Origin of the sequence: Streptomyces sp. NPDC059957, from assembly GCF_042730015.1 — a bacterium.
In the GTDB taxonomy this organism is placed as follows: Bacteria; Actinomycetota; Actinomycetes; order Streptomycetales; family Streptomycetaceae; genus Streptomyces.
This window is the reverse complement of sequence record NZ_JBHWMB010000072.1, coordinates 1-41,591: the sequence shown is the minus strand read 5'-3', so window position 1 is coordinate 41,591 and position 41,591 is coordinate 1. Positions and strand designations below refer to the sequence as shown.

Below are 41,591 nucleotides of genomic sequence, written 5' to 3'. Positions count from 1 at the left end.
ACGGAAGTACGTCCAGTACGAGCCGCGGTCCTCCGCCTTGCGATGCACCGCACCGGACGCCGCGACCCGGCAAACCTTCCCGGCCACAGCACTAGCATCAAGGGGGCGGACCGGGCATTCCGGGCCGGCCCGTGTGCGTGAGGAGGATGCCTCCATGGTCACCCCGGCCGATCCCGGCACGACCCGGACCAGCGTCTGGCTGGCCGCCGAACCGGCCGCACCCGCCCGGCGGCGCAGCGAGGACCCCGCCGGACTGGACCGGGAGCGGATCACGGCCGCGGCCGTACGGCTGCTGGACGCCGAGGGGCTGGCCCGGTTCTCCATGAGGCGGCTCGCCGCCGGGCTCGGGGTCACCGCGATGTCCCTGTACTGGTACGTGGACACCAAGCACGACCTGCTCGAACTCGCCCTGGACAACGCCCTGGGCGAGCTGGGCGAACAGCAGGAGCCGGCCGGGCCGCCCGCGGAGGGCTGGCCCGGCCGGCTCCGTTCGCTGGCCCGGGGCTACCGGAGGCTGCTCGTGGACCACCCCTGGGTGGCTCCGCTCACCGCCGCGTACCCGAACATCGGCCCGCACGCGCGGGCCTTCGACGCCGCCCTGCACCGGCTGCTGGACTCCACCGGCCTGTCGGACGCCACCCGCACCGGGGCCCGGTTGGCCGTCTCCCAGTTCCTCCACGGCTGTGGAGGCACCGTCCGGCGGCCGCCCGACGGGGAGTTCTGCCTCGCACTCGACGTCCTGATCGCCGGCATCCAGGCCCACGCCGGCAACGCGACGGGGGCCGCCGCACCGGCCGCCCCCGCCGCGCCCGCAGGCCCGTAGACCCGCAGACCCGCAGGCCCGTAGACCGCCCGGCTACTCCGCCGGGGCGGCGGCCGGCTCGTGGGCCGCCGGCTTCGACCTCAGGGCGACCTCCTTGATGAACACCACGAGCACCAGCGCGAGCAGCGCAGTGGGTGCGGCGTAGAGGAAGACGTCGCCGACGCCGTGCCCGTACGCGGACTCCACGACCGTGCGGAAGGGTTCGGGCAGCTTGTCGAGGTCGGGGATCGCGCCCCCGCCGGTGCCGCCGTGGCCCATGGCCGCCGCCTTCGGGCCGAGCGCGGCGAGACCGTCCTGGACGTAGTGGGTGACCCGGTTGGCCATGACCGCGCCGAGGGCGGAGACGCCCATCGCGCCGCCGAGCGAGCGGAAGAAGGTGACGACCGAGCTGGCCGCGCCGAGGTCCTCGGGGGCCACCTGGTTCTGGGAGGCGAGGACCAGGTTCTGCATCATCATGCCGAGGCCGAGCCCGGTCAGCGCCATGAAGATTGCGATGTGCCAGTACGGGGTGTCGTACCGCAGGGTGCCCAGCAGGCCGAGTCCGGCCGTCAGGAGCACACCGCCGGAAACGAGCCAGGCCTTCCACTTACCGGTCTTGGTGATCACCTGACCGGAAACGGTGGAGGAGACGAAGAGCCCGCCGATCATGGGAATCGTGAGGATTCCGGACATCGTGGGGGACTCGCCGCGGGCCAACTGGAAGAACTGGCTGAAAAACACGGTGCCCGAGAACATCGCGATGCCGACGAAGAGCGAGGCAGCCGAGGCGAGGCTGATGGTCTTGTTGCGGAACAGGCGCAGCGGAATGATCGGGTCGCTCGCCCTGGACTCGACGAGGACGAAGAGCAGGCCGAGGGCGAGCGCGCCGCCGGTCATCGTCCAGGTCTGCCAGGAGATCCAGTCGTACGAGCTGCCGGCCTGGGTCACCCAGATCAGCAGGAGCGACACGGAGCCGCTGATCAGGAAGGCGCCGAGCCAGTCGACCTTGACGTCGCGGCGGACGACGGGCAGGTGCAGGGTGCGCTGGAGCACGATCAGGGCGATGACGGCGAACGGGATGCCGACGTAGAAGCACCAGCGCCAGCCGAGCCAGCTCGTATCGGTGATGACCCCGCCGAGCAGCGGGCCGCCGACGGTGGCGACGGCGAAGACCGCGCCGAGGTAGCCGCTGTACCGGCCGCGCTCGCGCGGGGAGATCATCGCGGCCATGACGATCTGGGCGAGGGCGGAGAGCCCGCCGACGCCGATGCCCTGGACCACGCGGCAGGCGATGAGCATGCCGGTGTTCTGGGACATGCCCGCGACCATCGAGCCGAGGACGTAGATCACCAGGGATATCTGGACCAGCAGCTTCTTGCTGAAGAGGTCGGAGAGCTTGCCCCACAGCGGGGTCGACGCCGTCATCGAGAGCAGGGCCGCCGTGACCACCCAGGTGTACGAGGACTGGGTGCCGCCGAGGTCGCCGATGATCTGGGGCAGGGCGTTGGAGACGATCGTGGAGGACAGGATCGCCACGAACATGCCGAGCATCAGCCCGGAGAGCGCCTTCATGATCTGCGGGTGGGTCATGGGCGCGCTGTCGGACGTGCTCTGCGGCCGGCCGTCTCCCCGCACACCGGTGGGTGTGGTCGTAGCCATGTGTTTCCTTCGGTCTAGCTGTCTGGAAGCGTGAAGCTCGATCGGAGTCGGGCCAGCAGGATGTTGAGGTGGTCGACGTCCTCGTCGGACCAGTCGGCCAGGGCCGTCTCCAGCGCGTCGGTGTGGCGGGTGCCGAGCTCGGTGAGGAGCGCGCGGCCGGCCGGTGTGGGGCGCAGGATCCGGCAGCGGGCGTCGCCGGGGTCGGTGTCGCGGGTGATCCAGCCGCGGTCGGCGGTGTGCGCGACGTGCCGGCTGGTCACGGAGATGTCGATGGCCAGGTATTCGGAGAGGCGGCTGAGCCGCATCTCGCCGTGACGGTCGAGCACCGTGAGCACGGCCGCCGAACCGGGAGGGCAGTCGGGGGGCAGGAGGCGGGCGAGGTCGCGCTTGACGGCGCCGATGCCGGTGAGCTGCCGGGCCAGTTCCGCGTAGCGCGCGGCCGGTTGGTCGGCGACTGCGGTCACGGCCCCTCCTCGAATGTCGTTGCTTCGGGCAACCATAGAAGCAGATGGTTGTTACAGGCAAATGAATCGGGGGGCTGGGCGGTAAAGGAATCGGAAAACCGGCTAGGGTCCTGCGCATGGCTGCGAATCACGACTCGAACCACAACTCACAGGCTCCCCAGGGTGACTACGACCCCGCGGGCAGCACTCAGATGTTCCGGGCGTTCGTCGAGGAGCCGGTACCGGCCCCCGCCGTCCCGGGCTCGCGCATGCAGAACCGTGCCGCGCGCAAGTCGGGACCGGGCGCGGGGCTGTGGATCGGCGTCGCCGTCGCGGCGGTGGTCCTGATCGCCGTGGTGGCCTGGCTCGCGCTCTGAAGTACGCGCCGACGGCCCGGCCGCCCGCTCAGTTCCAGGTGGCCGTGACCTTCTGGGTCTCCACGCGCATGCCCAGCGGGACGCGCCAGGACTCGACGCAGATCCGGTAGGTCTTCGTCTTCGTCGTGCCGCCCGCGATCGGGGCGGGCAGCGGCTGGGTCGAGGTGATGGTGGCCCAGTCGACGCCCAGCGCGCCGATGATGTGCGTCGCGAAGCTGACCGTGCCCGAACGGGCCGCGGTGCCACCGGTGTTGGTGAAGGCCACCGTGACCTGCTCGCACCAGCGTTCCGCCGTGGCGGTACGGGTGGGCGCGCCGATGCTCAGCTTCGCCGGCGTGGCCGGAGGCGGCGCGGGCGTGGACGGGGCCGGCTTCGGGGGCGGGCTCGACGGAGTGCCGGGCGTACCGCCCGGGGCGGTGGGAGGCCTGGTGCCCGGTGAGGTGCCGGGCGGGTTCCCGGTGCCGCCGGGGCCGGTGGGCGTGCCTCCGCCCGGGGTGGGGCCGCCCGAGGGCCGGGGCCCCGGGGCGCTGGGCGGCGTACCGCCCGGGACCTCGCCCGGGCCTCCGCCCGGAGTGGCGCCCGGGGCGCCGCTCGGGGGGATGTCCGCCGAGGTGCTGCCCGACGTGCCGCCGGAGGCCGCGGAGGATCCGGGCGCTGCCTGCGGGAGCGACTGGAACTCGACCCGGGCCTTGGGTGCGACGTTCTCGCCGACGCCCCGCTCCGGGCCCGGAGCGGCCGCGCCGACAGCCACGTAGCCCTCGCGCGCCGGGCCTGCGCAGCCGGTCAGGGCGGCGGTGGCGGCGGTGGCGGCCGTGGCGCACAGGACGAGCAGGGCGGCTGGCCGGGATACCTTTGGCATCCCGGCAGTTTTCCTGACGCGCCGTCAATTGGGAAGCGGGTGCGATGGATTGCCCGAGCGCACCCGCACCCGCACTCGTACCCGCACCCGCACCGGTGACCGGAGGGGGTGCGGGGGCTACTCGCCGATCAGGCCGACGCGCAGCTGAGCGAGCGTGCGCGTGAGCAGCCGGGAGACGTGCATCTGGGAGATGCCGACCTCCTCGCCGATCTGCGACTGGGTCATGTTCGCGAAGAACCGCAGCATGATGATCTGCCGTTCCCGGGGCGGAAGCTTGGCCAGCAGCGGCTTGAGCGACTCGCGGTACTCGACGCCTTCCAGCGCGGTGTCCTCGTACCCGAGCCGGTCCGCGAGCGAGCCCTCGCCGCCCTCGTCCTCGGGGGAGGGCGAGTCGAGCGAGGAGGCGGTGTACGCGTTGCCCACGGCGAGGCCGTCGACGACGTCCTCTTCCGATACCCCGAGCACGGCCGCGAGCTCCGGCACGGTCGGCGAGCGGTCGAGCTTCTGGGCGAGCTCGTCGCTGGCCTTGGTGAGGGCGAGGCGCAGCTCCTGGAGCCGGCGCGGGACGCGCACGGACCAGGAGGTGTCCCGGAAGAACCGTTTGATCTCACCGACGACCGTCGGCATGGCGAAGGTCGGGAACTCCACGCCGCGTTCGCAGTCGAACCGGTCGATGGCCTTGATCAGCCCGATCGTGCCGACCTGGACGATGTCCTCCATCGGCTCGTTGCGGCTGCGGAAGCGGGCCGCCGCGTAGCGCACGAGGGGGAGGTTCAGCTCGATCAGGGTGTCGCGTACGTACGTCCGCTCGGGACTGTCCGCGTCAAGGCCGGCGAGCCTCTTGAAGAGGGAGCGGGAGAGGGTGCGGGTGTCGATCCGGGTGTCGATGGCTTCCGAGCGGTGGGACACTGCCGGCACTTCACGCTGCTTGACGAGCGTGAGCACCTGTGAGCTGCCCTGGTCTACGGACATGCCACCCCCTTGAGGTCGCGGACGGTTCGCGCTTCATCTGCGCGCCCGTCGGAGGAACGCAGCCTCCACCTGAATACCGGAGGCGGGGCTGCGGCAAACGCGGTTCCAGCAGAATGTCACATGTCGGCAACACGCTGTAGCGCCATGTCGACAAGTATCTCCAGCGACAGAACACGATAGGCCTGCTCTAGGGCGGGAATCTGCCGGTGTGTCAGGAAACGCGGAGAATGATCTCCACCCGATCCGGTTAGGCCTCGATCCTGTTTGCGGATCTCAGCCGGGCGAAGCTCCGGGCGAGGAGGCGGGAGACGTGCATCTGGGAGACGCCGAGCTCCGCGCTGATCTGCGACTGGGTCAGATTGTTGTAGTACCGCAGGAGGAGGATCCGCTGCTCGCGCTCGGGCAGTTGTACGAGGAGGTGGCGGACCAGGTCGCGGTGTTCCACACCGGCCAGCTCGGGGTCCTCGTAGCCGAGGCGGTCGAGCAGGCCGGGGAGCCCGTCGCCCTCCTGGGCGGCCTCCAGGGAGGTCGCGTGGTAGCTGCGGCCGGCCTCGATGCAGGAGAGCACCTCGTCCTCGCTGATGCGAAGCCGCTCGGCGATCTCGGGGGTGGTCGGGGTGCGGCCGTGCAGGGTGGTGAGGTCCTCGGTGGCGGCGTTGACCTGGACCCACAGCTCGTGGAGGCGGCGCGGTACGTGGACGGTGCGGACGTTGTCGCGGAAGTACCGCTTGATCTCGCCCACGACGGTCGGCATCGCGAAGGTCGGGAACTGCACCCCGCGCTCCGGGTCGAACCGGTCGATCGCGTTGATCAGCCCGATCGTGCCGACCTGGATCACGTCCTCCATCGGCTCGTTGCGGCTGCGGAAGCGGGCCGCCGCGTACCGGACGAGCGGGATGTTGGCCTCGATGAGGGCGCCGCGGACCCGCGAGTGCTCGCTGGTGCCCGGCTGCAGGTCTTTCAGCTGCCCGAACAGGACCTGGGTGAGGGCCCGGGTGTCGGCACCCCGGCTCTGCGGCCTGGGGGCGACCGGAGGCTCCTCGGGGGCCTCCTGCTGGGGCGGTACGTGGGACTCCTGCGCGGAGGGCTGCGGGGAGCCCTGGTGCGGGGCTTGGGCGGAGGCCTGGTGCGGAGCCTGCGGGGCGCCCTGGTGCGGGGCCTGGTGGGGGGCCTGCGGGGCGCCCTGGTGCGGGGCCTGGGCGGAGTCCCGGTGCGGTTCCTGTGGGTGCTCCTGTTGCGGGTCCTGCTGGGGCGGCACCTCGGGCGCAGTACTGGCCGGCACGGTCACGCCCACCCCTTCACTTCACGTCATCAACTCATCGGTCAAAAGCGGTCATAGCATCACAAGACATGTGCACTGTGTGCAAGCACCGTATATAGCCGTGTTGAGGGCAAGTTGGGCGTAATAGGGCATCTTGCCCCGCGCGTGCGAACGCAAAAAGCCCCCCACCCGTCGGAGTGGGGGGCCGGGAAGTCCGGAAACCGCTTCAGCGTACGGGTTCAGCGCACCAGTTCGGTCATGAACTCGCCGATCGCCGTTGCGGCATCCGAGATTCCTTGGAAGCCTATTTTCACCATATCGGCGGCTTTTTCTGGCTGAGTGATGATGACGAAGAGGACGAAGATGACGAGAGCGCCCGAGATCAGCTTCTTGGTTTCCACGTGCGCTGTCGGCCTCCCCAACCGGTCCTGCAAGGTCGGGAGAGTCTATCCGGTCAGGTTCGAACACTCACCCGGCCTTTAAGGACCAATGGCCCGGTGAAGCAGGCCCTTTGCCGGTGTGGCGACGGCCCCGACAGGCGCAGTATTGAACACGAGCCCACCGGTTCTGGCAGGAAATCGGTGAGCGAGGGACAGGACCTCACTGCGGGGTCCGAGCCGCAAGCTTCCCCCCTGACTGCGGCTTGGACTGGCAGGTTCCGTCCTCATCGGGGGAAGTGGCTTGTCCCCCCGATGCCACTTCCCCCGTCCCAACCGTTGAAGGTCCCGGCTCAGGTCGGGGCCTTCTTCGCGTTGTCCGCCTAACGGTGCGGGCTCTGCGGGCTCTGCGGGCTTGGGGTATCGCCTACTCCAGCCCGCCGGCCAGGTCGGCGATCGGCTGGACCGGGGCGATCACGGGCGCGAGGTGGTTCGGCAGTTCCATCAGCTGGTTGAGCTGGTTCAGGCCGCCGCTGACCTGTCCGCCGATCTCCTGCACGGAGGACGGGCTCGCCCCGTCCGGCATGCCCTGAGGCGCCGGCAGGTCCGGGAGGGTGAGCGGGGAGATCGGGGCGGCGGAGGCGGCGGGAGCCGCGAGGCCCGCGGCGGCCCCCGCGAGGGCGATGGCGGCGAGGATGCGCTGGGTCTTGGTCATGCCGTGACAACGGCCCAGGGCGCGGGCGGTCACGCGGATGTCCCTCGGACGCCGGTAGTACGGCACATCGGCAGCACCGCACGCGGGTGGCACCGCACACCGGCAGCACCGCCGTCGGTGGCACCGCACGCCACGGGAAACGCCGAGAGCCCCGACCCTTGCGGGGCGGGGCTCTCGATCAGAGCGGTAGCGGTGGGATTTGAACCCACGGATAGCTTGCACCATCACACGCTTTCGAGGCGTGCTCCTTCGGCCGCTCGGACACGCTACCGAGAGAGAGCTTAGCCCAAGGAGACCCGTGCTCTGAAATCCATACGCGCGGCAGTGCTCAGAGCTCGCGGAAGAAGTCCGTCAGCTGCCGCGCGCACTCCCCCGCGAGCACGCCCGCGATGACCTCGGGCCGGTGGTTGAGCCGGCGGTCCCGTACGAGGTCCCACAGCGATCCGGCGGCGCCCGCCTTCTCGTCGGACGCCCCGTAGACGACCCGGGCGACCCGTGACTGCACGAGCGCGCCCGCGCACATCACGCACGGCTCCAGGGTCACCACGAGGGTGCACCCCGGGAGCCGCCATTCCCCGAGGGCGGCGGCCGCCCGGCGCAGCGCCAGTACCTCGGCGTGCGCCGTCGGGTCTCCGGTCGCCTCCCGCTCGTTGTGCCCGGTGGCGAGGAGATCGCCGTCCGGGCCGAGCACCACGGCGCCGACCGGCACGTCGCCGGCCGGCACCGCCCGGGCGGCCTCCTGGAGCGCCAGGCGCATGGAGTCCCGCCACGGGTCCCGTACGGGATCGGGCGTGTACGGGGTGGGCTGCGGGGTGTGGTGGTGCGCGGGGATCACTAGCGGACGGCCTCCAGGACCTCGGTGGCGCCGAGCGAATCGGCGATCTCCGAGAGCGCGTCCCCGTCCAGGGTCATCAGTTGTTTGTGGCTGACCCCGAGGTCGTCGAGCAGCCTGGGGTCGCCGAGCGGACCGGCGGGTGCCGGTTCGGATCCTGCCCGTACGCCGTGACTGTCGTCCGCGTCCGTGTCGTCCGTGTCGTCTGCGTACTCGTGGTCTCCCCCGTCTCTGTCGGCGGGTCCGCCGTCCGGATAGGAGGCGACGACCTCGTCCTCGCCGTCCTCGGTGCCGTCGAGGTCCAGCTCGTCGAGTTCGTCGTCCTCGTCGTCCTTGCCGAGCAGCTCGTCGGTCAGCATCGAGCCGTAGGAGCTGCGGGAGGCGGCGGAGGCGTTGGACACGTAGTAGCGCGGGTCCTCCTCGCCGTCCACCCGGACGACCCCGAACCAGGTGTCCTCCTGTTCGATGAGGGCTACCACCGTGTCGTCGTCGACAGAGGCGGAGCGGGCGAGATCGATCAGATCACTCAGAGACTCGACATCGTCGAGTTCCATGTCGCTCGCTTCCCACCCGTCTTCGGTGCGCGCGAGCAGTGCGGCGAAATACACCGTGACTCTCCCACTGGTCATAGGCGTGCCGGTTGGAGTTCCCCCCGGCCGGAGGTGGGTGGGGGTTCAACGGCCCCCTGCTCGCCGTTTCGTACCCCGCCCAGTCGGCATCGTGGCAGAAACGGAGCCATTGCGAGAGGTCTTCCGCGCCGTGGCGCTGGCCGCGCGTGTTGTACGGGGCCTCGTGCCGGGGGCGGGACGGCGGCTGGACGGCGGCCGGACGGGGGCCGGACGGGGGCCGGGCGGCGGGCGTACGGGGGCCGCGGCGGGAGCTCGCCGGGGCCTTCGGCGGGCCCTTCGGCGGGGCTCAGGGCACGGCTCCGGGCAGGTCTCACCAGCGGAAGGTGCGCATGCGCATCTGCTGGCGCATCCGGGCGGCGCGGGCGCGCCTGGGCTGGACCCGGTCGCGCAGTTCCCGGGCTTCGTGCAGGTCGCGGAGGAACTGCGCGCGCCGGGCTCTGCGCTGCGCCGTCGTCTCCAGCGGCTCGTGATCGTCATCGGGCATGGGTCACCGCCCCTGGCTGGTCCGGTCCGGTCCGTCCCCCCGAACCCCCACCTTCCCTCGGACCGGCCGTTTGATGCCACCTTCTGTCACCACTCGGAGGGAATTCAGTCGGATTCCGACAATTCCGGCGACTCGGGTGGCTCGGTTATGCGGACTCCTTCGGGGGCTCCACCGGGGAGTCCTCTGTGGATTCCGACAGCGTCGGGACGATCGCCACCGGCCCGTGCGCGTGCTGCAGCACGGCGTTCGCGACCGAGCCGATCATCAGGGACCGGATGTGCCGGCGCGGGTGGTGGCGGCCCACGACGACCAGCGCCGCCGAGTTCGAGGTGGCGACGAGGCGCCCGGCGGCGTCCCCGGGCACCGCGGCCTGCTCGACGGGCACGGTCGGGTACTTCGCCCGGAACGGCGCGAGCCGCTTCGTCTGGGAGCGCAGCATCTCCCGCTCCGCCGGCACCGCGTCCTCGTCCTCCCTCACCCGCGCCTCCGGCGGGATCACCGCGAAGGGGCTGTCGATCACCATCGTCGGCGACGGCGGGATGCTGTACGCCGACACCACCTGCAGGGTGGTGGCCCGCGCGACGGCCTCCGTGAACGCGAAGTCCAGTACGTTGTCGGGCGTCTCCGCGGCGTGCAGGCCCAGCACCACGCGCCCGGCCGAGGCCTGGGCGGCCACGTCCACCCCGCGCGCCTCGTGCGCGACCACGACCACCGGGCAGGCGGCGCTGGTGGCCACGGCGCGGCTGTTCGAGCCGAGCAGCAGCGCGGCGAAGCCGCCGCGGCCCCGGGAGCCCATCACCAGCATCCGGGCGCCCTCCCCGATGTCCCGCAGGGCCTCCGGGACGGAGCCCTCCAGGGACTCGTAGCGGACTTCGGAGGGCAGCCGGCCCCCTGCGGCAAGATGGGCCCGTATGCGCACGCTGACGGGGTCCTCGGTCTCCTCGGGCTCGGCGCGGTCGTACAGGGAGGAACGGCGTGCCGCGTACAGCTGGACGCTGTCGGACAGCACGTGGGCGACGACGAGCCCGGTGCCGTGGCGCACTGCCGCCGCCCTTGCCCACTCCAGGGCCTTGAGGCTGTGTTCGGATCCGTCGACTGCGGCGACCACCATTGCGTGCGTCATCAGTCCAGCGTGCTGGGGGTCCGGGCGGGTCGCATCTTCAGGGGTTTGCGGACGTGGCCACCGCTTCGGGCGCGAAGGGGTGGGAGCAGCGCGTAGCCTTTTGGGTGTGGGTCGCGCATTTGCGGCCGTTTTTGCAGGTAGAGCGGTCGCAGGTAGCGGCGTCGCAGGTCGCAGGTGAAAGCCCGGCAGCTGAGTCTTGGAGGATGTTGTGCGTTTGCAGGTCGTGGATCACCCGTTGGTGGCGCACAAACTCACCACCCTGCGCGACAAGCGCACCGACTCCCCCACCTTCCGGCGCCTCGCCGACGAGCTGGTGACCCTGCTCGCGTACGAGGCCACCCGGGACGTGCGCACCGAGCAGGCCGACATCGTCACCCCGGTCGGTCCGACCACCGGCGTGAAGCTCTCCTACCCGCGGCCGCTGGTCGTACCGATCCTGCGCGCCGGTCTCGGCATGCTCGACGGCATGGTGCGGCTGTTGCCGACCGCCGAGGTCGGTTTCCTCGGCATGGTCCGCAACGAGGAGACCCTGGAGGCCTCCACGTACGCGACGCGCATGCCGGAGGACCTCTCGGGCCGTCAGGTCTACGTGGTGGACCCGATGCTCGCCACCGGCGGCACGCTCGTCGCGGCGATCAAGGAGCTCATCAAGCGCGGTGCGGACGACGTGACCGCGGTGGTGCTGCTGGCCGCGCCCGAGGGCGTCGAGATCATGGAGCGCGAGCTGGCGGGCACGCCGGTGACGGTGGTGACGGCCGCGGTGGACGAGCGGCTCAACGAGCACGGCTACATCGTGCCGGGGCTGGGCGACGCGGGCGACCGCATGTACGGCTCGGCGGAGTAACCGGCCCGCACACAGCTGGAAAGCCCGGCCCCCGCTTCGGGGGCCGGGCTTTCTCGGTCGGTCAGCCGGTCAGCCGGTGGGGCGGCCGGCCGGTCAGCACTTCTTGGCGGGCGCCGCGGGCTGGGGGTTGGCCAGGGCCGCCAGGGCCTTGTCCGCGTCGGCCTTCGGCGTGAGCTCCTTGAAGGCGTCGCCCAGGATCAGGTCGATGTCCGCGGTCTCGCGGGTGTCGGTCTGCTGGGTGGCGCCGGCGAGGTTGGTGCCGAGGACGGAGAAGGCGGCCTTGTCCGTCTGCGGCGAGCCGACCAGTATCCCGGCGCCCGGCACCTTCTTGTCGAAGTCGGCGGGGGCGTTGCCGACCTTCCCGATGGTGAAGCCGCGGCTCTTGAGCTCGTCGCCCACGGCCTTGGCGAGGCCCGCGCGCGGGGTCGCGTTGTAGACGTTGACCGTGATCCCGCCGGGCGGCGGGAGGACGACCTTCGGCGCGGCGGCGGCGGTGGAGCCCGCCTTGGGGGCGGGGGTGGCGCAGCCCTTCGCCGCGGCGGCGGTCTTGCGTTTGTCCGCGTCCCCGCCGAACACATCGATGAGCTGCACGGCCCCGTAAGCGATCAGGGCGAGCCCGATGATCGATCCGAGCACCAGGAGGACGATCCGGCGGCGGCGTCGAGGGCGGGTCATGCGGGGGTAAGCCGCTCCCGTGACCTTGTACTTTCCGCCCATGCCAGGGGGAGTGAGCATGCTCATGTGCGCAGCGTAATGCCGACCGCTGCCGATGCCCACTGAATCATCTGTTGATAGGGCAAGACTGACCCGAAAGGCGCAACCGGGACCTATCCGACACCCGGGCGGGGCCGGTCCGGAGCCCCGGAAGGGTGGATCAGCGGCGGATCAGCCCAGTTCGAGGACGCGCGCGTGCAGGACCTGGCGCTGCTGGAGCGCGGCGCGGACGGCGCGGTGCAGGCCGTCCTCCAGGTACAGGTCGCCCTGCCACTTCACGACGTGGGCGAAGAGGTCCCCGTAGAAGGTCGAATCCTCGGCGAGCAGCGTTTCGAGGTCGAGCTGGCCCTTGGTGGTCACAAGCTGGTCGAGCCGGACCGGGCGCGGGGCGACATCCGCCCACTGCCGGGTGGTTTCCCTGCCGTGGTCGGGGTACGGCCGCCTATTTCCGATGCGCTTGAAGATCACACGGAAAGCCTACCGGGCGGGGGCCTGCGGGCGCAGCCTTGCGATGACGGTGCAAAGGTGACGAAGAGTGCTATTTCGGGAGTGATATATGAGCCAGAGCACCGACCCCGCGTCCCCTGCCGGCCAGATCGCCGCGGGGTACGCCTTCACCGGACCCGCGCTCGATCTGGGTGCCCTGCTCTGGGACGGGGCCTGCCTGCCGGAGCACCAGATCCGCATCCCGCTGTCGATGCTCAACCGGCACGGACTGGTCGCGGGAGCCACCGGAACCGGCAAGACCAAGACGCTGCAGCTCATCGCCGAGCAGCTGTCGGCCCAGGGCGTCCCGGTCTTCCTCGCGGACATCAAGGGTGACGTCTCGGGGATCTCCGCGCCCGGCACGACCAACGAGAAGATCGAGGAACGGGCCAAGGACGTGGCCCAGGAATGGGAGGCCACGGGGTGCCCCAGCGAGTTCTACTCGCTGGGCGGCATCGGCCCCGGAATCCCGCTCCGGTCCACCGTGACGAGCTTCGGGCCGGTCCTGATGTCCAAGGTGCTCCAGCTCAACCAGACGCAGGAGCAGTCGCTGGGGCTGATCTTCCACTACGCCGATACCAAGGGCCTGGAGCTGATCGACCTCAAGGACCTGCGGGCCGTCGTCGCGTTCCTCGTCTCGGACAAGGGAAAGCCCGAGCTCAAGGGCATCGGTGGACTCTCCACGGTGACCGCGGGAGTGATTCTGCGGGCGCTCACCGCCTTCGAGCAGCAAGGGGCCGCCGAATTCTTCGGCGAGCCCGAATTCGACACCAGCGAATTCCTCCGGACGGCGGCGGACGGGCGCGGACTGGTCTCCGTACTGGAGCTCCCGGCGGTCCAGGACAAGCCACAGCTCTTCTCCACCTTCCTGATGTGGCTGCTGGCGGACCTGTACACCGACCTTCCGGAAGTCGGCGATCTGGACAAGCCCAAGCTCGTCTTCTTCTTCGACGAGGCGCACCTGCTGTTCAACGGGGCCTCGAAGGCCTTCCTCGAAGCCATCACCCAGACGGTCCGGCTGATCCGCTCCAAGGGCATCGGCGTCTTCTTCGTCACCCAGACCCCCAAGGACGTGCCGGCCGACGTGCTGGCGCAGCTCGGCAACCGGGTGCAGCACGCGCTGCGCGCCTTCACCCCGGACGACGCGAAGGCGCTGAAGGCGACGGTGAAGACCTTCCCGAACTCCGACTACGACCTGGAGGAGCTGCTGACCCGGCTGGGCACGGGCGAGGCGGTGATCACGGTGCTCAGCGAGAACGGCGCGCCGACGCCGGTGGCGGCGACCCGGCTGCGGGCCCCCCAGTCGCTGATGGCACCGATCGACGCGGCCGCGCTGGACCAGGCAGTGAAGTCCTCGCTGCTCTACTCGCGCTACGCGGAGCCCGTCGACCGGGAATCGGCGTACGAGAAGATCAGCGCCGATCAGGCAGCGGCGGAGGCCGAAGCCGAGGCCGCCGCGGCCGCGGCGGAAGCGGAGAAGCAGGCGAAGGCGACCGCGAAGGCGGCGCCGAAGCCGGATCCCTCGCTGGCGGAACAGGTGGTGGGCAGCGGGCTCTTCCGCTCCCTGGCCCGGTCGATCGGTACGCAGCTGGGCCGCGAGATCTCCCGGTCCATCTTCGGCACGGCCAGGCGGCGCCGCTGAACTCCCGGGGCGGGGAGCACTTCCGTACCCGGGCTCCCGTACGGCCTGCGAGACTCGGAGCATGCGGACCGAACTCACCGATACGACCTCCAGCAAGGTCAACCGGGCCCTCCTCGACGCGCGACGGGCCATCGGGAGCCCCACGATGGGGCTCGTGCTCAACCTCCTCGTCGCCACGGACGAGGAGAACGCCTACGACGCCGTCCGCGCGGCCTCCGAGGCCTCGCGCGAGCACCCCTGCCGGATCATCGCGGTCATAAAGCGCACCGCCCGCGGTTCGCACCGGCAGCGGCAGAACCGGCTCGACGCCGAGCTGCGGGTGGGCGCCGACGCCGGGTCCGGGGAGATCGTGCTGCTCCGGCTGCACGGGACCCTCAACGAGCACGCGGGCTCCGTGGTGCTCCCGCTGCTGGTGCCGGACGCGCCCGTGGTGGCCTGGTGGCCCGCCGAGGCCCCGGCCGCCCCCGCCCGGGACCCGCTGGGCGCCCTCGCGCAGCGCAGGATCACGGACGCCGAGGCCGCCGCCGACCCGGTCGCCGCGCTCGACGTCCGGGGCGGCGCCTACGAGCCCGGGGACACCGATCTGGCCTGGACCCGGCTCACCCCGTGGCGCTCGCTGCTGGCCGCCGCCCTGGACCAGAAGCCGCTCCCGGTGACGGGCGCGGCCGTGGAGAGCGAGCCCGGCAACGCGAGCTCCGAGCTGCTGGCCCGCTGGCTGGAGGACCGGCTCGGCGTGCCCGTGGAGCGGGTGGCGACCGAGGGCCCGGTCATCACCCGGGTCCGGCTGACGACCACGGCCGGGGAGATCCGCGTGGACCGCCCGGACGGGGTGCTGGCCACCCTGCTCCTGCCGGGCAGCCCCGACCGCAAGGTGGCGCTGAAGATCCGCAGCAGCGCCGAGCTCATCGCGGAGGAGCTGCGACGGCTCGACCCCGACGAGATCTACGCTTCGGCGCTGCGCTTCAGGCGGCCGGCCCAGGCGTCGCTCTCCGCGTAGTGGTTGTCGTAGACCGGCTGGCTGTCGATGATGTCCTGCACCGTGGCCTGGCCCTCCCGGACCCGGCCGAGCAGCCGGTAGTAGTCGAAGCGGCCCATGCCGGGGGTGAAGCCGACGAAGACCTCGGCGGTGCTGCCCGCGGCCGGGGCGAAGGCGTGCTTCACACCGGGCGGCACGGTGAGGAAGTCGCCCTTGGTCAGGGTGTGTATCTCGTCGCCGAGCAGGACGTCGAGCCTGCCGTCCGTGACGTGGAAGAACTCGGTCGCCTTGGTGTGGAAGTGCACCGGGGCGCCCGCCGCGCCGACCTCGAGGCTGGACATGTTGCAGGTGAGCTCGGCGTTGTCCGTGAGCAGGGTGATCAGGCTGCCGGGGCCATCGGAGATGGTTTCGGCGGTGGCGGCGCGCGTCAGATTCTCAGTCATGATCAGGAGCTTAGGGGCAGGGTCGGACAACGGCGAGAGCACCCGCGCGAACCCTCAATTCCGTTTCGTGGCACGGCTGGTGGCCGCTTCCTAGCGCTGTGACCGGGAAGGTTCACCGGGTCGCGACGCCCGGCACGGCACCTCGCCGCGTTGTCGGACCACGGAAGTACGTCCGGTACGAGCCGTGGCCCTCCGCCTTGCGATGCACCGCACCGGACGCCGCGACCCGGCAAACCTTCCCGGCCACAGCACTAGGTGGTTTTTCCGGCCTTCGTGTTGGCCTTCGCGGCGGCCTTCGCCTCCTGCTTGTGCGCCCGCACCTTGGCCAGTGACTCCGGGCCGGTGATATCGGCCGCCGACCGGTAGACGTTCGCCGGCCCGTACCCGCCGGCCGCCTCGCGCCAGCCGCGCGGACGCACCCCGAGCCGCTTGCCGAGCAGCGCCAGGAAGATCTGCGCCTTCTGCTCCCCGAAGCCGGGCAGCGCCCGCAGCCGGGCCAGCAGCTCGGCGCCGGTGCCCACGCCGGTCCACACCGCCGCCGCGTCCCCTTCGTAGTGCTCCACCAGGTACGCGCACAGCTGCTGCACCCGCTTCGCCATCGACCCCGGGTAGCGGTGCACGGCCGGCTTCTCGGAGAGCAGCGCGGCGAAGGCCTCCGGGTCGTAGGCGGCGATCGCGTGCGCGTCCAGGTCGTCGGAGCCGAGGCGCCGGGCGATCGTGTACGGCCCCGAGAACGCCCATTCCATGGGTACCTGCTGGTCCAGCAGCATCCCGACCAGCGCGGCGAGCGGGCTGCGGCCCAGCAGCTCGTCGGCCTCCGGCTGCTGGGCGAGCCGGATGGTGACGCTCTTGTTCTTGTCGTCCATGCACCCAGGGTCCCGCGCGGCGGTGCTCCCCGCGCGATTGTCAGACCCCGCGCCTAGCGTGAGTACCGAGACGGGTCACGTCGTACACGACACAGGAGTCGATCGATCATGGCTGAGTTCACGGAAGGCGCGCCCTGCTGGGCGGACGCGATGTTCTCCGACCTGGAGGGCGCGAAGACCTTCTACGCCGACGTGCTCGGCTGGACCTTCGGAGAGTCCAGCACCGAGTACGGCAACTACACGCAGGCCTACTCCGACGGCAAGGCCGTCGCGGCCATCGTGCCGCCGATGCCGGGGGCGGAGGCCCCTTCGCAATGGTGTCTCTACCTCGCCTCGCCCGATGCCGCGGCCACGGCCGCGAAGATCAAGGCGGCCGGCGGCGAGCTCCTCATGGAGCCGATGCAGGTCGGCTCCTTCGGCACGATGGCCATCGCGAAGGAGCCGAGCGGCGCCGTCTTCGGCGTCTGGCAGCCCGGCGACCACAAGGGCTTCGAGAAGATCGGCGAGGCGGGCGCGTACTGCTGGGCCGAGTTCTTCTCGCGCGACGTGGCCAAGGCGGACGCCTTCCTCCCGCAGGTCTTCCCCTACGAAGCCCAGCAGATGGACGCCGGCGACGACCCCGAGATGGCCGGGATGGACTTCAAGGTCTTCAGCCTGGGAGGCCCGGAGAACCCGGTGCTGGGCCGGATGGGCATGGGCGACGACTTCCCGCCGGAGATCCCCTCGTACGTCCAGGTCTACTTCGCCGTCCCGGACTGCGACGAGGCGGTCGCCAAGACCCAGTCCCACGGCGGCAAGCTGCACTTCGGTCCGATGGACAGCCCCTTCGGCCGCTTCGCGGCGGTGGCGGACCCGCAGGGCGCGGCGTTCGCGGTGATCGACGTGACGAAGACGGTCGGAGAGATGCCGAACTTCGCCTGACGGGCAGAGCGGGGGCCCGCGGCGGCCCCCGCACCCTCCTGCACCTCCTGCGCCCTATGCGGCAAAGCCGAGGGCGAAGGCGGCGACCACCGGGGCCATGTAGATCACCGGGAACGGGGCGTGGGCATAGGCCCGGGCCCGGAGCACGGTGATCACGGCGCCGGTGTAGTAGAGGACGAGGCCGATGCCGGCGGCCACGGCGACGGCCGGAACGAAGAGGCCGGCCAGCAGGCCCAGCGCACCGGCGGCCTTGGCCGCGCCGAGCGGGGTCCACCAGGCCCGGGGGACCCCGTACTGCTCCATGGCCTCCACGACCCACGGGGCGCGGCGCAGGAGCGAGTACCCCGAGAAGCCCGACATGGCGGCGGCGAGTACGGCGACGATGGTGGCGGCGATGTCCATGAGGGGCTCCTCGGTAGGCGGTGCGTCCGGCGGTGCGGACGGGTGTTTTTTCTTCCTCACCGCACTGACCCGCGCCGCGGCACGGATGTGACAGGAACCCCGAAGATTTCTTCCTGACGCACCGGCGAGCCGCCCGGGTGGTTCCGGGTGGCGGATGCGATGCGTTGAACGCAGGCCGCCCCAAAGCCGCCTGGCGTCGATCTTGTGCGGTTCTCCTGCCCCGGCCGCACGACCGAACCGTCCGTGTAAGAGGTCGAACCACTCATGAGCCTGAGCATCGCAACCAGATCCCCGGGACCGTGGCCGGCATCGCCACCGGCGGCGCCATGGCGTCGGTCAAGGTGGACGTGAACGGCGGCGGGCTGACCGCCGCCATCACCAAGGACGCCGTGGAGGCGCTCGGCCTGGCCGCCGGGTCCTCCGTCGTCGCGCTGATCAAGTCGACCGAGATCTCCCTCGCGACGGTCTGAGGGCCCTGCTCGGAGGCCTCACCCCTACAGCCCCAGGCTCGGCGGAGACAGCGCGCCGAACCAGCCCAGGGCCTGACGGGCCCGGGAGGGGCCCGTCTCCGCCAGGCTTCTGCGCCAGGCTCCCGGGGGCCCGGTAGAGGCGGGAAGCTACAAAGAGGGCAAAAGGCGCAGTTGGCGTAGCGTCGTAAGAGCGACCAGGAATTGGCCGCGGCATGTGAAAGAAGGGTGCCGCCGATGTCCGTCCCGTCCGACCAGCCCGCCCCGCCCACTTCGCCCCCCTCGCCCGCGCTCCCCGTCCTCGTCGGGTTCGACGGGTCCGCCCGGAGCCTCGCCGCCGCCCGGTGGGGCGCCCGTGAGGCCTTGGCGGCCGGGGTGCCGCTCAGGCTGCTCCACGTGGGCCAGGCCTGGCCGACCATCCAGCCGATCTCGGTGGAGTTCCAGCCCGTCCTCGGCGCGAGCGAGCACGTGGCGAGGACCGCACTGACGGCCCTGGTCGAGGAGCTCCGCACCACCCATCGGGGCCTGACCGTCGAGGCGGCCACCGCCGAGGGCGGTCCCGGCAACGAGATCCCGCGGGCGGCCGCCCAGGCGAACGCCGGGCTGATCGTGCTCGGCGCGAGCGGCGAGGACCGCCACGTCGTCCCGCTGCTCGGCTCCACCGCGCTGCACGTCGCGGGGCGCGCCGAGGTCCCCGTCGTCCTGGTACGGGAGCCCGCCGAGTGCGCGCCGCACGGACACGGGGTCGTCGTGGGGGTGGACCCGGCGGGCGACCACGCCGCCGTACTCGACTTCGCGTACGCCTGGGCGGCCACCCACAAGCTCCCGCTGCGCGCCGTGCACGCGGTGCACACGGACCCGGCGGACCCGGAGCCGCTCGAAGCGGCGGTGGCGGCGGCCGGAGCGCGCTACCCACAGGTGCCGACCGAGTGCGTGACCCGCCCCGGCGACCCGGCACGGCTCCTGCTCGACGAGTCCGCCGAGGCAGACCTCCTGGTCGTGGGCCGCCGCCACCACCGCCCCCTGCACGGCATGGGCCCGACGGACCACGCGGTGGCCCACCACGCCCACAGCCCGGTGGCCCTGATCCCGCACGGCTAGTGCTGTGACCGGGAAGGTTCACCGCACCAGGCCGTCTCCTGGGCCGTTGCGCCGCGCACGAACCGTAGATCGGCTCCGGAGGCCCGTGCGCGGGGGCCGGCCGAGCGGAGCACCACGTCGAGGACGCGGCCGGGATCGGCGGCGTAACAGTTCGAGAACCACGCCATGTTGGCCTCCACGACCACCACGGCGGCGCCGGCGAAGCCCACGTCGACGGTCACGGCACTCGGCAGGGTGGCACCCGCCACCGCGAGCAGCCGGGCCGCGAAGGCGCGTACCTCCGCGGCCCGGGGATCCTCGTCCAGCGGGGCGGGGTCCAGCCGTCCGTGGACGGCGTAGCGGCTCCCGGCGGCGATCTCCCCGTCCAGCAGGAACAGCCGGTACTCGGCGGCGAAGTCCACCACCCCGGAGACCAGCACCGGGGTGTCCGGCGGCAGTTCGGGCAGCGCGGCGCCGTCCGCGTACACGGCGGCCGCGAAGGACTTCTCGCGCGGCGGTTTCACGAAGGCCGGTTCCCGCAGCACCTCCCGCGCCTCGCCCAGGCTGGTCAGCCGGATCCCGCGCCCGGTGGCCCACTCCGGCAGCCCGGCCAGCCAGTCGTCCGGCGGCTCCAGCAGCCCGATCCCGAGCGCCCCGGCCGCGGGCCGCGCTCACCGCCGCAGCAGCCCGCTCACCTCCGCAGCAGCACGATCACCGACCCCCACATCGTCAGCAGCACGTTGCCCAAGGCGTACGGGACCGTCGTGCCCAGGGCCGGGATCTGGCTGCGGGCGCGTTCCGTCAGGGCGCCGAGCGCGGCCGTCGTGGTCTGGGCTCCGGCCAGTGCGCCGAGCAGGATCGGGAGGGGGAGCCGCTGCACGAAGTGCCCGTAGGCGAATCCGGCCAGCAGCGGCACGGTCGTGACGGCGGCGCCCCAGAGCAGCAGCGGCCAGCCGGCTTCGCGCAGGCCCGGGACGAAGCTCGGGCCGGCGTTGAGGCCGACGACCGTGACGAACACGCACAGGCCGAGCGTGCCCATCAGCCACTGCGCCGCCGACGGCAGGTTCCCGTACGTGGGGTACTTGCTCCGGATCCAGCCGAAGACCAGCCCCATCAGGAGCGCCCCGGTGGAGGTGGACAGCGACAGCGGCGCCCCGGCCGCGTGCAGCGCCGGGATGCCGAGGCAGCCGCCGAGGAAGAGCCCGAGCGCGATCCACACCATGTCCGTCGCGAAGCTGGTCGGCACCGGCGTGCCCAGCTCCGCCGCGGCCGCCTCCACCCGGCTGCGCGGCCCCGTCAGGACCAGGGTGTCGCCCCGCTCCACCGTGCTGTCGAGGCGGACCCGCAGGTCGGCGCCGGCCCGCCAGTGCTCGTCGACGAAGACGCCCGGCATGAACTCCTCGTGGCGCAGGGTGCGGATGGTGCGGCCGCTGAGGTTCCGGTCGGTGATGACCACGTGCAGGGACTCGGTGCGGTAGGCGAGCAGCTCGAAGTCGTCCGTCTCCATCCCGATGTGCGTGCGCGCGTCGTACGCGACCAGGTCGCCGCGGACCGCGCTGACGGCCAGGACGTCCCCGATCTCGACGCGGGTGTCCGCGGTGTGCTCCAGGATCTCCCCGCCGCGGCGCAGCCGGGTGATGTAGAGCCGCCGTCCGGCGGCCTTCTGCTCCGCCTCGAAGTCCCCGATCGTGCGCCCGGCGAAGGCCGCCACGTCGACGGCGTACGCGCGCAGCACGTGCTTGTAATAGCCCTCCCCGGCGTCGGGGTCGTCCTCGGCGGCCTCCAGGTCGGCGGCGAGCACGGCGCTCTCGACCGCGAGGTCCCGGCGCAGCAGGCGGGGCAGGAAACCGGCGAGGAGCAGCGCGGGCAGGACCGTACCGAGGGGGTACGTGACCGCGTAGGCGACGGCGATCAGATGCGACTGGTCCCGCGCCTCGGCCGCACTGACGCCGGGCAGGTGGGAGATGGCGTCGGAGCCGACGCCGATGACGGCGGACTGGGTGAGGCCGCCGCCGAGCAGCCCGGCGGAGAGGCCGGGCCCGTAACCGGCGAGGGTGGCGAAGGCCCAGGCGGAGGCGAGTCCGGTGACGCAGACGATGAGGGCGAGGACCACCTGGGGGAGGCCGTCCTTGCGCAGGGCGCGGAAGAACTGCGGGCCGACGTCGTAGCCGAGGGCGAAGAGGAACATCAGGAAGAAGACGGACTTGATCGGGCCGTCGATCTCGACCTTCGCCTGGGAGCCGATGACCAGCCCGGCGACGAGGCAGCCGGTGACGGCGCCCAGCGCGATGGACTTGTACCGGAGGCGGCCGAGCAGGAAGCCGACGGCGATGGTCAGGAAGATCAGCAGCTCGGGATAGGGCTGGAAGATCTCCGTCCTGAGCCAGTCCATCCACCCCACCCGCTTCCCGCCCGCGACCTCCTGCGCCGTCTCGAGAAACGGTATGTGCGGGTATGCGCGCCCGCATGTCCAGCGGTCCGACGCATCCGTCTGTCCGTCCACCTGTTTGTTCACGTGGAGCAGCAGGCTCAGTTCCTCCACGGCGGAGCGGGCGAAAGCCGAGGCGGACCGCTCGGCCCGGCCCGGCCCGCCCGGTCGGCCGCGGGGTCAGTGGGCGACCCGCTCGGCGAGGTACTGCTCCCAGGTGCGCCGGCCGAGCGCGTGGCCCGGTGCGGTCAGGTGGCCGGCGCGCCAGGCGGCCCCGATCCTGCCGGGGACGTGGACGGGAAGGACGGCACGGCGCTTGCCCGCGGCGCGCAGCCAGTCCCTGGCGAGAGCGGCGGCCGGGTACACGGTCGGGCCGGCGAAGTCGGGCACCCGGCCGGCCGGGTCGCCGAGGGCCAGCTCGACCAGCCGGTCCGCGACCTCGCCCACGTCGACCGGCTGGCAGTCGGTGCCGGACGGTACGAGGACGACCGGGAGCTTGGACAGGGCCCCGAAGGCGAGGTCGAGCAGCGCGGGGAACTGGGTGGCCCGCAGGTTGGTCCAGCCGGTCCCCGAGGCGGCGAGCAGCTGCTCGCCCTCCAGCTTGACCCGGTAGTACGGGTAGGGGATCCGGTCGACGCCGACGATCGAGATGTTGACGACGTGCCCGACGCCGGCCCGCTTCCCGGCTTCCAGCAGGTGCCGGAAGCCCGGGACGTCGTTCTTGAAGTGCCGGATGTCGCTCGCGCAGTGGATGACCGTGACGACGCCCGCGAGTGCCTCGTCGAGTCCGGCGCCGGTGGTCAGGTCGCCGGTGTACCAGTCCACGCCGGCGTCGTCGGGCAGCGCGGTGCCGCGCGTCAGCGCGCGGACCGGGCGGCCGGTGCGGCGGACCCGTTCCAGCACCTCGCGGCCGAGCGTGCCCGTCGCACCGGTCACCATGATCGTGTCGTTCTCCATCGGTCCCACAGTCCCAGCCTTCCGAATCCCTCGTCGATCGCGCCGTCACCGATGGAGAACCGGCGGGTCAGCCGTTCTGTGACAGCTTTCGGAGCTGAGTTGCGAGGAAGGTGAGTTTGTCCGGATTCAGGACGAGCCTGACACCGGTGATCCCGCCCTCGCCGAGCTCCAGCGCCCCGAACGCGGTCAGCTCGCCATCCGCCCGGCCGACCACCGCCGGAACGCCGTTGACCTCGGCGAACCCGATCTCCACGCCGTTGACCCACCGGGAGAAGAGACCGACGAGGAAGCGGGCCGCCTTGTCCCGCCCGGCCACCGGCCGGCTCGCCGCGCTCGCCTTGCCGCCGCCGTCCGACCAGACGACGACCTGGTCGGAGAGGAGCTGCTCCAGCCGGTCCATCGCGCCCTCGGAGGCGGCGGCCAGGAACCGGGCGAGCAGCTCGTCGTCCTGCTCGCGCGAGGTGGTGAACCGCGGCCGGCCGTCGGCCAGGTGCTGCTTGGCCCGGCGGTAGAGCTGGCGCGCGTTCGCCTCGGAGCAGTCGAGTACGCCCGCGATGTCCCGGTGGCTGTAGTCGAAGGCGTCGCGCAGCACCACGCAGGCCCGCTCGGGGGCCGACAGCCGCTCCATCATCGTCAGCACGGCGAACGACACGGAGTCCCGCTGCTCCGCCGTCTCCATCGGCCCCAGCGCCCCGGCGCCGGTCCCCACCGGCTCGGGGATCCAGGGCCCGAAGTACTCCTCGCGCTGCACCCGGGCGGAGGCGAGCCGGTTCAGGCACAGGTTGGTGACCACCTTGGCCAGCCACGGCCCCGGCGCGGCCACCTGACCGGGCCGGGCCCCGTGCCAGCGCAGGTACGCGTCCTGCACGGCGTCCTCCGCCTCGGCCGCCGAGCCGAGCATCCGGTACGCCAGCGAGAACAGCCGCGATCGGTGATCCTCAAACTCCTGTGCCGCATCCATGGCCCCACGCTAGTGCGGGGCCTCCGGTGGGCGTCCGTGACCGTCCACTCCGCCCCGCCCCACGAGCAGTTCGAGCACCTGTCGCGGTGTCCAGTTGCCGGTCGCGCCCGAGCAGGCGGACAGGTAGTCGGCGATCTCCCGTTCCTCCCACGGTCCCGCCTCCAGCAGGCCGCCCGCCAGGTACCGCAGATACGCGGCGGACGGCATGAGCGGCTCGACGTCCCGGAGGGACCACGGGGCGGTGAAGGTCAGCACGGGGATGCCTTCGACCGTCCCCGGGCAGATCAAGGTCTCGTACCGGCCGCTGCCCGCCGCGTCGCGGCCGTCGCGCAGCACCGTGGCGAGGTCGAGGTCCGCCCCCGGTTCCCGGTACATCTCCTGTGCGGCGATGTCCGACAGCTGGCTCACGGTCACGAGGTGGGCCCGCCCCAGCAGCCGGCCGGGCGCCGCCGGGTCGTAGAAGCCCCTCCCTCCCGTCCACACCGGGGACTCGGTGGCGAAGTAGAGGCATCCGCCGAGCTGGACGGCGATCGACCGCTCCGGCGCCCGCCGGTCCCGGCAGCCGGGATACGAGCGCGTCGCGCCGGGCGGCGTCCCGCCGGCGATGTAGGCGGCCAGCCGGTCCATGTGCATGTTGGAGCCGTACGAGGCGTACCAGACCCGCCCGTGGACCCTCGGAGCCTCGACGCCGAGCGGCACCGCGGTGTGGACGACCATGCTGTTCCCCGTCTCGTTCGTCATGGCGACCGCACGCCGCGCCACCGCATGATCCCTATCCGTCCACGCGCTCGGGCAGTGTTCGTATGCCTGTCCGGATGGGGTCGTACCCGTCCTGGCCTGGGGTGGAAGCTAACCCAGAGGGTTCGCCGGATGGCCCTGGACGAGTACGAATGAGACCGGAACTGAGACCGGTCTCCGGTCCCTGAGCCCGTTCGGCCTACTGGGGCATGACGCTGTGGATGCGGGAGAGCGTGAAGACGCGTTCGGCTTCGCGCAGGTGGCACCAGGCTTCCAGGTAGGGCGGGTCGAGTTCCAGGCTGCTCAGGGTGCGTACGGTGCGACTGCCCGAGGTCGCGACGTACTCGATGGTGATGGCGGTGCCGGTGTCGATGACTTGGGCGAGCTGGCGGACATCGCTGTACGACAGGTGCTTCGCGTATCCGGCGACGATCTCCTCGGTGTCCGTTCCGAAGGGGACTCCGCTGCCGAAGGGGTCGGGTTCCGGCATGGTCGGTGGTGCGGCCAGCAGTCGGACAGCCAGATCGGCAATGTCGGCGCCGCCCGGGACCTTCGACGTGCGGATGGCCGTGCTGGGGGTGCCGTGCTTGTCGCCGGTCAGCCGAGGGGCCGGAACAGGAGCGGCCGCCCGCTGGGGCCGGACCTTCTCGACGCGTACGGTTCCCCCGGCCGTTTCGGCGACGGGGGCGTAGCCCTCGGCGCGGAGCGCTGCGAGGGTTGTGTCGAGCGAGCTACGACTGACCAGAACAGTCGGCGCGAGCCGGCGCAAGCCGAGCTCGGAGAGCCCCCGGTGGGCGGCGAGTTCGGCCAGGAGCGCCGGCTCCTCGCCGTGGAGGACGCAGGCGGCCGGGGCGATGCGCACGCGTCCGTGGCCCCGCGCGGTGTCGGCGATGAGATAGGACAGCGGCTGGGGCAGGGGCCCGGCTGCGATGGCGGCCAGATCGGCTGCGATGTCCCCCGGGGCGCGGCCGGCGTCCAGGGCCCGTCGGATGCTCGCGGAGCTGAACCGCCACACCGAGGCCGTGCCACTGGTTTCCCTGTCCGCGGTGGCATCGAGGACCAAGGCGACCCGCGCGGCCGGTGTGCCGGCGACGACGGCGGTGAGGTCGCCGCCGATCCGGGCGGTTTCGGCGGCCGGGGGCAGCAGTCGGCGGCAGGTGGCAGTCAGTCCTTCCGCGTCGTAGGCGAGCAGATGGGCGCCCAGAGCCGACAGAGCGCCTCGGGCGATCACTCCGAACATTTCGGCCTCGCGGATCACCGTGGCGAACGGGGTGATGTCCGTAGGCGAGGCGTCGGCGAGCGGGCGATGCCAGGCCACCATCGGTCCGAGATCGGACGCGTTCTTCACCCCCTGACCGGCTGGGAGCTGTGCCGCCGCGGCAAACAGCCCGTGGCGGGCCTGGCGGCAGCCGTTGCAGGGCGGTGCTCCCGCGAGGGCAGGTAGCGCCCTGTTGTCTTCGTCGCGCGCCCGGGTAGGGGTGAGTGGCAGTTCGCGCCATGCCTGGAGCAGCGTGGACAGCCGCTCTGCGGGCTCCTGTTCCGCCCAGACGTCATAGGCCTCGGTCGGCGCCACGCGGTCGCCGTCCCGGGCCAGCAGCCCGGCCGTGTACGCGGTCTCCAAGGTGATGCGGACCACGGCATCGTCGGCTTGGGCGGCCTTGCCGATCCGGGCCAGCTCACGTGCACCGATCCCACCGGACTTGAGCCTGGCCGGCGGAGCCGAGGAACATGCCGAGAGAACCGAGGCGGCGTGGGCCGCGAACGCCGTGGCCGCGGCGGCAGCCTCCCGCTCCACGTCGGCGGGGGTGATGGACACCAGCTGAGGAGACGGTGCGAGCGGGTCGAAGGGGGCGTGCCAGGTGGGCCCGCGCAACGCCAGGGCGACTTCGACGGGCATGCGCGCGGGACCGTATCGGCGGCGGTCCTGGATCAGGAGGCCCCGGTCGAGTGCCCATCGCGCCCCCGGTTCGAGGACGGGGCCAGGGGTCCCGAACACGAGGGCCTGCGGCGGCCTCGGCGCAGACCCTGCCCGGTGGGTCAGCAGCTTCTGGGTGACCGCGGGCGCTCGTGCCACCACTTCGGCAACGACTTTCGGGTCGCTGAGGTGCGCGACGAGCGCCGTCATACGCTGCTGCTTGGTGCCGGGCGGCTTGATGCCCAGCGCCGCCAACATGCCGCGCAGCTCGTCGGAGGTCATGTCCGCCAGCAGCTCGGCAAGCGGTGCGTCCAGCCCGAGCGGCGCGTCCCACGCTCGCCGCAACGGTGCCGCCGTGTGGAGCCTTCCGTTGTGGTCCGACCAGACCAGCGCGTGCCCGGCGAGAGTCTCCAGGACCGCTTCCAGCGCGAGGCCGGCCTGGCCTGCCGTCGCCCCCAGCAGTTTCGCCAGGGCCTCGCGCGACGCGTTCGTACCGAGCGCCGCCACGGCTTCGGCCACCTGCAAGTCGGGCAGGGTGAGCAGGGGCAGCGCGAGTGCCACCGACCCCGGCCGCTGAAGGCGGTCCGCCAGCTCCCCCACCGAGCGGGGCTCCGGAGGGGACGCGGTGTCGGTCCGTGTCGCGAGCACGCGTGCCAGGCGCGGGCCGTCGAGACCGCTCAGCCAGGCTGTCAGTGTTGATCCGGACGCCATGGAAACCTCTCCTCCGGCCAGGAAACGGGCCGTGGCCGGACCTCGGCCAGTCCGGCACCGGGCTCAAGGATGACCCATCCGGTGGGTGTGGATGTCTCGCACGGCGAAAGATCCCCGCTCACGGGTCGGAGTCGGGTTGTTCCAGGCCCTCTCCAGGGTTGTCCGGCCCAGGGTGGTCTTCAGGCATGGGCCCGTGGACCACAGCGTGCAGGCGGATGGCGAGTGATCTATCTGCTCGACACCCATGTGGTCGCCGAGATCACCACCCGGCCGAAGCTGCCCCGGCCGTCTTAGCCTGGGCTCGGTCTGTTCCAGCTCCTGAGACCACGGAACGCAAAGAGCCCCACCGCAAGCGGTGGGGCTCTTCAACGTATTGCCCGGTGAGAGCAATGGCGGAGGATACGAGATTCGAACTCGTGAGGGGTTGCCCCCAACACGCTTTCCAAGTCTGTTGGTACAAGTTAGAGCCGGATTCGCGGCCGTTCACCTGCGTTCACGAGCGTCCTCGATTGCCTGTCCACCCGGGGTGTGGTCGGTGGTGAACGCTGCTGAACCGACCTGAACGAGACGGGAACTGAGACGGGTGGAGCGAGGCGATGGGGGCGGCCGGAGGCCGTCCCCATCCTCCTCCGCCCTTCAGCTGTTCAGCTCCGTCGGGCCGTCTTGCTTGCCTACCGCATCCCGGCGCCGGACGAGGGCGTAGACGGTTGCGGTCGACGCGGCGATCGTGGCGACAGCCGTCGCTTCGCCGGGCCCTACGATCCCCGCGACCGCGAGGCCGCTAAGGGTCATACCGGCCAGGATGGTCGCCGCAGCGACCAGACCGTCCTTACGCCCCTTGTCGCGCTTCGGGCTCGCAGCACTAAACTGGGCCATGGGTAATGGCTCCCTCTTGGGTGTCGATCTACGAAAACCCAGCGGCCCCCTGTTCACAGCAGGGGGCCGCAGCCCGTTAAGGGCTGCGGACCATAGGGCAGTTGGGGAAGCTTCCGATGGGCGGCCGCTTCGTGAACTATTGGCTCATCGGGCCCCAGCCCACAGCAAGTTCTGTGACTTGCGCCACGCTTCATTCTGAAGGGTGTCTGTCGGGCGAGTTGTGGGACCGGGGTCCAGAGCAGTTCGCAGGCCCCTGGCCGCCCGACCAGCGGGAACGCTTCCCTTTCCGCTGCTACTGCCCGCCCATATAGATGGCCAAGCCCGCTATTTGCCGGGCCAATTTTGTGTGGCGCAGATCACTTTAAGGGTTCGCTGAGCGGTCGCTTCGCGTGCGTGGGGCTTGCGCGATGCACTTCACCCCGCTACGGGAGAGGGGGCGGGCGATGCCCGTCCGAGGGCAACTGGTTCCCCTGGGCGTGATCGGGCAGGCAGAAGGCCACGGCGGCATCGTCCCCGACCTTGTACCTGGGCCACCGCCGCCCATGAGGGTCGGTGGCCTCCACCTTTCGGACAGTGCCGATCAGTGACGCCGGGCCGTGTGCACGTAGTTCATCGAAGACATTCCCCCAGGTGGCCATCTGGTACTCGGTGACAAGGCGGGAGGTGCCATCCGATAGGACCGCAGCCGCACGGACCTCTTCCGCCGGCACGCTCCCGGTCAAGGCGTGGAAGGCGGCGACTGGGTGCGCGGAGGCGACCCAGTACCCCTCGGTTGTGTTTCGGATCGCACGCTGCGCGGCCACGAGCCTGGCCACGCTTGCACTATGGTCCGGGGTCCCAGTCTCGTACCGCTCCGTCTCCGCCCGCTGCTCTGCACAGACCTCATCGACGCGAAGATCCGTGAGTACGACGACGTCGTCTTGCTTCTGGAGGACGATCGGCGAATCGGCGAGAACGAGGTGGTCGAAGTGATCCCCCTGCTCGCGGAGGAGTGCCACGGTGGCTGAAGGCGTACCGGGGTTCGCCAGATCGCAAGTCGGGTGCAGTGCCGCGACTTGTTCCAGGGCCTGCGCCAACCCCTCCGAGAGAGACTTGTCCGCCACGGTGAGCGCTGCGACGAGATGGCCCCCAAGCTGAGCCACGTACCAAGGAACACCGTGCCGACAACCGGTGTCCAAGCCCGCGGTGCTGAGCCCATCCAGCACTACAGCCAGAGAAGGTGTGGCGCCCACCCAGTCCTCGTTCGGAGCGGGGCTTCCTGCCTGAGTTGCAACGCTCACGTACATGTCACGCCTCGTGTCGGTAGATCGGGGTGACCCTCTTGCTTTCCAGGACTTCCAGCGTCTTGGGGTCATACAGGCAAGAGATCAGCGTCGAGAAGCGGCGAGTGCGCACCTCGCGATAGAGCTCCGGCAGGTTGTTCTCCAGCCAGTGGACGACACCGTTCGCACCGATGGCGTGGATCCCGGCCGCGTACAGGAAGGTCCCTCGCCCGTCTAGACGGGGGAGGCGAGCCAGGTAGCCGAAATCCCCGGCGGTGCCGTCCTCGTCCATCGGGGACCTGTAGCGCTCCTCCGTCTTCAGATCCACGAGGTGCCAAGCGTGGTCCTTCTCGAACCGCAGGTAGTCATCGCCTTCGAGCACCTGCGCAACGATCGGCGACAGGCGCGGACCGCAGACCACCACGTGGTTGTCGCGGTTCAGGTTCACCATGCCGCTAGGCGGGATCACCTCGTACTGAGAGTCCAGCTTGAGCGTCGCGAGCAGCTTTCGGAGTCGGTCGAAGTTGCCGAGATCCTCCCTGGCGACTACCTCGCCGGGGTTCTCGGACGGTGACTTGCCCGCCTCGTACTTCCCGCCGAGGGAGATCGTCACGAGGTCCGTTCCGAAGAAGGCGCGCTCCGGGGGCGGCCCCTGGGAGGCGAGCTGTCCGACGCGGCCACGGCTGACGCCCAGCAGGGCGGCGATCTCCGACTGAGACATGCCGGCAGCAGAGGCTTCCTCAATGGCCTCCCGCCGGATCCGGGACAGCTCGGTGACGCGCCCTTGGTAGTCCGTCATCAGGTCGCTCGCAGCCTTGGCCCGATCGACAGGGGTCGCGACCTCGGCCACTCGCTGCATCTCCGCGTGCATTCACAACCTCCGCGCTTAGGGGGTCTAGCAACCATACCGCCAGGGGGGCTTGACGGCTACGCCGGGACTGCCTACCTTGGCTATCAGGTCAGCGCATAGACCCCCTAGGCAAACAAAAGCGTGGGGGCCTAGCACTGCTTTGACCTGCATGAACGCACAACCAGGAGCCCCGCATCGGACGGGGGGAGGCGACCCGGCGCCTTGTCATTCACCGGAGGGCTTAGACCGAAAGGTCCCGTCTCCATACGCCTACGCCAGGTCCTAGACCTGAAGGAGACATGCGTGCTGCTCAACCTTCCGTGCCGTCCTCGGCCGCGGCCGGTTGCCTCCTCCGCCCGTCTCGCACGGGCGGAGTCGAGGGGAGCCGGAGTTCTTCCCGCTTCACCTCCTCAACGAAGTGCAGCCCCCGGCGGTAGGACGCCGGGGGCTGCTGTTCGGGCCCGTTCCTCTCTCGAAGGAGCAAGACCCATGAAGTCCATCGCTGCACTTCAGAACCTCGTTACCCCGTGGTCGGACGGCTTGGAGCCGTCGGACGCGGAGCTGAACGCGATCGAGCAGGAGCTGCCGCTGATCCTGGCGGAGCGCGACCTGCTGGACGCGCAGATCATGACGCTGGACCGGACGCCCACCGAGGTGGACGAGCAGCGGCTCCGCCGGGCGTGCCGACGGGTACTGGCGGAGCGGACCGCGCTGGAGAACCGGGCCGCCCACCTCCCCTCCTCCGGCGACGCGGCATGAACCGCAAGGCGAAAGCCGCGCTTGTCCTCGCGCTGGTCGTCGTGGTCGCCATGGCCTTCCGGGTCTCCTGGAACGCCCTGCGGGACGTCGCCAGGGCGATCGGTGCGGACGGCACGGCGGCGACGCTGTACCCGTTCGTTGTCGACGGCCTGATGGCCCTCGCACTCGTCGCAGCCCTCGTGCTGACCGATGAGGCCCGCCGCTTCGCCCTGCGAGTGCTGGCGTCCTACACGCTCGCCTCGCTGGTCCTGAACTACGTCCACGGTCTGCTGCCCGAACTGCACGCCGAGTCGATCGACTGGACTCGACTGGCCGACTGGGACCCCGCCAACTGGGCGCTCGTCCTGCTGGCGACGTCGCTCCCAGTTGGGTCGATCTACTTCGGCTCAGACCTCGTCGCCAAAGTCCTCCACCACAAGCCCCCGATCAAACCGACCGCTCAAGAATTAGCCCAGACCACCGTAAATCGGTCGACCCCTGAGCAGGGCGAACCGCCGGTCGAGCTGCCGGAGCCGAAGCAGGAGGTGGACTCTTCCACCACCGCCCCGGTCGAGCCGATCGAAGAGCGTCCGCAGCTCATCGCGGCGGCTGAATCACCGCGCCCCCGTCGGGCGACCGGTCGAGTCCCGGCGGCCGCCCGATCGACCCGACCGACCCGCACCGATGCCGAGTTGCTCGGTGAGGCGCGGAGCCTGACGGAGTCGTGGCCGATCGAGAAGCTGACCGGTGAAGGAATCCGCAAGGCCCTGCGCACCTCCCCGGCCAAGGCTCGGATCGTGCGCGAGGCCTTGAAGGCTGAGCGTGAGCGGGACGCGGCGGCGGTGGCCGGATGAGCCTGTCGTTCGCCGACTGCCACGATCCGACGGGAAGAGTCCACGGCCTGCCAACCTTCCCCTGGCGCCTTGCCCCCGACGGCCTCGCTACCCGCCGGCAGTTACGGGCCCTGGGGCTCCGCCCGGGTGGGCAGGACATCGCTGGCCAGGTGCTGCGGCCGCGCTTCCGGCGCGGCCCGCTCGCCGCGTTTCTTTACCGCGTCGACCGGGCGAAGCCGGTCCGACCGATGACCCCGGCCAAGACGGCTGCTCTGGCCAAGGCCAATGCCGCCCGCCGTACCTGCCCCGAATGCCGCCGCGACGCCGGATACGTCATACCGGCCTCGCTCGGCATGTGTGTTCCCTGTGCCTACCCCGAAGGGGGCTGACCGTGAACCACCTGCCCGAACTCCCCGCACACGCCACCGTCGTCCAGCTCCCGGACGGCACCCACGTCTACGCCGACCCCGCGTCTCTGCCCGCCGCGTACGCCGGGCCGCAGGTCGTGCACCAGCACATCCACCAGGCCCCGCCCGACAAGACCGTCCAGCGCATCGCGCTCGGCTCCGGCGTCGGCGCCGGGGCGGTCGCGGCCGGCGTGTACTTCGGCCCGCTCCTGATCGCCGCCTTGACTGCGATCGCCGCCAACATCGCCGTTCTCGCGTTCCTCGTCCTGGTTCTCGGCTGGGGCGTCCACACGGTCGTGAAGTCGGTCGGCAGCCCGAGCGGCACGCAGGCCGTGAAGAACGTGCGCAAGGCCCGCCGCCGCCGCTGACGGCTGCCCGATCCACCCGGCCCCGTGCCGGGTGGTGAGGGGAGCCGGACAGACCGGCCCCGGAAGGAGTTCTCCTGATGGAGAAGGACCCGAAGTACACCGCAGGTGAGATCGCCAAGTTGGCGTGGCTGACCGCCCGGATGGCCAAGCGCGGCATCGCCAGTCAGACCGTCTACCAGGGCGACCTTGAGCGCAAGTTCGAGCGGATCGTCAAAGGCGCCCGCGAACGCGACGCCCAGCACGCCGCCGACCTGGCTGAGGCCGAGAAGGCCGCCCGCAAGGCCCGCGCCAAGAACCTCAAGACGAAGTAGCTGTGCTCCGGGGTGGCCGCCCCTCTCGCCAAAGAATGCCGGCCACCCCGGACCCCACCCACCCTGAGCCAGTCAGTGAGAGCAGGAGCTTTCAGCATGACCGACAACGTCGTCCCCCTGTTCAAGGACCCCTCGACCTCGACCGACACGGTTACCGCGGCTTCCCCCACCCCGGCCCCGGCCGTCGCCGACGCGGTGCGGCCGGTGCGGGTCTGGAAGCGCACTGCATCCGGTGTGCGTACGGCCGTGACCAGCGAGCAGACCCGCACCGCCGCCCGGCTGGTCGCCCGCCACGGCATGTACGTCATCGGCGGCACGAGGATCACGGCGAAGCGGACGTGGGACGGGCGGACCGCGTCCCGGTACGAGCGGATGATCCGCGCCGCCGAAGCGGGCGGGAACTTCGAGGAGGCCAAGGAGTGGGAGGACCGCCTGCAGCGCTTCCGCTCAGGCCGCCACCACCGCCGCATGGACCTGCTCCGCTCCGCCCCCGACCTCGCCAAAAGCGCGGCCGTCGGCACCGGCCTCACCGTCGGTGGGCTCCTCCTGCTCGGGATCGTGCTGGCCATAGCCAACAAGGACATCTCCTGGGTCCTCGCCCCGATCGGCTCGGTGATCGAAGCGATCCGGATGATCGTGGTCGTGGCCACCGTCGTGTGGGGCCCCGCCCTGGTTGTCGGGCCGTGGCTGGCCCTACTGGCGCTGTGGGGCGTCGGCCGGCGCCAGCAGACCGCACCGCAGTGGACGCTCCCCGCCAAGCAGCGCGACGACGCCGGAGCACCCATCACCCCGTCCATCGTCGTCACAGCCCTGCGTGACCTCGGTATCGCCCCGCTCCGGGGCGCGATCAAGGACATGGGGGATGCCGGCGCCGCGATGCTCGGCCCTATCCGCATCGCCGGATGCGGTGTCGAAGTCGACGTCACCCTCCCCTCCGGAGTCACGACCGCCGAAGTGCAGGGACGGCGTAAGAAGCTCGCCGAGAACCTCGCCCGCCACGAACACGAAGTCTTCATCACCATCCCCGTAGCTGCCCGCACCGTGCGGCTGTGGATCGCCGACTCCGGCGCCCTCGACCAGCCGATCGGCCCGTCCCCGCTGACCACCGACGTGGCGACGACCGCGAACTACAAGTCGGGTAAGGCCCCGTGGGGTCAGGATCTGCGCGGCGACGCGGCGGCGCTGAGCCTGTACCAGCGCATGGTGCTGGCCACGGGTCTGTCGAACCAGGGCAAGACCGCAGCCCTTCGCGCACTCGCACTCTGGCTCGCTCTGGACCGCACGGTCGAGTTCCGGATCGCCGACCTCAAGGGCGCAGGCGACTGGGCCATGTTCGACGGCCTGGCCACCACCCTCATCCAGGGGCCGACCGACGGGCACGTCGTGCAGGCGACCGAGATGGCCGAAAGCTTGGTCGCGGAGATGGAGCGCCGGCTCCAGGCCCCGCCCGGAACCGTCTTCACCCCGCTCGTCGGCATCGTGGACGAAGCCCAGGTTGCGTTCATGTGCCCGACCGTCGGGGACGACAAGCGGCCCTACGGCGGCTCCAAGGCCACCTCCCGCTACTTCATGGCCGTACGGAAGATTCACAACCAGGGTCGGGCCGTGGACGTGCTCCTGTGGGAGGGCACGCAGGACCCCACCGACCAGAACCTTCCCAAGCTCGTCCGTGAGGGCGCACACACCCGCATCTCCCTCGTCCTGGGCACCGAGTCGCAGGCCCGCATGGCGCTGGGCGACAAGGCCATTGACGGCGGGGCCGCACCGCACCTGCTCCGCCAGGGTCTCGACAAGGGCACCGTCGTTGTCGCCTCCGACGGCATCACCATCCCGGCCGGGCAGGCATCCATCACGGTCCGCACCCACTTCATCGACACCGAGCAAGCCACCGAGATCGCCGACCGGGCCAAGGCCCTGCGCGACGGAGTCATCACCGCGCACACCGTCGACCACGGGCCGGCCGTCGACCCGCTCGCGGACATCCTGTCCGTGCTCGGCACCGAGCCGCGCGTCCTCACGCAGGACGTCCTCAAGCGCCTCGCCGCACTGAACGAGAAGGCGTACGGCGGCTGGTCGTTCCTCGACCTCAAGCGCGTCCTCGACGGCACCCCCGCCGCTCCCTACAAGTCCGACGGCCGGATGACCATCGGCCGTGACCGCGTCGCCCGTCTCCTTGCCAGCCGCCCCGAAACTGATTCCGCTTCTGTCGCTGAGTAGAGGAAGCAGACCCCTGCGCGGCCAGGGAGGCAGGGAGAACTCCCTAACTGCCTCCCTGGCCCGCCTCCCTGGCCCTGAGCTGCACAAATGATCCGCCAGGGAGGCAGGGAGGCACCGCAGGTCAGACCCCCGAAACCCCCTCCGCAAGCCTCCCGGCAGGGGGTGCCTGTCCCTCCCTGCCCGCTCGGCGGAAGGGATTCCGTTTCATCCGTCCGAACATGCCGAGAGCGGCCCCCTCTCACGCCAATGATCGGGGCCGCTCTCGTCCAGAACGCAAGAACTGGAGAGACCAGCATGACCCACCCGACCGACTTCCCGCGAGACCCCAACCGGCCGGCCTTACCGGCCCACCTCCGTACCGCACTCTGGCTCGCCGAACTCGGCCTGCCCGCCCTGCCGCTGCGGGAGGGCAAGCTCCCCGTGGGGAACTGCCCCGCCTGCACGAGCAGCGCATCCGCCGGGCCCTGCCAGTGCGGCGACCGCCCGCACATGAAGTTCGCCGGACCCTGCCACTGCCCTGCCCCCTGCCACGGCTGGGCCGCCGCCACCACCAACCCGGCGGTACTCACCTCCCCGGAATGGGCCCGCTCCTGGCACCAGGCCGGAGGAGTGGCCTACCACCCCGGCGGCGCCCACCTCACCGTCGTAGACCTCGACACCGCCGACGCAGTCGCCTGGGCCCGCCAGGCCCTCCCCGCGACCAAGGTCGTCCCGACCACCCGGGGTGAGCACTGGATCTACCGAGGCGCCACGCAATCCGCCAACAAGGTGCGTCCCGGCGTAGACATCAAGTCCCTCATGGCCTACGCCGTGTGGCGCGGCCCCGGCACCGGCCCCATCAGCGCCCTGCCGGACGTCGTCCGGGCGCTGGTCGTGAGGGAAGAGTCCACCCGGCCCCTTCGAGGGGAGGTGGACTCTTCCTCTCCTGCCCGCGCCACCTGGGACCGGTCGGTGGCCACCGGCTGCCGCCACACCGACACCTTCGTCCAAACCGGCCTCGCCCAGGGTCTGGCCAGGGTCGCCGCCTGCCACGAGCAGGGCGCTGGCAGCACCGCCTACGGTGTCGCCCGCTTCCTCGCCAACCAGCATGCCGGGTGCCCCGGCCCCTGCGGCCTGGAGATGCTCGGGCGCCAGGTCATCGATGCGGCCGTCGCTGTTGGCGTGCCCGAGGCGTACGCCGAGCGCGCGGTCGCGCGCGGCGGCCTTCCCGTTGCAGCGGTGAGGGCGTCGTGACCACCGGCACCCGCTCCGCCGAACCGACCCCCGCCACCGACGCGAGTGGTGCGCCGAAGGTCGTCGCCGAAGGCGTCCCTTCTGCCCTTCGTTCTGACCTGTGCTGGGACGACGGGCGCCGCCCTGTCGCCTGGCTCCGCATCACCGCGCCCGGACGCGGTGTGACCCCGTCCGTCCGGTCTTGGTGCGCGTGTGGGCGGGACCTGTTCGCCGCCGGCCAGCGGCGTGCGCTCGCCCTGATCGCCGACCACGAGCAGCACCGCACCGCCTGCCCCCACATCACGCCCGCTCAGGAAGGGAGGAAGGCCGCATGAGCCTCGCTGAGGAGCTGCCCGCTCCGTCCAACCCGATGGCCGTCGCACGCCGGATCCTGCCCGGCTGGCAGGACGAGCAGGAACGGCTGTTGTGCAGGCGGTGGCGGGGAGCGTGGATGCGCTGGACGGGCACCTGCTGGCGCGAGTTCGAAGAGCAGCAGATGCGCGCCACCCTCTACAAGGAGCTGGAGCACGCCACCTACGTCGCCGGTCTCGACAAGGAAGGCCTGCCCGAGGTCAAGGACTGGGCGCCCACCCGGACCAAGCTGAGCAACCTCCTGGACGCTCTGTCCGCCATCACCCTGTTGCCCTCGGAGGTGGACGCCCCGTCGTGGACCGACCGGGAGGAAGCGGCAGGGGACCGCAGCCCGATCGTCGCCTGCGAGAACGGACTCCTGCGGATCCGGGACAGGGCTCTGCTGCCCCACACGCCAGGGTTCTTCAACCTCGTGTCGGTGCCGTTCGCCTACGACGAGGACGCCACGGCCCCGGCCTGGCAGAAGTTCCTCAACCAGCTCTGGCCCGATGACCCCAGCGCTATCCAGGCCTTGCAGGAGTGGTTCGGTTACGTCCTGTCCGGCCGCACCGACCAGCAGAAGATCCTGCTCATCAAGGGGCCCACCCGGTCCGGGAAGGGCACCATCACCCGGGTCCTGACCGAGTTCGTCGGCAAGAAGAACATCGCCGGCCCCACCCTGGCCAGCCTGGGCACCAACTTCGGGCTGTCCTCGCTCGTCGACAAGCCGCTCGCGGTCATCTCCGACGCCCGGCTGACCGGGAACGAGGGCGGTCAGGTGGTGGAGCGGCTCCTCACGATCTCCGGTGAGGACACCATCGACATCGACCGGAAGTACCGCGACCTGTGGACCGGGAAGCTTCCCACCCGGCTGATGATCCTCACCAACGAACTGCCCAGCTTCGGAGACTCCTCCGGCGTGATCGCCCGACGGTTCATCGTCCTCAACATGACCGTCTCCTGGCTCGGCAAGGAAGACACCACCCTCGACGAATCCCTCAAGCGCGAGATGCCCGGAATCCTCAACTGGGCCCTCGACGGACTCGCCCGACTTCAGCAAACCGGCCGCATCACCCAACCCGCCTCCTCCCAAGACGCAGTCATGATCATGCAAGACACCGCATCCCCCACCAGCGCATTCGTCCGCGAACGCTGCAACACCGGACCGGCCTGCGAAGTACCCGTGGACGCCCTGTGGGCCGTCTGGCGCGAGTGGGCCGAGGACAACGGCGTACGTGCCGGAACCAAGCAGGTCTTCGGCCGCAACCTCCAGTCCGTCGTCCCCCAGCTCCGCCGCACCCGGCCGCGCGACCAGTACGGCCGGCAGGTGCCTGCGTACAGCGGGATCACGCTCAAGCAGTCCGATCCACATTCCTCTGAGTCGCGACTCACTGCGACTCAACCGCCCATGGACCACGTCTGAGACGCGTTGAGTCGCGACTCAACGCAATGTGAACGCAACTTGCATCCGGTGGCCGCCTTCACGACGAGTGAGGGCGGCCACCGTCTGTCTACGGGAACGAAGGAGAACCCAGGGATGGATGCTCACGACGTCGATCCGCCGATCGATCTCACGCTGGTTCTGCTGACCGTTGAGGAGGCAGCGCGGCGGCTGCGGATTGGCCGGACGCTCTGTTTCCGCCTGATCGGTACCGGCGAGCTGGAGTCCGTGCCCGTCGGCCGCCTGCGGCGGGTGCCGGTGGGCGCTGTCCACGACTACGTCACTCGGCTGCGTGCCGCCCACCGCCCTGCCGTGTCCGCCCACTGAAGAGGACCCCTGTGGAAGAGAAGAAGCGCACCCGCCAGCCCAACGGCGCGTCGACCATCTACCTCGGCACCGACGGAAAGTGGCACGGCCGTGTGACCGTCGGAGTGCGGCCGGACGGCAAGCCCGACCGCCGGCACGTTGAGCGCAAGACACGTGCCGAGGTCACTGAGGCCGTTCGGGCCTTGGAGCAGGCGCGCAAGGCCGGAACCGTACGGAAGATCGGTCAGCAGTGGACCGTGAGGACGTGGCTGGAGCACTGGGTCGAGAACATCGCCAAGAAGTACGTAAGTGAGAACAGCTACGACGGCTACGAGGTGGACGTCAGGGTCCACCTCGTGCCGGGCCTGGGGGCCCACAAGCTCGACCGGCTGGAGCCGGAGCACCTGGAAGAGTTCTACGCCCTCATGCAGAAGCGTGGCAGCGCGGCCGGGACGGCCCACCACGTCCACCGAACGATCCGGGTCGCCCTCACCGAAGCGGTTCGACGCGGGCACGTCCCCAAGAACGTGGCCGAGATCGCGAAGGCGCCCCGGCTCGAAGAGGAGGAGATCGAGCCTTACACGATCGAGGAGATTCAGAGCCTGCTCCTGGAGGCGTCCAAGCTCCGCAACAGTGCCCGCTGGGTCATCGCCCTCGCCCTCGGCCTGCGGCAGGGAGAGGCTCTGGGCCTCATGTGGGAGGACGTCTACCTCGACGCCGGGTACATCCGGGTCCGGAAGAACCGGCTGCGGCCGAAGTACGAGCACGGGTGCAGGGAGAGCTGCGGCAGGAAGCCCGGGTACTGCCCGGCCCGCAAGGAGATCCGGCGCGAGGTCAAGAACACCAAATCCCGTGCAGGCCGCCGCACCATCGGTCTGCCCGAGCCGATCATCAAGCTCCTTCGGAAGCACCAGGAGGAGCAGGGGCGGGAGCGGAAGCAGGCCGGGGACGAGTGGGAGGACAAGGGGTACGTCTTCGCGCAGCTGACCGGCGGGCCCCTCATCCCGAACACGGACTACCACCACTGGAAGAAGCTTCTGGGGGACGCCGGAGTCCGGGACGGGCGGCTCCATGACGCGCGCCACACCGCCGGGACGGTGCTCCTGCTGCTGGGAGTCCCCGACGTCCTGGTCGACGCGATCATGGGTTGGGAGCCGGGCGGGTCCGCACGGATGCGCGCCCGGTACATGCACGTGACCGGGCCCATGCTCAAGAACGTTGCCAAGCAGATCGGTGACGCGCTCTGGGGGGCCGCCCAGGAGGATCCCGCCCCCAACTGAGACGGAAACTGAGACGGGACAACGCAAAGAGCCCCACCGCAAGCGGTGGGGCTCTTCAACGTATTGCCCGGTGAGAGCAATGGCGGAGGATACGAGATTCGAACTCGTGAGGGGTTGCCCCCAACACGCTTTCCAAGCGTGCGCCCTAGGCCACTAGGCGAATCCTCCGCGGCAAACAATACAAGACGTTGAGGGGTGCTCGCGAACGTGATCGTCGGGCGGGCCCGGACCGGGGTCCGGGGCGGGGGTCAGGTCGGGGTCCGGGTCGGGGTCGCGTGGAGCTTCGGCCGGGGTCCGGCTCGATTCCGGGGCCTTCCATCCGCTAGGGTGGGGCCAGCCCCTCACGTGGCGCTATCTCACCCAACTCCCCCAGGGCCGGAAGGCAGCAAGGGTAAGTGGGCTCTGGCGGGTGCGTGGGGGGCGCTTTGCGTTCCGGGACGGGTCGGGCCGGCCGGGCCGCTCAGCGGCATCACACACGCATCGGCGCGGGATCGCGCACGCGGTACGAACGTTCCGCGCGCGGACGCGTAGGGCGGACCACGGAGGACCGGGCGGGTCTGCGGGCCGCCGTTGTCGGTGGGCCCGGATAACCTCGTAGACGTGTCGTCCCTTGCGCTGTACCGCCGCTACCGCCCCGAGTCGTTCGCCGAGGTCATCGGTCAGGAGCATGTCACTGACCCGCTGATGCAGGCGCTGCGCAACAACCGGGTCAATCACGCGTACCTGTTCAGTGGGCCGCGAGGCTGTGGCAAGACCACCAGCGCGCGCATCCTCGCCCGCTGCCTGAACTGCGAGCAAGGCCCCACGCCCACCCCCTGCGGGGAGTGCCAGTCCTGCAAGGACCTCGCGCGCAACGGGCCGGGGTCCATCGACGTCATCGAGATCGACGCGGCCTCGCACGGTGGTGTGGACGACGCCCGTGACCTGCGCGAGAAGGCCTTCTTCGGGCCCGCCTCCAGCCGGTACAAGATCTACATCATCGACGAGGCGCACATGGTCACCCCGGCGGGCTTCAACGCCCTGCTGAAGGTGGTCGAGGAGCCGCCGGAGCACCTCAAGTTCATCTTCGCCACGACCGAGCCCGAGAAGGTCATCGGCACCATCCGGTCCCGGACGCACCACTACCCCTTCCGCCTCGTGCCCCCCGGCACCCTGCGCGACTACCTCGGCGAGGTCTGCGGCCGCGAGGGCGCCCACGTCGAGGAGGGCGTGCTGCCGCTCGTCGTGCGCGCCGGCGCCGGCTCCGTCCGTGACTCCATGTCCGTCATGGACCAGCTCCTGGCCGGCGCCGCCGAGCAGGGTGTGACGTACGCCATGGCCACCTCGCTCCTCGGGTACACCGACGGGACCCTCCTCGACGCCGTCGTGGACGCCTTCGCCGCCGGGGACGGGGCCGCCGCCTTCGAGATCGTCGACCGGGTGGTGGAGGGCGGCAACGACCCGCGCCGTTTCGTCGCCGACCTGCTGGAGCGGCTGCGCGACCTGGTGATCCTGGCCGCCGTGCCCGACGCCCGGGAGAAGGGGCTCATCGACGCCCCCGCCGACGTGGTCGAGCGGATGCAGGCCCAGGCCTCCGTCTTCGGGGCCGCCGAGCTGTCCCGGGCCGCCGATCTCGTCAACACGGGGCTCACGGAGATGCGCGGAGCCACCTCGCCCCGGCTGCAGCTGGAGCTGATCTGCGCCCGCGTGCTGCTCCCCGCCGCCTTCGACGACGAGCGTTCCGTGCAGGCGCGGCTCGAACGGCTGGAGCGCGGCGGTGCGGCCTCGGCCGCCGCCTTCGCCCCGGCCCCCGCCATGGGCTACGTACCCGGGCCGGAGGCCCACGCCATGGCCCCCGCGACCGTACGGCCCCCCGCGCCGCCGGTTCCGGTGCAGCAGGCCCCCGTGCAGCAGGCTCCCGTGTACCAGGCCCCGGCCCCCGTGCAGCAGCCCCCCGTGCAGCAGCCCCCCGCCCCGGCCCCGGTGGCTCCGCCCGAGCCGTTGGCCCCGGCCGCGGCCTTCGGCGCCTGGCCCGGAGCCGCGCAGCCCGGCGGCGGCGCTCCCGGCGCCTTGCCC

44 protein-coding genes, 2 tRNA genes, 1 other RNA gene and 1 pseudogene are annotated in these 41,591 nt (G+C 71.0%); 22 read left to right on the top strand and 26 right to left on the bottom strand.

Going from position 1 to position 41,591, the window contains the following annotated elements; translation table 11 throughout:
* The first annotated feature begins 154 nt into the window (after nucleotides 1–154).
* Nucleotides 155–823 carry a TetR/AcrR family transcriptional regulator gene (locus ACFWBW_RS33790; protein ID WP_385380895.1) on the top strand — a complete coding sequence of 223 codons (669 nt, stop codon included), beginning with the start codon at nucleotides 155–157 and terminating at the stop codon, nucleotides 821–823.
* Between the two features lie 33 nt (nucleotides 824–856).
* Here ACFWBW_RS33790 and ACFWBW_RS33785 read toward each other — a convergent pair whose 3' ends face one another.
* Complete coding sequence (locus ACFWBW_RS33785; RefSeq protein ID WP_385380892.1) at nucleotides 857–2,461, bottom strand: MDR family MFS transporter; 1,605 nt, start codon at nucleotides 2,459–2,461, stop codon at nucleotides 857–859.
* Between the two features lie 14 nt (nucleotides 2,462–2,475).
* The gene (locus ACFWBW_RS33780) at nucleotides 2,476–2,961 is read right to left on the bottom strand and encodes a MarR family winged helix-turn-helix transcriptional regulator (protein WP_385380889.1); all 486 of its coding nucleotides are present in this window, start codon (nucleotides 2,959–2,961) and stop codon (nucleotides 2,476–2,478) included.
* A gap of 80 nt (nucleotides 2,962–3,041) precedes the next feature.
* On the opposite strand from ACFWBW_RS33780, the gene ACFWBW_RS33775 reads away from it, so the two are divergent.
* Nucleotides 3,042–3,281 carry a hypothetical protein gene (locus ACFWBW_RS33775; RefSeq protein WP_385380886.1) on the top strand — a complete coding sequence of 80 codons (240 nt, stop codon included), beginning with the start codon at nucleotides 3,042–3,044 and terminating at the stop codon, nucleotides 3,279–3,281.
* Between the two features lie 28 nt (nucleotides 3,282–3,309).
* Here the strand turns inward: ACFWBW_RS33775 and ACFWBW_RS33770 are convergent, their stop codons facing one another.
* The 10 genes from ACFWBW_RS33770 to ACFWBW_RS33725 form a co-directional block, all read right to left on the bottom strand.
* Nucleotides 3,310–4,140 (bottom strand): hypothetical protein, encoded by an 831-nt coding sequence (locus tag ACFWBW_RS33770; protein WP_385380883.1) that lies wholly within the window; start codon nucleotides 4,138–4,140, stop codon nucleotides 3,310–3,312.
* Between the two features lie 117 nt (nucleotides 4,141–4,257).
* Nucleotides 4,258–5,112: an RNA polymerase sigma factor SigF gene (locus ACFWBW_RS33765; protein WP_243341827.1), complete on the bottom strand. Its 855-nt coding sequence runs from the start codon at nucleotides 5,110–5,112 to the stop codon at nucleotides 4,258–4,260.
* Nucleotides 5,113–5,359: 247 nt separating this feature from the next.
* Entirely contained in the window at nucleotides 5,360–6,400 is a 1,041-nt protein-coding gene (locus tag ACFWBW_RS33760; RefSeq protein ID WP_385380880.1) for a SigB/SigF/SigG family RNA polymerase sigma factor, read from the bottom strand.
* 212 nt (nucleotides 6,401–6,612) lie between these two features.
* On the bottom strand, nucleotides 6,613–6,774 hold the full coding sequence (locus ACFWBW_RS33755; protein WP_385380877.1) for a hypothetical protein: 162 nt from the start codon (nucleotides 6,772–6,774) through the stop codon (nucleotides 6,613–6,615).
* 403 nt (nucleotides 6,775–7,177) lie between these two features.
* Nucleotides 7,178–7,498, bottom strand: a complete 321-nt coding sequence (locus ACFWBW_RS33750; RefSeq protein WP_250738522.1) for a hypothetical protein — start codon at nucleotides 7,496–7,498, stop codon at nucleotides 7,178–7,180.
* 151 nt (nucleotides 7,499–7,649) lie between these two features.
* Nucleotides 7,650–7,736: transfer RNA gene (locus ACFWBW_RS33745), tRNA-Ser, on the bottom strand.
* Between the two features lie 57 nt (nucleotides 7,737–7,793).
* Complete coding sequence (tadA, locus tag ACFWBW_RS33740; protein ID WP_385380902.1) at nucleotides 7,794–8,222, bottom strand: tRNA adenosine(34) deaminase TadA; 429 nt, start codon at nucleotides 8,220–8,222, stop codon at nucleotides 7,794–7,796.
* A 77-nt stretch (nucleotides 8,223–8,299) separates the two neighbouring features.
* On the bottom strand, nucleotides 8,300–8,905 hold the full coding sequence (locus tag ACFWBW_RS33735) for a hypothetical protein (RefSeq protein ID WP_385380874.1): 606 nt from the start codon (nucleotides 8,903–8,905) through the stop codon (nucleotides 8,300–8,302).
* Nucleotides 8,906–9,236: 331 nt separating this feature from the next.
* A complete protein-coding gene (locus tag ACFWBW_RS33730) occupies nucleotides 9,237–9,410 on the bottom strand; it encodes a hypothetical protein (RefSeq protein ID WP_243341832.1) in 174 nt (57 codons plus the stop codon).
* A 145-nt stretch (nucleotides 9,411–9,555) separates the two neighbouring features.
* Entirely contained in the window at nucleotides 9,556–10,533 is a 978-nt protein-coding gene (locus ACFWBW_RS33725) for a universal stress protein (protein ID WP_385380870.1), read from the bottom strand.
* 208 nt (nucleotides 10,534–10,741) lie between these two features.
* On the opposite strand from ACFWBW_RS33725, the gene upp reads away from it, so the two are divergent.
* The gene (upp, locus tag ACFWBW_RS33720; RefSeq protein WP_250738518.1) at nucleotides 10,742–11,377 is read left to right on the top strand and encodes a uracil phosphoribosyltransferase; all 636 of its coding nucleotides are present in this window, start codon (nucleotides 10,742–10,744) and stop codon (nucleotides 11,375–11,377) included.
* A 93-nt stretch (nucleotides 11,378–11,470) separates the two neighbouring features.
* Here the strand turns inward: upp and ACFWBW_RS33715 are convergent, their stop codons facing one another.
* A complete protein-coding gene (locus ACFWBW_RS33715) occupies nucleotides 11,471–12,118 on the bottom strand; it encodes a LytR C-terminal domain-containing protein (protein ID WP_385380866.1) in 648 nt (215 codons plus the stop codon).
* A gap of 144 nt (nucleotides 12,119–12,262) precedes the next feature.
* Nucleotides 12,263–12,559 carry a type II toxin-antitoxin system VapB family antitoxin gene (locus ACFWBW_RS33710; RefSeq protein WP_112446725.1) on the bottom strand — a complete coding sequence of 99 codons (297 nt, stop codon included), beginning with the start codon at nucleotides 12,557–12,559 and terminating at the stop codon, nucleotides 12,263–12,265.
* 88 nt (nucleotides 12,560–12,647) lie between these two features.
* Between ACFWBW_RS33710 and ACFWBW_RS33705 the strand changes: the two genes are divergently transcribed.
* Nucleotides 12,648–14,219 (top strand): helicase HerA-like domain-containing protein, encoded by a 1,572-nt coding sequence (locus ACFWBW_RS33705; protein ID WP_385380860.1) that lies wholly within the window; start codon nucleotides 12,648–12,650, stop codon nucleotides 14,217–14,219.
* A gap of 61 nt (nucleotides 14,220–14,280) precedes the next feature.
* Entirely contained in the window at nucleotides 14,281–15,216 is a 936-nt protein-coding gene (gene opcA / locus ACFWBW_RS33700; protein ID WP_385380858.1) for a glucose-6-phosphate dehydrogenase assembly protein OpcA, read from the top strand.
* On the opposite strand, the gene ACFWBW_RS33695 is transcribed toward opcA, so the two are convergent.
* Entirely contained in the window at nucleotides 15,162–15,638 is a 477-nt protein-coding gene (locus ACFWBW_RS33695; RefSeq protein ID WP_385380854.1) for a cupin domain-containing protein, read from the bottom strand. The genes opcA and ACFWBW_RS33695 overlap by 55 nt on opposite strands.
* 251 nt (nucleotides 15,639–15,889) lie before the next feature.
* Nucleotides 15,890–16,504 carry an HhH-GPD-type base excision DNA repair protein gene (locus ACFWBW_RS33690; protein ID WP_385380851.1) on the bottom strand — a complete coding sequence of 205 codons (615 nt, stop codon included), beginning with the start codon at nucleotides 16,502–16,504 and terminating at the stop codon, nucleotides 15,890–15,892.
* A 108-nt stretch (nucleotides 16,505–16,612) separates the two neighbouring features.
* On the opposite strand from ACFWBW_RS33690, the gene ACFWBW_RS33685 reads away from it, so the two are divergent.
* On the top strand, nucleotides 16,613–17,425 hold the full coding sequence (locus tag ACFWBW_RS33685) for a VOC family protein (RefSeq protein WP_385380848.1): 813 nt from the start codon (nucleotides 16,613–16,615) through the stop codon (nucleotides 17,423–17,425).
* A gap of 54 nt (nucleotides 17,426–17,479) precedes the next feature.
* On the opposite strand, the gene ACFWBW_RS33680 is transcribed toward ACFWBW_RS33685, so the two are convergent.
* Nucleotides 17,480–17,827 carry a DoxX family protein gene (locus ACFWBW_RS33680; RefSeq protein ID WP_385380845.1) on the bottom strand — a complete coding sequence of 116 codons (348 nt, stop codon included), beginning with the start codon at nucleotides 17,825–17,827 and terminating at the stop codon, nucleotides 17,480–17,482.
* Nucleotides 17,828–18,105: 278 nt separating this feature from the next.
* Here ACFWBW_RS33680 and ACFWBW_RS33675 point away from each other — a divergent pair.
* Nucleotides 18,106–18,297: pseudogene (locus ACFWBW_RS33675) on the top strand (molybdopterin-binding protein); the annotation flags it as partial.
* A gap of 234 nt (nucleotides 18,298–18,531) precedes the next feature.
* A complete protein-coding gene (locus tag ACFWBW_RS33670) occupies nucleotides 18,532–19,395 on the top strand; it encodes a universal stress protein (protein ID WP_385380842.1) in 864 nt (287 codons plus the stop codon).
* Here the strand turns inward: ACFWBW_RS33670 and ACFWBW_RS33665 are convergent.
* The 7 genes from ACFWBW_RS33665 to ACFWBW_RS33635 all read right to left on the bottom strand — a co-directional run bounded on the left by ACFWBW_RS33665 (nucleotide 19,392) and on the right by ACFWBW_RS33635 (nucleotide 27,960).
* A complete protein-coding gene (locus ACFWBW_RS33665) occupies nucleotides 19,392–19,919 on the bottom strand; it encodes an ATP-grasp domain-containing protein (RefSeq protein WP_385380839.1) in 528 nt (175 codons plus the stop codon). The two genes, ACFWBW_RS33670 and ACFWBW_RS33665, sit on opposite strands and share 4 nt — an antisense overlap.
* A gap of 146 nt (nucleotides 19,920–20,065) precedes the next feature.
* Entirely contained in the window at nucleotides 20,066–21,766 is a 1,701-nt protein-coding gene (locus ACFWBW_RS33660; protein ID WP_385380836.1) for an aspartate:alanine exchanger family transporter, read from the bottom strand.
* 216 nt (nucleotides 21,767–21,982) lie between these two features.
* Nucleotides 21,983–22,759, bottom strand: coding sequence for an SDR family oxidoreductase (locus ACFWBW_RS33655; RefSeq protein ID WP_385380833.1), 777 nt, complete (start codon nucleotides 22,757–22,759; stop codon nucleotides 21,983–21,985).
* Between the two features lie 67 nt (nucleotides 22,760–22,826).
* Complete coding sequence (locus ACFWBW_RS33650) at nucleotides 22,827–23,720, bottom strand: RNA polymerase sigma-70 factor (protein ID WP_385380830.1); 894 nt, start codon at nucleotides 23,718–23,720, stop codon at nucleotides 22,827–22,829.
* A 9-nt stretch (nucleotides 23,721–23,729) separates the two neighbouring features.
* A complete protein-coding gene (locus ACFWBW_RS33645; protein ID WP_385380900.1) occupies nucleotides 23,730–24,437 on the bottom strand; it encodes a histone deacetylase in 708 nt (235 codons plus the stop codon).
* A 220-nt stretch (nucleotides 24,438–24,657) separates the two neighbouring features.
* On the bottom strand, nucleotides 24,658–27,084 hold the full coding sequence (locus ACFWBW_RS33640) for a helicase-associated domain-containing protein (protein WP_385380827.1): 2,427 nt from the start codon (nucleotides 27,082–27,084) through the stop codon (nucleotides 24,658–24,660).
* A gap of 636 nt (nucleotides 27,085–27,720) precedes the next feature.
* Nucleotides 27,721–27,960 (bottom strand): hypothetical protein, encoded by a 240-nt coding sequence (locus ACFWBW_RS33635; protein WP_385380823.1) that lies wholly within the window; start codon nucleotides 27,958–27,960, stop codon nucleotides 27,721–27,723.
* Nucleotides 27,961–28,784: 824 nt separating this feature from the next.
* Here ACFWBW_RS33635 and ACFWBW_RS33630 point away from each other — a divergent pair.
* A complete protein-coding gene (locus tag ACFWBW_RS33630) occupies nucleotides 28,785–28,967 on the top strand; it encodes a hypothetical protein (RefSeq protein ID WP_385380820.1) in 183 nt (60 codons plus the stop codon).
* Between the two features lie 280 nt (nucleotides 28,968–29,247).
* Here ACFWBW_RS33630 and ACFWBW_RS33625 read toward each other — a convergent pair whose 3' ends face one another.
* Entirely contained in the window at nucleotides 29,248–30,093 is an 846-nt protein-coding gene (locus tag ACFWBW_RS33625; RefSeq protein ID WP_385380817.1) for a sigma factor-like helix-turn-helix DNA-binding protein, read from the bottom strand.
* A gap of 468 nt (nucleotides 30,094–30,561) precedes the next feature.
* On the opposite strand from ACFWBW_RS33625, the gene ACFWBW_RS33620 reads away from it, so the two are divergent.
* The 11 genes from ACFWBW_RS33620 to ACFWBW_RS33570 all read left to right on the top strand — a co-directional run bounded on the left by ACFWBW_RS33620 (nucleotide 30,562) and on the right by ACFWBW_RS33570 (nucleotide 39,536).
* Entirely contained in the window at nucleotides 30,562–30,831 is a 270-nt protein-coding gene (locus tag ACFWBW_RS33620) for a DUF6284 family protein (RefSeq protein WP_385380814.1), read from the top strand.
* Entirely contained in the window at nucleotides 30,828–31,664 is an 837-nt protein-coding gene (locus tag ACFWBW_RS33615) for a DUF2637 domain-containing protein (protein ID WP_385380811.1), read from the top strand. Before ACFWBW_RS33620 ends, ACFWBW_RS33615 begins: the two co-directional genes overlap by 4 nt.
* A complete protein-coding gene (locus tag ACFWBW_RS33610) occupies nucleotides 31,661–32,032 on the top strand; it encodes an RRQRL motif-containing zinc-binding protein (protein WP_385380808.1) in 372 nt (123 codons plus the stop codon). The genes ACFWBW_RS33615 and ACFWBW_RS33610 overlap by 4 nt, the downstream gene beginning before the upstream one ends.
* Before the next feature lie 11 nt (nucleotides 32,033–32,043).
* Nucleotides 32,044–32,418, top strand: a complete 375-nt coding sequence (locus ACFWBW_RS33605) for a DUF6251 family protein (RefSeq protein WP_385380897.1) — start codon at nucleotides 32,044–32,046, stop codon at nucleotides 32,416–32,418.
* 77 nt (nucleotides 32,419–32,495) lie between these two features.
* Nucleotides 32,496–32,729: a DUF6257 family protein gene (locus ACFWBW_RS33600; RefSeq protein ID WP_385380805.1), complete on the top strand. Its 234-nt coding sequence runs from the start codon at nucleotides 32,496–32,498 to the stop codon at nucleotides 32,727–32,729.
* 96 nt (nucleotides 32,730–32,825) lie between these two features.
* Nucleotides 32,826–34,946 (top strand): ATP-binding protein, encoded by a 2,121-nt coding sequence (locus ACFWBW_RS33595; RefSeq protein WP_385380802.1) that lies wholly within the window; start codon nucleotides 32,826–32,828, stop codon nucleotides 34,944–34,946.
* A gap of 294 nt (nucleotides 34,947–35,240) precedes the next feature.
* On the top strand, nucleotides 35,241–36,179 hold the full coding sequence (locus ACFWBW_RS33590; protein ID WP_385380799.1) for a DNA primase: 939 nt from the start codon (nucleotides 35,241–35,243) through the stop codon (nucleotides 36,177–36,179).
* A complete protein-coding gene (locus ACFWBW_RS33585; protein WP_385380796.1) occupies nucleotides 36,176–36,493 on the top strand; it encodes a hypothetical protein in 318 nt (105 codons plus the stop codon). The genes ACFWBW_RS33590 and ACFWBW_RS33585 overlap by 4 nt, the downstream gene beginning before the upstream one ends.
* Nucleotides 36,490–37,932: a phage/plasmid primase, P4 family gene (locus ACFWBW_RS33580; protein WP_385380794.1), complete on the top strand. Its 1,443-nt coding sequence runs from the start codon at nucleotides 36,490–36,492 to the stop codon at nucleotides 37,930–37,932. Before ACFWBW_RS33585 ends, ACFWBW_RS33580 begins: the two co-directional genes overlap by 4 nt.
* A 114-nt stretch (nucleotides 37,933–38,046) precedes the next feature.
* Nucleotides 38,047–38,277: an excisionase family DNA-binding protein gene (locus ACFWBW_RS33575; protein ID WP_385380791.1), complete on the top strand. Its 231-nt coding sequence runs from the start codon at nucleotides 38,047–38,049 to the stop codon at nucleotides 38,275–38,277.
* An 11-nt stretch (nucleotides 38,278–38,288) separates the two neighbouring features.
* Nucleotides 38,289–39,536 (top strand): tyrosine-type recombinase/integrase, encoded by a 1,248-nt coding sequence (locus ACFWBW_RS33570; protein WP_385380788.1) that lies wholly within the window; start codon nucleotides 38,289–38,291, stop codon nucleotides 39,534–39,536.
* Between the two features lie 80 nt (nucleotides 39,537–39,616).
* Here the strand turns inward: ACFWBW_RS33570 and ACFWBW_RS33565 are convergent.
* Nucleotides 39,617–39,704 (bottom strand) — tRNA-Ser (locus ACFWBW_RS33565).
* Between the two features lie 164 nt (nucleotides 39,705–39,868).
* On the opposite strand from ACFWBW_RS33565, the gene ffs reads away from it, so the two are divergent.
* An RNA gene (gene ffs / locus ACFWBW_RS33560) (signal recognition particle sRNA small type) lies at nucleotides 39,869–39,967 on the top strand.
* A gap of 169 nt (nucleotides 39,968–40,136) precedes the next feature.
* The coding region (locus tag ACFWBW_RS33555; protein WP_385380786.1) for a DNA polymerase III subunit gamma and tau at nucleotides 40,137–41,591 on the top strand (1,455 nt) is incomplete at its 3' end.

Excerpts from the sequence above, each read along its gene's own strand:
- ACFWBW_RS33790 (WP_385380895.1), top strand. The coding sequence starts at position 155 with ATGGTCACCCCGGCCGATCCCGGCACGACCCGGACCAGCGTCTGGCTG.
- ACFWBW_RS33785 (WP_385380892.1), bottom strand. The coding sequence starts at position 2,461 with ATGGCTACGACCACACCCACCGGTGTGCGGGGAGACGGCCGGCCGCAG.
- ACFWBW_RS33780 (WP_385380889.1), bottom strand. The coding sequence starts at position 2,961 with ATGGTTGCCCGAAGCAACGACATTCGAGGAGGGGCCGTGACCGCAGTC.
- ACFWBW_RS33775 (WP_385380886.1), top strand. The coding sequence starts at position 3,042 with ATGGCTGCGAATCACGACTCGAACCACAACTCACAGGCTCCCCAGGGT.
- ACFWBW_RS33770 (WP_385380883.1), bottom strand. The coding sequence starts at position 4,140 with ATGCCAAAGGTATCCCGGCCAGCCGCCCTGCTCGTCCTGTGCGCCACG.
- ACFWBW_RS33765 (WP_243341827.1), bottom strand. The coding sequence starts at position 5,112 with ATGTCCGTAGACCAGGGCAGCTCACAGGTGCTCACGCTCGTCAAGCAG.
- tadA (WP_385380902.1), bottom strand. The coding sequence starts at position 8,222 with ATGCGCCTGGCGCTCCAGGAGGCCGCCCGGGCGGTGCCGGCCGGCGAC.
- ACFWBW_RS33730 (WP_243341832.1), bottom strand. The coding sequence starts at position 9,410 with ATGCCCGATGACGATCACGAGCCGCTGGAGACGACGGCGCAGCGCAGA.
- ACFWBW_RS33725 (WP_385380870.1), bottom strand. The coding sequence starts at position 10,533 with ATGACGCACGCAATGGTGGTCGCCGCAGTCGACGGATCCGAACACAGC.
- ACFWBW_RS33715 (WP_385380866.1), bottom strand. The coding sequence starts at position 12,118 with ATGAGCATGCTCACTCCCCCTGGCATGGGCGGAAAGTACAAGGTCACG.
- ACFWBW_RS33705 (WP_385380860.1), top strand. The coding sequence starts at position 12,648 with ATGAGCCAGAGCACCGACCCCGCGTCCCCTGCCGGCCAGATCGCCGCG.
- opcA (WP_385380858.1), top strand. The coding sequence starts at position 14,281 with ATGCGGACCGAACTCACCGATACGACCTCCAGCAAGGTCAACCGGGCC.
- ACFWBW_RS33695 (WP_385380854.1), bottom strand. The coding sequence starts at position 15,638 with ATGACTGAGAATCTGACGCGCGCCGCCACCGCCGAAACCATCTCCGAT.
- ACFWBW_RS33690 (WP_385380851.1), bottom strand. The coding sequence starts at position 16,504 with ATGGACGACAAGAACAAGAGCGTCACCATCCGGCTCGCCCAGCAGCCG.
- ACFWBW_RS33685 (WP_385380848.1), top strand. The coding sequence starts at position 16,613 with ATGGCTGAGTTCACGGAAGGCGCGCCCTGCTGGGCGGACGCGATGTTC.
- ACFWBW_RS33680 (WP_385380845.1), bottom strand. The coding sequence starts at position 17,827 with ATGGACATCGCCGCCACCATCGTCGCCGTACTCGCCGCCGCCATGTCG.
- ACFWBW_RS33670 (WP_385380842.1), top strand. The coding sequence starts at position 18,532 with ATGTCCGTCCCGTCCGACCAGCCCGCCCCGCCCACTTCGCCCCCCTCG.
- ACFWBW_RS33660 (WP_385380836.1), bottom strand. The coding sequence starts at position 21,766 with ATGGACTGGCTCAGGACGGAGATCTTCCAGCCCTATCCCGAGCTGCTG.
- ACFWBW_RS33655 (WP_385380833.1), bottom strand. The coding sequence starts at position 22,759 with ATGGAGAACGACACGATCATGGTGACCGGTGCGACGGGCACGCTCGGC.
- ACFWBW_RS33650 (WP_385380830.1), bottom strand. The coding sequence starts at position 23,720 with ATGGATGCGGCACAGGAGTTTGAGGATCACCGATCGCGGCTGTTCTCG.
- ACFWBW_RS33645 (WP_385380900.1), bottom strand. The coding sequence starts at position 24,437 with ATGGTCGTCCACACCGCGGTGCCGCTCGGCGTCGAGGCTCCGAGGGTC.
- ACFWBW_RS33640 (WP_385380827.1), bottom strand. The coding sequence starts at position 27,084 with ATGGCGTCCGGATCAACACTGACAGCCTGGCTGAGCGGTCTCGACGGC.
- ACFWBW_RS33635 (WP_385380823.1), bottom strand. The coding sequence starts at position 27,960 with ATGGCCCAGTTTAGTGCTGCGAGCCCGAAGCGCGACAAGGGGCGTAAG.
- ACFWBW_RS33630 (WP_385380820.1), top strand. The coding sequence starts at position 28,785 with ATGGTCCGGGGTCCCAGTCTCGTACCGCTCCGTCTCCGCCCGCTGCTC.
- ACFWBW_RS33625 (WP_385380817.1), bottom strand. The coding sequence starts at position 30,093 with ATGCACGCGGAGATGCAGCGAGTGGCCGAGGTCGCGACCCCTGTCGAT.
- ACFWBW_RS33620 (WP_385380814.1), top strand. The coding sequence starts at position 30,562 with ATGAAGTCCATCGCTGCACTTCAGAACCTCGTTACCCCGTGGTCGGAC.
- ACFWBW_RS33615 (WP_385380811.1), top strand. The coding sequence starts at position 30,828 with ATGAACCGCAAGGCGAAAGCCGCGCTTGTCCTCGCGCTGGTCGTCGTG.
- ACFWBW_RS33610 (WP_385380808.1), top strand. The coding sequence starts at position 31,661 with ATGAGCCTGTCGTTCGCCGACTGCCACGATCCGACGGGAAGAGTCCAC.
- ACFWBW_RS33600 (WP_385380805.1), top strand. The coding sequence starts at position 32,496 with ATGGAGAAGGACCCGAAGTACACCGCAGGTGAGATCGCCAAGTTGGCG.
- ACFWBW_RS33595 (WP_385380802.1), top strand. The coding sequence starts at position 32,826 with ATGACCGACAACGTCGTCCCCCTGTTCAAGGACCCCTCGACCTCGACC.
- ACFWBW_RS33590 (WP_385380799.1), top strand. The coding sequence starts at position 35,241 with ATGACCCACCCGACCGACTTCCCGCGAGACCCCAACCGGCCGGCCTTA.
- ACFWBW_RS33580 (WP_385380794.1), top strand. The coding sequence starts at position 36,490 with ATGAGCCTCGCTGAGGAGCTGCCCGCTCCGTCCAACCCGATGGCCGTC.
- ACFWBW_RS33575 (WP_385380791.1), top strand. The coding sequence starts at position 38,047 with ATGGATGCTCACGACGTCGATCCGCCGATCGATCTCACGCTGGTTCTG.